At 61.3% G+C, this 55176-nt stretch carries 55 protein-coding genes, 1 tRNA gene and 1 pseudogene (1 of these 57 only partly in view); 21 read left to right on the top strand and 36 right to left on the bottom strand.

Features of this window, described 5'->3' with window-relative positions:
• Positions 1-590, top strand: the 3' portion of a protein-coding gene (locus tag HX805_RS21750) for an NAD(P)H-dependent oxidoreductase (RefSeq protein ID WP_177080867.1). Its footprint begins 109 nt before the window's first position; 590 of the gene's 699 nt are visible here — the last part of the coding sequence; its start codon lies beyond the left edge, outside the window; the stop codon is at positions 588-590.
• Between the two features lie 125 nt (positions 591-715).
• Here the strand turns inward: HX805_RS21750 and HX805_RS21745 are convergent, their stop codons facing one another.
• Positions 716-1792 (bottom strand): 3-deoxy-7-phosphoheptulonate synthase, encoded by a 1077-nt coding sequence (locus HX805_RS21745; protein ID WP_102368695.1) that lies wholly within the window; start codon positions 1790-1792, stop codon positions 716-718.
• Between the two features lie 618 nt (positions 1793-2410).
• Between HX805_RS21745 and HX805_RS21740 the strand changes: the two genes are divergently transcribed.
• On the top strand, positions 2411-3163 hold the full coding sequence (locus HX805_RS21740; protein ID WP_177080878.1) for a carbon-nitrogen hydrolase family protein: 753 nt from the start codon (positions 2411-2413) through the stop codon (positions 3161-3163).
• Between the two features lie 13 nt (positions 3164-3176).
• Positions 3177-3611, top strand: coding sequence for a GNAT family N-acetyltransferase (locus HX805_RS21735; protein WP_008436062.1), 435 nt, complete (start codon positions 3177-3179; stop codon positions 3609-3611).
• Between the two features lie 64 nt (positions 3612-3675).
• Here HX805_RS21735 and HX805_RS21730 read toward each other — a convergent pair whose 3' ends face one another.
• Positions 3676-3915: a DNA-binding protein gene (locus HX805_RS21730; RefSeq protein WP_008436063.1), complete on the bottom strand. Its 240-nt coding sequence runs from the start codon at positions 3913-3915 to the stop codon at positions 3676-3678.
• Positions 3916-3996: 81 nt separating this feature from the next.
• On the opposite strand from HX805_RS21730, the gene HX805_RS21725 reads away from it, so the two are divergent.
• From HX805_RS21725 to HX805_RS21705, 5 genes are all read left to right on the top strand, one after another.
• On the top strand, positions 3997-4362 hold the full coding sequence (locus HX805_RS21725) for a helix-turn-helix domain-containing protein (RefSeq protein ID WP_032899473.1): 366 nt from the start codon (positions 3997-3999) through the stop codon (positions 4360-4362).
• A 151-nt stretch (positions 4363-4513) separates the two neighbouring features.
• On the top strand, positions 4514-5155 hold the full coding sequence (uvrY, locus tag HX805_RS21720) for a UvrY/SirA/GacA family response regulator transcription factor (protein ID WP_008436066.1): 642 nt from the start codon (positions 4514-4516) through the stop codon (positions 5153-5155).
• Position 5156: 1 nt separating this feature from the next.
• Positions 5157-6995: an excinuclease ABC subunit UvrC gene (gene uvrC, locus HX805_RS21715; protein ID WP_032899474.1), complete on the top strand. Its 1839-nt coding sequence runs from the start codon at positions 5157-5159 to the stop codon at positions 6993-6995.
• Positions 6996-7027: 32 nt separating this feature from the next.
• Positions 7028-7588, top strand: a complete 561-nt coding sequence (gene pgsA, locus HX805_RS21710; protein ID WP_003208929.1) for a CDP-diacylglycerol--glycerol-3-phosphate 3-phosphatidyltransferase — start codon at positions 7028-7030, stop codon at positions 7586-7588.
• Between the two features lie 63 nt (positions 7589-7651).
• Positions 7652-7727, top strand: a tRNA-Gly gene (locus HX805_RS21705).
• Between the two features lie 297 nt (positions 7728-8024).
• Here HX805_RS21705 and HX805_RS21700 read toward each other — a convergent pair.
• A complete protein-coding gene (locus HX805_RS21700) occupies positions 8025-9068 on the bottom strand; it encodes an LLM class flavin-dependent oxidoreductase (RefSeq protein ID WP_102368697.1) in 1044 nt (347 codons plus the stop codon).
• Positions 9069-9256: 188 nt separating this feature from the next.
• Between HX805_RS21700 and HX805_RS32635 the strand changes: the two are divergent.
• Together HX805_RS32635 and HX805_RS32630 are read left to right on the top strand one after the other, a co-directional pair.
• Positions 9257-10345, top strand: a pseudogene (locus HX805_RS32635) (cache domain-containing protein); the annotation flags it as partial.
• A gap of 72 nt (positions 10346-10417) precedes the next feature.
• A complete protein-coding gene (locus HX805_RS32630) occupies positions 10418-11203 on the top strand; it encodes a methyl-accepting chemotaxis protein (protein WP_371132958.1) in 786 nt (261 codons plus the stop codon).
• Positions 11204-11245: 42 nt separating this feature from the next.
• Here the strand turns inward: HX805_RS32630 and HX805_RS21690 are convergent, their stop codons facing one another.
• Complete coding sequence (locus HX805_RS21690) at positions 11246-11731, bottom strand: flavin reductase family protein (protein ID WP_177080865.1); 486 nt, start codon at positions 11729-11731, stop codon at positions 11246-11248.
• Between the two features lie 321 nt (positions 11732-12052).
• On the opposite strand from HX805_RS21690, the gene HX805_RS21685 reads away from it, so the two are divergent.
• Positions 12053-13459, top strand: coding sequence for a cytosine permease (locus tag HX805_RS21685; protein WP_087694308.1), 1407 nt, complete (start codon positions 12053-12055; stop codon positions 13457-13459).
• Between the two features lie 183 nt (positions 13460-13642).
• On the opposite strand, the gene HX805_RS21680 is transcribed toward HX805_RS21685, so the two are convergent.
• The 5 genes from HX805_RS21680 to ribBA form a co-directional block, all read right to left on the bottom strand.
• Entirely contained in the window at positions 13643-14797 is a 1155-nt protein-coding gene (locus HX805_RS21680; RefSeq protein ID WP_087694307.1) for an ABC transporter ATP-binding protein, read from the bottom strand.
• Between the two features lie 17 nt (positions 14798-14814).
• Positions 14815-15624 carry an ABC transporter permease gene (locus HX805_RS21675; protein ID WP_087694306.1) on the bottom strand — a complete coding sequence of 270 codons (810 nt, stop codon included), beginning with the start codon at positions 15622-15624 and terminating at the stop codon, positions 14815-14817.
• 6 nt (positions 15625-15630) lie between these two features.
• Positions 15631-16548 (bottom strand): ABC transporter permease, encoded by a 918-nt coding sequence (locus HX805_RS21670; protein WP_168197505.1) that lies wholly within the window; start codon positions 16546-16548, stop codon positions 15631-15633.
• Positions 16545-17570, bottom strand: coding sequence for an ABC transporter substrate-binding protein (locus HX805_RS21665; protein ID WP_177117307.1), 1026 nt, complete (start codon positions 17568-17570; stop codon positions 16545-16547). Before HX805_RS21665 ends, HX805_RS21670 begins: the two co-directional genes overlap by 4 nt.
• A gap of 228 nt (positions 17571-17798) precedes the next feature.
• Positions 17799-18908 (bottom strand): bifunctional 3,4-dihydroxy-2-butanone-4-phosphate synthase/GTP cyclohydrolase II, encoded by a 1110-nt coding sequence (ribBA, locus tag HX805_RS21660; RefSeq protein ID WP_087694304.1) that lies wholly within the window; start codon positions 18906-18908, stop codon positions 17799-17801.
• Between the two features lie 68 nt (positions 18909-18976).
• Here ribBA and HX805_RS21655 point away from each other — a divergent pair, with 68 nt between their 5' ends.
• Positions 18977-19270 carry a DUF1330 domain-containing protein gene (locus HX805_RS21655; RefSeq protein ID WP_087694313.1) on the top strand — a complete coding sequence of 98 codons (294 nt, stop codon included), beginning with the start codon at positions 18977-18979 and terminating at the stop codon, positions 19268-19270.
• A 47-nt stretch (positions 19271-19317) separates the two neighbouring features.
• Here the strand turns inward: HX805_RS21655 and HX805_RS21650 are convergent, their stop codons facing one another.
• The 7 genes from HX805_RS21650 to HX805_RS21620 are packed head-to-tail and all read right to left on the bottom strand — an operon-like array spanning position 19318 to position 24503.
• Complete coding sequence (locus tag HX805_RS21650; protein WP_087694303.1) at positions 19318-19881, bottom strand: NUDIX hydrolase; 564 nt, start codon at positions 19879-19881, stop codon at positions 19318-19320.
• Positions 19882-19883: 2 nt separating this feature from the next.
• On the bottom strand, positions 19884-20636 hold the full coding sequence (locus HX805_RS21645; protein WP_087694302.1) for a GntR family transcriptional regulator: 753 nt from the start codon (positions 20634-20636) through the stop codon (positions 19884-19886).
• A 23-nt stretch (positions 20637-20659) separates the two neighbouring features.
• Entirely contained in the window at positions 20660-21049 is a 390-nt protein-coding gene (locus HX805_RS21640; RefSeq protein WP_087694301.1) for a carboxymuconolactone decarboxylase family protein, read from the bottom strand.
• An 11-nt stretch (positions 21050-21060) separates the two neighbouring features.
• Positions 21061-21546 (bottom strand): flavin reductase family protein, encoded by a 486-nt coding sequence (locus tag HX805_RS21635; RefSeq protein ID WP_010567340.1) that lies wholly within the window; start codon positions 21544-21546, stop codon positions 21061-21063.
• 12 nt (positions 21547-21558) lie between these two features.
• A complete protein-coding gene (locus HX805_RS21630) occupies positions 21559-23040 on the bottom strand; it encodes an aldehyde dehydrogenase (RefSeq protein ID WP_177117306.1) in 1482 nt (493 codons plus the stop codon).
• Complete coding sequence (locus tag HX805_RS21625; RefSeq protein ID WP_102368700.1) at positions 23037-23870, bottom strand: alpha/beta fold hydrolase; 834 nt, start codon at positions 23868-23870, stop codon at positions 23037-23039. The genes HX805_RS21630 and HX805_RS21625 overlap by 4 nt, the downstream gene beginning before the upstream one ends.
• 42 nt (positions 23871-23912) lie before the next feature.
• Positions 23913-24503, bottom strand: a complete 591-nt coding sequence (locus tag HX805_RS21620) for an amino acid synthesis family protein (RefSeq protein ID WP_177080863.1) — start codon at positions 24501-24503, stop codon at positions 23913-23915.
• Positions 24504-24781: 278 nt separating this feature from the next.
• Between HX805_RS21620 and katG the strand changes: the two genes are divergently transcribed.
• Positions 24782-27052, top strand: coding sequence for a catalase/peroxidase HPI (gene katG, locus HX805_RS21615; RefSeq protein WP_177117305.1), 2271 nt, complete (start codon positions 24782-24784; stop codon positions 27050-27052).
• Between the two features lie 44 nt (positions 27053-27096).
• Here katG and HX805_RS21610 read toward each other — a convergent pair whose 3' ends face one another.
• Both HX805_RS21610 and HX805_RS21605 read right to left on the bottom strand, forming a co-directional pair.
• A complete protein-coding gene (locus HX805_RS21610) occupies positions 27097-28857 on the bottom strand; it encodes an EAL domain-containing protein (RefSeq protein ID WP_177080861.1) in 1761 nt (586 codons plus the stop codon).
• A 215-nt stretch (positions 28858-29072) separates the two neighbouring features.
• The gene (locus tag HX805_RS21605) at positions 29073-29912 is read right to left on the bottom strand and encodes an EcsC family protein (RefSeq protein WP_177009355.1); all 840 of its coding nucleotides are present in this window, start codon (positions 29910-29912) and stop codon (positions 29073-29075) included.
• A gap of 163 nt (positions 29913-30075) precedes the next feature.
• Between HX805_RS21605 and HX805_RS21600 the strand changes: the two genes are divergently transcribed.
• The 5 genes from HX805_RS21600 to HX805_RS21580 all read left to right on the top strand — a co-directional run bounded on the left by HX805_RS21600 (position 30076) and on the right by HX805_RS21580 (position 35228).
• Positions 30076-31200, top strand: coding sequence for an alpha/beta hydrolase (locus HX805_RS21600; RefSeq protein WP_177117304.1), 1125 nt, complete (start codon positions 30076-30078; stop codon positions 31198-31200).
• A 142-nt stretch (positions 31201-31342) separates the two neighbouring features.
• Positions 31343-32212: an oxaloacetate decarboxylase gene (locus HX805_RS21595; RefSeq protein ID WP_003208921.1), complete on the top strand. Its 870-nt coding sequence runs from the start codon at positions 31343-31345 to the stop codon at positions 32210-32212.
• Positions 32213-32377: 165 nt separating this feature from the next.
• Positions 32378-33364 (top strand): taurine ABC transporter substrate-binding protein, encoded by a 987-nt coding sequence (gene tauA, locus HX805_RS21590; RefSeq protein ID WP_177117303.1) that lies wholly within the window; start codon positions 32378-32380, stop codon positions 33362-33364.
• 2 nt (positions 33365-33366) lie between these two features.
• Positions 33367-34200, top strand: a complete 834-nt coding sequence (gene tauD / locus HX805_RS21585; protein ID WP_177117302.1) for a taurine dioxygenase — start codon at positions 33367-33369, stop codon at positions 34198-34200.
• A gap of 14 nt (positions 34201-34214) precedes the next feature.
• Complete coding sequence (locus tag HX805_RS21580) at positions 34215-35228, top strand: GNAT family N-acetyltransferase (protein ID WP_008436085.1); 1014 nt, start codon at positions 34215-34217, stop codon at positions 35226-35228.
• Positions 35229-35230: 2 nt separating this feature from the next.
• Here the strand turns inward: HX805_RS21580 and HX805_RS21575 are convergent, their stop codons facing one another.
• From HX805_RS21575 to paaG, 13 genes are all read right to left on the bottom strand, one after another.
• Positions 35231-35782 carry a GNAT family N-acetyltransferase gene (locus tag HX805_RS21575; protein ID WP_102604583.1) on the bottom strand — a complete coding sequence of 184 codons (552 nt, stop codon included), beginning with the start codon at positions 35780-35782 and terminating at the stop codon, positions 35231-35233.
• Between the two features lie 267 nt (positions 35783-36049).
• Complete coding sequence (gene paaZ / locus HX805_RS21570; RefSeq protein WP_177117301.1) at positions 36050-38104, bottom strand: phenylacetic acid degradation bifunctional protein PaaZ; 2055 nt, start codon at positions 38102-38104, stop codon at positions 36050-36052.
• Positions 38105-38133: 29 nt separating this feature from the next.
• Positions 38134-39780, bottom strand: a complete 1647-nt coding sequence (locus HX805_RS21565; protein WP_003208909.1) for a cation acetate symporter — start codon at positions 39778-39780, stop codon at positions 38134-38136.
• Positions 39777-40085, bottom strand: a complete 309-nt coding sequence (locus tag HX805_RS21560) for a DUF485 domain-containing protein (RefSeq protein ID WP_003208907.1) — start codon at positions 40083-40085, stop codon at positions 39777-39779. The genes HX805_RS21565 and HX805_RS21560 overlap by 4 nt, the downstream gene beginning before the upstream one ends.
• A 161-nt stretch (positions 40086-40246) precedes the next feature.
• Positions 40247-41323, bottom strand: coding sequence for a 1,2-phenylacetyl-CoA epoxidase subunit PaaE (gene paaE / locus HX805_RS21555; protein WP_177117300.1), 1077 nt, complete (start codon positions 41321-41323; stop codon positions 40247-40249).
• Between the two features lie 33 nt (positions 41324-41356).
• The gene (paaD, locus tag HX805_RS21550) at positions 41357-41890 is read right to left on the bottom strand and encodes a 1,2-phenylacetyl-CoA epoxidase subunit PaaD (RefSeq protein ID WP_102368708.1); all 534 of its coding nucleotides are present in this window, start codon (positions 41888-41890) and stop codon (positions 41357-41359) included.
• A complete protein-coding gene (gene paaC, locus HX805_RS21545; protein WP_003208901.1) occupies positions 41877-42638 on the bottom strand; it encodes a 1,2-phenylacetyl-CoA epoxidase subunit PaaC in 762 nt (253 codons plus the stop codon). Before paaC ends, paaD begins: the two co-directional genes overlap by 14 nt.
• Before the next feature lie 8 nt (positions 42639-42646).
• Positions 42647-42928: a 1,2-phenylacetyl-CoA epoxidase subunit PaaB gene (gene paaB, locus HX805_RS21540; protein WP_003208899.1), complete on the bottom strand. Its 282-nt coding sequence runs from the start codon at positions 42926-42928 to the stop codon at positions 42647-42649.
• Positions 42929-42955: 27 nt separating this feature from the next.
• The gene (gene paaA, locus HX805_RS21535) at positions 42956-43945 is read right to left on the bottom strand and encodes a 1,2-phenylacetyl-CoA epoxidase subunit PaaA (RefSeq protein ID WP_003208897.1); all 990 of its coding nucleotides are present in this window, start codon (positions 43943-43945) and stop codon (positions 42956-42958) included.
• A 413-nt stretch (positions 43946-44358) separates the two neighbouring features.
• Complete coding sequence (gene paaK, locus HX805_RS21530) at positions 44359-45684, bottom strand: phenylacetate--CoA ligase PaaK (RefSeq protein WP_177080853.1); 1326 nt, start codon at positions 45682-45684, stop codon at positions 44359-44361.
• A 101-nt stretch (positions 45685-45785) separates the two neighbouring features.
• Positions 45786-46997, bottom strand: coding sequence for a 3-oxoadipyl-CoA thiolase (gene pcaF / locus HX805_RS21525; RefSeq protein ID WP_177117299.1), 1212 nt, complete (start codon positions 46995-46997; stop codon positions 45786-45788).
• Positions 46990-47439, bottom strand: a complete 450-nt coding sequence (paaI, locus tag HX805_RS21520) for a hydroxyphenylacetyl-CoA thioesterase PaaI (protein WP_008431049.1) — start codon at positions 47437-47439, stop codon at positions 46990-46992. Before paaI ends, pcaF begins: the two co-directional genes overlap by 8 nt.
• A gap of 14 nt (positions 47440-47453) precedes the next feature.
• Positions 47454-48245, bottom strand: coding sequence for a 2-(1,2-epoxy-1,2-dihydrophenyl)acetyl-CoA isomerase PaaG (gene paaG, locus HX805_RS21515; RefSeq protein ID WP_003208887.1), 792 nt, complete (start codon positions 48243-48245; stop codon positions 47454-47456).
• A 361-nt stretch (positions 48246-48606) separates the two neighbouring features.
• On the opposite strand from paaG, the gene paaY reads away from it, so the two are divergent.
• The 3 genes from paaY to feaR all read left to right on the top strand — a co-directional run bounded on the left by paaY (position 48607) and on the right by feaR (position 51173).
• Entirely contained in the window at positions 48607-49197 is a 591-nt protein-coding gene (gene paaY, locus HX805_RS21510; RefSeq protein WP_003208885.1) for a phenylacetic acid degradation protein PaaY, read from the top strand.
• 61 nt (positions 49198-49258) lie between these two features.
• Positions 49259-50182, top strand: coding sequence for a phenylacetic acid degradation operon negative regulatory protein PaaX (gene paaX, locus HX805_RS21505; protein WP_063029029.1), 924 nt, complete (start codon positions 49259-49261; stop codon positions 50180-50182).
• Positions 50183-50258: 76 nt separating this feature from the next.
• Positions 50259-51173 (top strand): transcriptional regulator FeaR, encoded by a 915-nt coding sequence (gene feaR / locus HX805_RS21500; protein WP_177080850.1) that lies wholly within the window; start codon positions 50259-50261, stop codon positions 51171-51173.
• A 130-nt stretch (positions 51174-51303) separates the two neighbouring features.
• Here the strand turns inward: feaR and HX805_RS21495 are convergent, their stop codons facing one another.
• The 5 genes from HX805_RS21495 to HX805_RS21475 form a co-directional block, all read right to left on the bottom strand.
• A complete protein-coding gene (locus HX805_RS21495; protein WP_087694284.1) occupies positions 51304-51825 on the bottom strand; it encodes a cytochrome C in 522 nt (173 codons plus the stop codon).
• Between the two features lie 124 nt (positions 51826-51949).
• Positions 51950-52471, bottom strand: coding sequence for a methylamine dehydrogenase light chain (locus HX805_RS21490; protein ID WP_003208877.1), 522 nt, complete (start codon positions 52469-52471; stop codon positions 51950-51952).
• Positions 52472-52490: 19 nt separating this feature from the next.
• On the bottom strand, positions 52491-53111 hold the full coding sequence (gene mauD / locus HX805_RS21485) for a methylamine dehydrogenase accessory protein MauD (RefSeq protein WP_177080849.1): 621 nt from the start codon (positions 53109-53111) through the stop codon (positions 52491-52493).
• Between the two features lie 3 nt (positions 53112-53114).
• Positions 53115-53654: a MauE/DoxX family redox-associated membrane protein gene (locus tag HX805_RS21480; protein ID WP_003208874.1), complete on the bottom strand. Its 540-nt coding sequence runs from the start codon at positions 53652-53654 to the stop codon at positions 53115-53117.
• Between the two features lie 12 nt (positions 53655-53666).
• Positions 53667-54815, bottom strand: coding sequence for an amine dehydrogenase large subunit (locus HX805_RS21475; RefSeq protein ID WP_003208872.1), 1149 nt, complete (start codon positions 54813-54815; stop codon positions 53667-53669).
• Positions 54816-55176 lie beyond the last annotated feature (361 nt).

Below are 55176 nucleotides of genomic sequence, written 5' to 3'. Positions count from 1 at the left end.
GTGATTTGTACGCGATGAACTGGAATCCCGTAGCCAGCGCGTCGGACTTCACCTCGCGGGAGAACCCCGACTACCTGGTGTATGCCCTGGAGCAGCGCCTGGGGGTGAAAAGCCAATCCATCGCGGCGGATATCCGGCAGGAGTTGGACAAGCTGCTGTGGGCCGATCTGCTGATCCTCAATTTCCCGATCTTCTGGTTCTCGGCGCCCGCGATGCTCAAGGGCTGGATTGACCGGGTGCTGGTGTCGGGCGTGTGCTACGGCGGCAAGCGGTTCTATGATCAGGGCGGGCTCGCCGGCAAGAAAGCGCTGGTCACGGTGACCCTCGGCGGGCGCGAGCATATGTTTGGCGAGGGTGCGATTCACGGGCCGTTGGAGGACATGCTGCGGCCGATCCTGCGTGGCACGCTGGCGTATGTCGGGTTTGAGGTGCTGGAGCCGTTTGTGGCGTGGCATGTGCCGTATATCAGCGCCGAGGCCCGGCAGGATTTTCTGCGCAATTACCAGCAGCGGCTGGAAGGGCTGGCGGATGACCAGCCGTTGGTGTTTCCGAAGCTCGAGCAGTTTGATGAGGCGCTGTACCCACTTTAGTCAAGTGAATGAAGATCCAGTGTGGGAGCGGGCGTGCTCGCGAAAGCGGTGTGCCAGTTGATGCATGTGCTGGCTGGACCACCGCATTCGCGAGCAAGCCCGCTCCCACATTTGGTCTTCATTTGTCAGGCGCGATTGTGTGCCCGCAACCGCTCGGCAGCGCTGCGCAGCAGCTGTTCCGTGCCGTCCCAGCCCAGGCAGCCATCGGTGATCGACACGCCGTATTTCATCGACGGGCTCAATGGTTGGCAGCCTTCAAACAGGTGGCTTTCGATCATCATGCCGATCAGCGAGGTGTCGCCCTGCAGGCGCTGTTCCAGCACGTCGTTGAACACCGCCGGTTGGCGCAGCGGGTCTTTGCCGCTGTTGGCGTGGCTGCAGTCGACCATGATCCGCGGCGCGACTTTGCTCTTGGCAAGGTCGGCGTGAACCTGGGCCACGCTCTGGCGATCGTAGTTCGGCCCACGATGGCCGCCGCGCAACACGAGGTGAGTGTCGGGGTTGCCCGGGGTCTGGATGATCGCCGGATGGCCCTGGCTGTCGACACCGAAGTGACGGTGCGGGTGAGCGGCGGAGCGCATGGCGTCACAGGCGATGGCCACGCCGCCGTCGGTGCCGTTCTTGAAGCCGACGGGCATGCCGAGGCCGCTGGCCATTTCGCGATGAATCTGCGATTCGGTGGTGCGCGCGCCAATGGCGACCCAGCTCAGCAGGTCATCGAAGTAGCCGGCAGCCATCGGTTGCAGCAGCTCGGTGGCGACCGGCAGGCCCAGGCGCAGCATTTCCCGCATCAGTTCCCGGGACAGGGTCAGGCCGGCGGCCATGTCGTCGCTGCCATCCAGGCGTGGGTCGTAGGCCAGGCCTTTCCAACCGATGGTGGTGCGGGGTTTTTCGACGTAGGCGCGGATCACCAGCAGCATCTGGTCACTGACTTCATGGGCCAGTTTTTTCAGGTTGCGCGCGTATTCCATGGCCGATTCCGGGTCGTGGATCGAGCACGGGCCGACAATCACCAGCAGGCGTGAGTCTTCACCCTTGAGGATGGCGCGCACGGCTTGGCGATGGGCGTGGATCTGTTCGTTGAGGAATGGGCTCAGGGGCAGTTGGTGCTTGAGCTCAAGGGCACTGGGCAAACGCTGGGTCAGCGCTTCATTGGCGCAGGACAGGGTGGAAACAGGCAGAGCGGCGATCGAGGCGTTCATATTCGGGCTTCCTGGGCAAGCGGCGGGCTGTTCCCGCACGCTCTGCCCTACTGGGGTGTTCGACAATTGGCCGTATTGGCTACGTGTGTTGGCTTGCCACCAATAGGTGACCGATCGGAGGCGGCAGGCTGTCCCGAACGGAGCTTGCTAAATCGCCAGGCGGTGGAGGTGTCGTAGCGGTAATAGGTGGCGTAGTTCATGGCGTGAGTCCTTTAAGTGTTCGGTGTGTGGCAAAAATAATAAGGGCTGAAAAAACAAAACCCCCGGTCGGGGAGCCGACCGGGGGTTAGATTTCTCTGGTAGGCGACCCCTTGAGTAGTGGGCGCCGATTTCAGGTATCAGGCGCGCCAGTGGCTAAACCAATACCCAAAATAAAAGCTGACCAGTGCGCTCAAACCGCTCACGCGGGCAGCCACGACCGAGCGCTGGGCGCTGGCAGCAGGGCAAACCTGGGTGTGGGTGAGTTGCAACATGGTGTGTCTCCAAATGATGGGGGGAGCTTAACTGAGGCGAGCGGGTGGATTCAATCAGTAATTTCTATTGAGGTTGGGTACTTACGGCTATGACCCAAGTGTCGATATGCTGCACGGACTTCACGATGATTGCCTGGATGCGACCATGACGGCCTTGACGATTGCTGCTGCCCAATCCATTTCCATTGCGGGCGACGTACCCGGAAATATCGCGCGTCACTTGGCTTTCATGCGCGTGGCGGCGGAGCACGGCGTGCAGTTGCTGGTGTTTCCGGAACTGTCCCTGACCGGCTATGAACCGCCACTGGCCGCCGGGCTGGCGATCGCGCCCGGCGATGAAGCGCTGGCGCCGCTGCGGGAGATGGCCCGTGAGTTGCGCATCACCGCGGTGGTGGGCATGCCGATTCGCCTGGGGGGCGCCAGTGAGGTGTTGATCGGTGCGCTGGTGCTGGGGCCGGATGGCTCGGTGGCGGTCTATACCAAGCAGCATCTGCATCCCGGTGAAGACGTGGCGTTTGCTGCGGGGCAGGGCGGGGCGGCCCTTGAATGGGGGGACGACCGGATCGCCCTGGCGGTATGCGCGGATTTTTCCCACGCCAGCCACCCTCGACAGGCTGCCGAGGACGGGGCGAACATCTACGCTGCGGGTGTGCTGATCAGCGAAGGCGGCTACGCGCCGGACACCGCCTTGCTACAGGGCTATGCCGCCGAGCACCGGATGCTGGTGCTGATGGCCAACCACGGTGGCCCATCCGGTGGCTGGGCCTGCGCCGGGCGCAGCGCAATCTGGGGCGCCGACGGTGGTTTGATCGCGGCTAGCCCGGGTGTAGGCGATACGCTGGTGATTGCACGACGCGACACCGGCGGCCAGTGGCAGGGAGAACAGGTGGCAATCTAGGGAGTTCAGGCACATGGCGTTTCAACTGCAGGCCGCGACCAGCCAACACCTGGCCTTCGCCCGGACCCTGACCCACCAGGCCATGGGTAATTATTATCGCCAATACGACTTGTCGTGGTCCGATGCCGGTTTCGATACCGCCTGGGCCGGACGAGAAAACTGGCTGATCTGTCGCGATAACGAGGTGCTGGGTTTCATCAGCATCAGTCGTGACCCCAAGGCACTGTATATCCGCGAATTGCACATCCTTGAGGCGTTTCGTCATCAAGGGGCTGGCGGCTGGGTTATCGAGCAGATGGTGTACAAGGCGCGCGCGCAAGGGCTGGGTCTTTTACGGTTGACCGTTTTCAAGACCAACCCGGCGCGAAGGCTCTATCAGCGCAAGGGCCTGGAAATCGTTGGAGCGGAGGATTGCTTCTGGCGCATGGAGCGCAATTGCCGGCCGTGATCGGGTGCGAGTACTGCCAGTTCGAGGAAAACAGGCACTTGGTTTTAATAAGCGCATACTCACTTCAAGAAATGACTTCCTGCTCTTGTCTCACGGTTTCGCCCTCAACCGGGATGATTCCGTCCTTCATGCCCAACAGGACCGCCACCTTGTGGGCTTCTCCACGTCGTCCCTTTTTGCGCCCAGCGAGTACTTGATAGGTGGTTGCCGGGTCCACGCCATGTTCCCGGGCGAACGCTTGAACAGACTTACCTTGATGTTCCAGCCAGGCCTTGGCTTGTGCAGCAGTGCGAATACCGGGCATAGTTCAAAACCGTTCAAGTTTGTGTAAAACGAGATGAGTGTGTCACCTCTAGGGGTGTGCCAAATAGGATCATACATCCAAATGAGTGGAATCGGTTTCCGGTTAAGGCAAGAAAGAGAGCGGCTTGGCCTGTCGCAGAAAACTTTTGGTGAAATAGGAGGTGTAGAGGCGAACGCACAGGGTAAATATGAAAATGGCGGACGCGCGCCAAAGGCTGATTACTTGTCTCGCGTGGCAGAAAGAGGTGTCGATATCCTGTACGTGTTGACCGGCAATCCAACGCCGACCCAACTTGAAAACCTGAGCCAGGTCGAGGAGAAAGTGCTGGGGAACTACCGTGCGATGTTCAAGGAAGACCAGGACGCAATCCATCGCCTGACTTCTACCCTGGCCGAGCATTCACTCACCACCAATGGAAAAAACCGGTCATCGGCCCCGGATTCCTGACCTTTTACCCAGGAAATTGAGCCGTCCGCCATTCGGCGGCGGCCCGTTGTGCATTGAAACTCTATATATATGACGCTTGCAGCTAGGTCTGCGCCGTGGTTTTTTGCTAAGGTGTTCAGCAACCTATAAGACCATATCGCGAGGTGTCTGCTTGATTAGGGTGCTAGTAGTCGATGACCATGATCTCGTTCGTACAGGCATTACACGAATGCTGGCTGACATCGATGGCCTGCAAGTAGTCGGCCAGGCCGAGTCAGGGGAGGAATCCCTGATCAAGGCCCGGGAGTTGAAGCCCGATGTGGTTTTGATGGACGTCAAGATGCCTGGGATCGGCGGTCTTGGCGCCACTACAAAGTTGTTGCGCAGCCATCCGGATATCAAAGTCGTGGTAGTGACCGTGTGTGAGGAAGATCCTTTTCCTACACGGCTGCTACAAGCGGGCGCGGCTGGCTATCTGACAAAAGGCGCGGGATTGGCGGAAATGGTCCAGGCCATTCGCCTGGTATTTGCCGGCCAACGCTACATCAGCCCGCAGATTGCCCAGCAGCTGGCGATCAAGTCGTTCCAGCCCACCAGCGACTCGCCGTTCGATGCGCTGTCGGAGCGGGAAATCCAGATCGCTCTGATGATTGTCGGCTGTCAGAAAGTCCAGTCGATTTCCGACAAGCTGTGCCTGTCGCCGAAAACCGTGAACACCTACCGTTATCGGATTTTCGAAAAGCTTTCCATCAGCAGTGATGTTGAATTGACCCTGCTGGCGGTACGCCACGGCATGGTAGATGCCAGCGCCTGAAATGACAGCTCCTGAAATAAAGGTCCAATTCGATCCGAGTGCGTTCCTTGCAACCTGCAGTGGCCGTCCCGGCGTGTATCGCATGTTCGACAGCGAAGCGCGCCTGCTCTACGTCGGTAAAGCCAAGAACCTGAAGAGCCGCCTGGCGAGTTACTTCCGCAAGACCGGCCTGGCAACGAAGACGGCGGCACTGGTGGCGCGTATCGCCCAGGTGGAAACCACCATCACCGCCAATGAAACCGAGGCGCTGCTGCTTGAGCAGACGCTGATCAAGGAATGGCGGCCGCCCTACAACATCCTGCTGCGTGACGATAAGTCCTACCCGTACGTGTTTCTCTCGGACGGCGACTTTCCGCGTCTGAGCATCCATCGCGGCGCCAAGAAGCAGAAGGGCAAGTACTTCGGGCCTTACCCCAGCGCCGGCGCCATCCGCGAAAGCCTGAGCCTGCTGCAAAAGGCGTTTTTCGTGCGCCAGTGCGAAGACAGTTTCTACAAGAACCGCAACCGCCCGTGCCTGCAGTACCAGATCAAGCGCTGCAAGGCGCCGTGCGTGGGCCTGGTTGAGCCTGCGGAATATGCCGAGGACGTGCGTCACTCGGTGATGTTCCTCGAAGGCCGCAGCAATGCCCTGGCCGATGAGCTGTCCGGCGCCATGGAGCAAGCGGCCAGCACCCTGGATTTCGAGCGCGCCGCAGAGCTACGCGACCAGATCTCCCTGCTGCGTCGCGTGCAGGACCAGCAGAGCATGGAGGGCGGCACCGGTGACGTCGACGTCATCGCCGCCTTCGTCAACCCGGGCGGCGCCTGTGTGCACCTGATCAGCGTGCGCGGCGGCCGGGTGCTGGGCAGCAAGAACTTCTTCCCCCAGACCGGTATAGAAGAGGAGGTCGCCGAAGTCATGGCGGCGTTCCTCGGCCAGTACTACGTCAGCAGCCCCGAGCGCGACCTGCCGAGCGAACTGATCGTCAACGTGGTGCACGAGGACTTCCCGGCGCTGATCGAAGCGATTCACGAACTGCGTGGCCGCGAGCTGGACATCAGCCACCGGGTGCGCGGCACCCGTGCGCGCTGGCAGCAGTTGGCCGTGACCAACGCCGAACAGGCCCTGGGCGCACGCCTGGCCAACCGCCAGCATGTCGCCGCGCGGTTTGACGCCTTGGCCGAAGTCCTCAACCTTGACGAACCGCCCCAGCGCCTGGAGTGCTACGACATCAGCCACTCCAGCGGCGAGGCTACCGTGGCTTCCTGCGTGGTGTTCGGGCCGGAAGGGCCGATCAAGTCCGATTACCGGCGCTACAACATCGAAGGCGTCACCCCGGGCGATGACTACGCCGCCATGCACCAGGCCCTGACCCGCCGCTTCAGCAAGCTGAAGGACGGCGAGGGCAAGCTGCCGGACATCCTGCTGGTGGATGGTGGCAAGGGCCAGCTGTCCATGGCCCGCGACGTACTCAACGAACTGGCGGTACCCGACCTGATCCTGCTCGGCGTGGCCAAGGGTGCCACCCGCAAGGCCGGTTTTGAAACCTTGTACTTGAATGATGCAGCCCATGAGTTCACCTTGAAGGGCGATTCCCCGGCGCTGCACCTTATCCAGCAGATCCGCGACGAAGCCCACCGTTTCGCCATCACCGGCCACCGTGCCCGACGTGGCAAAACCCGGCGTACCTCAACCCTGGAAGGGGTGGCAGGGGTCGGGCCGACACGGCGGCGGGACTTGTTAAAACATTTTGGTGGCTTGCAGGAGCTGTCCCGTGCCAGCATCGAAGAAATAGCCAAAGCTCCCGGTATCAGTAAAAAGCTCGCAGAGTTGATTTATGCAAATCTGCACAGCGAGTAGAATGCCTTCTCACCTCGTAGCCAGTTGTGCCGATGAATATCCCTAATCTGATCACCGTACTACGCGTCCTGCTCATACCGATTTTCATATTGCTGTTTTACCTGCCGTACGAATGGAGCTACATGGCATCCAGTTCGGTGTTTGCCTTCGCAGCCGCCACCGACTGGCTGGACGGTTACCTGGCCCGTCGCCTGGAACAGAGCACGCCGTTTGGCGCGTTCCTGGACCCGGTGGCCGACAAACTGATGGTAGCGGTCGCCCTGGTGCTGCTGGTGCAGGAACACGGCAACCTGTGGCTGACGTTGCCGGCGGCCGTGATCATCGGTCGCGAGATCGTCGTCTCCGCCCTGCGGGAGTGGATGGCCGAAATCGGCGCCCGAGCCCACGTGGCCGTGTCCAACATGGGCAAATGGAAAACTGCGGCGCAGATGCTTGCCCTGGTGATCCTGCTGGCCAACCCGTCGGATTTCTCCTTCTGGGTATTGCTGGGCTATGCCTTGCTGCTGATCGCTGCGGGCCTGACCTTGTGGTCCATGCTGCAATATTTGCGCGCCGCCTGGCCGCATCTGCGCACCGAGGTTGAAAAGAAATAAAACTTTTTTGAATCAAGGGGTTGACGGGTGATGAGGATTCTATAGAATGCGCATCACCAAGACGCGGGAATAGCTCAGTTGGTAGAGCACGACCTTGCCAAGGTCGGGGTCGCGAGTTCGAGTCTCGTTTCCCGCTCCAAACACAAAGAAAAAGCCACTCAATAGAGTGGCTTTTTTTTGCCTGGGATTTAAGGAATAGACGCTTCGGCGTCTTTTTTCGTTTCTACGCAAAACTACTGAAATCTGTCTCCAGCCACTTTTTTAAGTACATTTTTGAGTACATGGAATACGGGCAGTGGGCACAGCGGTTTTTGGGCGGAGCACCCCGGTCCGGCATCGTATACATCTCCTCGACCCGAAGCACTTGCCGCATTCCCGCCACCCGAAACAACAACGCCGGCAAGTGCCGGCGCTGTGTGCGGTTCAGGCATTACCCTCAGCGAAATGCCGGCACCACGTGCTTGATAAACAGCTCAAGGGATTTTTTCTTCTCCGCGTGGGGCAAGCTGTTATCACACCAGAAGCTGAACTCGTCCACACCCAGCTCCTGGTAGTACTGGATGCGCGGGATGATTTCTTCAGGCGTGCCAATCATTGCGGTCTTGTGCAGGCTTTCCAGTTCAAACTCCGGACGCCCGGCGAATTTTTCTTCCGGGCTCGGGTCAAGGAAGCCGTTGACCGGCACGGTCTTGTTGCCGAACCAGGCATCAAAGGTGCGATAGAATCGGGCGATTGCCTTGGCCCCGACTTTCCAGCCGTCAGGGTCGTCTACCGCGTGCACGTGGGTGTGACGCAACACCATCAGTTGTGGGCGTGGCACATCCGGGTTGTTGTCCAGGGCAGCCTGGAATTTATTTTTCAGGTCGAGGACTTCTTCGTCGCCCTTCATCAACGGCGTGACCATCACGTTGCAGCCATTAGCTACCGCAAAGTTATGCGAGTCCGGGTCGCGTGCGGCAATCCACATCGGCGGGTTGGGCTGCTGGATCGGCTTGGGCACGCTGGTGGAGGTGGGGAACTTCCAGATGTCGCCGTCATGGGCATAGTCGCCTTTCCACAACGCACGTACCACCGGCACCATCTCGCGCAGCGCCTGGCCGCCGGATGAGGCGGGCATGCCGCCGGCCATGCGGTCGAACTCCACCTGGTAGGCACCACGGGCCAGGCCGACTTCCATGCGTCCGTTACTGATCACGTCGAGCAGCGCGCATTCGCCTGCCACCCGCAGTGGGTGCCAGAACGGCGCGATGATGGTACCGGCGCCCAGGTGAATGGTGGTGGTTTTGGCCGCGAGGTAAGCCAGCAGCGGCATCGGGCTGGGCGAGATGGTGTATTCCATGGCGTGGTGTTCGCCAATCCAGACGGTGCTGAAACCACCGGCTTCCGCCATCAGGGTCAGTTCGGTCAAGTCTTCGAACAACTGGCGATGGCTGACACTTTCATCCCAGCGTTCCATGTGCACGAACAGGGAAAATTTCATGACGCTTACCTCGGATCTATTGTGATCGGCCTGTCGACTGCGGGCCCTTAGGTGCTCTCGCCAATGTGAAGCTTGCCAGTGATGAAGGCTATTCGGCGGATTGATTGTTGGTATACCATAATACGGAATATCTGCAAAACTTTTCTCTCCAGCGGTCGCACATTCACTTCACAAGGAAGGCGAGCTAGATGAACATAAAACAAAAATTGATCCTGGCCTTTGCGGTGATCGCCAGCCTGCCAGTCATTCTGGTGGCAGTGATGATCATCCTCAACGTGCGCCATGAGGCACGGGACGGCTTTATCGACGGCAGCGAACGCGAGATTCGCCAGGTCGACAATGCCATGCAATTGTTTTTTGAAGGTATCAGTCAGAACGTCGCCTACCTGGCGGCGCATCCGCAGTTGCAAAGTATCAACGGCGATGTGAAACGCTATCTGGCCAGCGACGCCGCCCAAGTCGCACTCGGCGGGCGCGATCAGCAGTTGTTCAAGCTGTTCGAGGGCTTGGCCAAGAGTCATTCGGCCTACACCTACCTGTCACTGGGTACTGAAGATGGCGGCTATGTATTCTGGCCGGGTGACCCGAAGCTGGCGAGCTACGACCCGCGCACCCGGCCCTGGTACAAGACGGCCATGGCGCAACCGGGCAAGACCCTGCGCACCGAGGCGTATTACTGGGCCGCCGATGACGTGGTGCTGGTCAGTACGGTGCGAAGCTTCAATGACCGCCAGGGCAACGCGAGCGGGGTGGTGAACATCGATGTTTCCCTCAAGCAACTGACCGACCTGGTCAAACAGATCAAGCTGGGTGACAGCGGCTACCTGATGTTGATGGAAGCCAATAACACCGTGTTGGTGGACCCGAATGACCCGTCTCACAACTTCAAGAAACTTAGTGAGTTGGGCGAGGGTTACCGGCAGTTGAGCGAGGCTGGGCAGGGCCTGGTGCAGGTCGAGTTGGCAGGCGAGCGCTACATGGCGTTTGTCTGGCCGTCCAGGGCATTGGGCTGGCGGTTTGTCGGGGTGGTGCGGGAAAGTGAAGTGATGGCCGGCGCGGCGCGCCTGACCTGGCTGATCGCGGCGATCGCCCTGGTGTGTGCCGTGTTGTTTGCAGTGGTGGGCGCCTGGTTTGCCGGGCTGATCGTCAAGCCGATTCGTGGTGTGGCCAGCGGCCTGGAAGGCATCGCCCAGGGCGAAGGAGACCTGACGGCGCGCCTGCCGGTAAAAGGGCGAGACGAGACGGCACAACTGGCCGGCTGGTTCAACCAGTTCCTCGAAGCGATCCGCACGCTGATCCAGCGCATCGGCCAGGCGGCCGGGCAGATCCACAGCAGTTCGGGGAGTGCCATGGAGGTCTCGGTGGAAATGGCTGAGGTCGCCTCACGCCAACGGGAGGCCGTGGACATGGTGTCCACCGCGTTTCATGAGATGGTCGCCACCTCCAATGAAGTCGCGCGCTCCTGCAGCCAGGCCGCCGACTCTGCCGACAACGGACAGCGCCAGGCGCACACCGGCCAGCAGCAGATCGACGCAGCAGTGAGCAGCGTAGGGCGCCTGAGTGAGGAAATCGGCCACTCCGCCCAGTCCATGGAGCAACTGGAAAAAGACAGCAACGACATCCAGTCGATACTCGGCACCATCCGCTCCATCGCCGAACAGACCAACCTGCTGGCGCTGAACGCTGCCATCGAAGCCGCCCGAGCCGGTGAACAGGGGCGTGGTTTTGCCGTGGTGGCAGACGAAGTGCGGGCCCTGGCCAAGCGTACGTCGGACTCCACCGGCGAGATCGACGGGCTGCTGGGCAACCTCGCCCGGCGTACCCATCAGATGGGTAAACAAATGCATGCCAGCCTGGAGGTGTCCCAGGAAACGGTGGTGTCAATCAACGACGCACGGGCCAGTTTTGGGTTGATTCGCGAGTCGGTGGACGTGATCCGCGACATGAATACGCAAATCGCAACGGCTGCCGAAGAGCAGCACCAGGTGGCTGAAGACATCAATCGGCACATCAGCCAGATTCACGGGGATGCACAGTTGGTGGCGAGCCTGGCTGATTCCACGCGCCAGGATGCGCAGCAATTGACGACGTTGTCTCAGACGTTGAATCAGTTGGTCAGCCGCTTCCGCACCTGACCGGTGGGCGCCCGGGCTGCCGGGCGCCTGCAACGGTAACGATCAGGCAATGGCGGGCAGGGCGCCCATCTTGCCGTGGCAATAAACCAGTGGCCCGGCGTTCTGCCGGGGCATGATCAGGTTCTTCACCGCACCGACCATGATTGCATGGTCACCGCCTTCATACTCACGCCACAACTCGCACTCGATCACCGCCGTGGCATTGGCGAGGATCGGGTTGCCCAGTTCACTCAACGTCCATTCGATGCCCTGCGCCTTGTCTTTGCCCTTGCGCGCAAAAGCATAGGCTTCGCTTTGCTGCCCACCGGACAGCACATGAATGGCAAAGCGCTGGTTCTTGATCAGCACCGGATAGGAGTCGGAACTGTAGTTGGGGCAGAACAGCACCAGGGCCGGCTCCATGGACAACGAGCTGAACGCACTGGCGGTAAGTCCGACTATCTGCCCGTCATCATCGAGCGTGGTGATCACGGTGACTCCGGACGGAAACGAACCCATCACTTGTTTGTAGATGGCGGCATCGATCATGGGACGGTCCTCGTAGGGTGAAGCGGATTTTATAGATTTGTAGGTCTGATGGTATACCGTAATACAATCTAATCAAGGGCTTTTTCAGGCGGCCGATGAACGTTGACCTTTGGTCTTATAGCCAATGAATACGGGGGTTAGCCCGCTGAATGAAGAGGGGCCGTGTGGCACAATAGCGGATCAGATGCGTGCCAGGACTACGGATCAGTCTTGTGAAAATGTTGGAATACCATAATATGGTGTTCGTATGGGGGTGGCCAGAGAGCTCCCCCGGTTTGGCGTCAAACAACTATAAGATCAGACAAACGCGAGTTCATTTCCATGCCCCAGATGTCCCGGCAAGATCCCCTGATCGAGAATCACACGGTCGATTACGTCCCCCTCGCGGAGCGCCATGGAAAGGCCCGCGACCTGTTCACCCTATGGTTCAGCACTAACATTGCACCGCTGCCCATCGTCACCGGCGCTATGGTGACTCAGGTGTTCCATCTCAACCTGGTGTGGGGGCTGCTGGCGATTGCCCTCGGGCACATGCTCGGCGGTATTGTCATTGCCCTCGCGTCGGCCCAGGGCCCGCGCATGGGCATCCCGCAGATGGTGCAGAGCCGGGGTCAGTTCGGGCGCTACGGAGCGCTGCTGATCGTTTTCTTCGCGGCCCTGATCTACATTGGCTTTTTCATCTCCAACATTGTGCTGGCGGGCAAGTCCATCGTCGGCATCGTGCCGTCGGTACCGGTGCCGGCCAGCATCCTGATCGGCGCGCTCAGCGCCACGGCCATTGGCGTGATCGGCTATCGCTTTATCCATACCCTGAACCGCATCGGCACCTGGGTGATGGGCAGCGCATTGCTGGCGGGTTTCCTCTACATTTTTTCCCACGACCTGCCGGCAGACTTCCTCACCCGTGGCGGCTTCAATCCGGCCGGCTGGCTGGCGACGGTGTCGTTGGGAGTGATCTGGCAGATCAGCTTCTCCCCCTATACCAGCGATTATTCGCGCTACCTGCCGGCTGATATCGGCATCACCCGACCCTTTGTCGCCACCTACCTGGGGGCCACTCTCGGCACCATTTTGTCGTTCTCCTTTGGCTTGGTCGCCGCCCTGGCGACACCCGAAGGCACTGAGGCGATGGTCGCGGTCAAGCAAGCCACCGGCTGGCTGGGGTCGATCCTGATGGTGCTGTTTCTGCTCAATATCATCAGCCACAACGCCCTGAATCTGTATGGTGCGGTGCTGTCGATCATCACCTCGATCCAGACCTTCGCCAGCCAGTGGACACCCGGCATCAAAGTGCGTGTGGTGCTGTCCAGCGTGGTGCTGGCCGGATGCTGCGTGGTGGCATTGGGCGCGTCGGCGGACTTCATCTCGCAATTTATCGGCCTGATCCTTGCGCTGCTATTGGTGCTGGTGCCGTGGGCGTCGATCAACCTGATCGATTTCTACATCATCAAGCGTGGCGCCTATGACATTGCGTCGATCTTTCAGGCGGACGGCGGGGTTTACGGACGCTTTAACCTGCATGCGATCGTGGCGTATTTCATCGGCATCATCGTGCAACTGCCGTTTGCCAATACGTCGCTGTACGTGGGGCCATGGGCCAATCTGGTAGAGGGCGCAGACCTGTCGTGGCTGGTGGGGTTGGTGGTGACGTGTCCGCTGTATTACTGCCTGGCGACGCGCGAGCATAGCCGGAAGATGAGGACGGTAAAGTTGGGCTATACCGACTGATCATCGAATGAACTGAAATGCCCGGCCAATGCCGGGCATTTTTTTATCTGCAGTTAAGGCCTGCCGATGCAGCCGTATCCTTGTAGCAAGCTGGCTTGATGATCAATGACATCCGGCCAGGTCCAATGTTAGCAGGCAAAAAAAGGCCGCCACAACCCGACGTTGTGGCGGCCCAAGGGTGACTCAATGGGCGCCGGCGGCCTTGTTCAGATCGCTTTCAGCCCATGCGGTATAGACGCAAGCATCCGCCGTGGCCCAGCGCACGCGCACCGGGTCGCCGGCCTTGAGTGGCATGCCCGCAGCAGACAACGCCTTGACTGTCATCGAGGTGCCGCCAAGGGTTTTCACGGTGCAGGTCTGGCTTTCGCCGAGGAACAGCACCTCGCCTACAATCGCTGACACCTCATTCCAACCCGCCGCCAATGCCTGCTCGGTAGCTTGCTCGACACTCAGCGCCAAGGCTTTTTCCGGGCGTACCATCAACAGCACCTCCTGCTCGGTTTGCAAGCCGCTGGTCAGGCGGATCGACAGCGATTGGCCTTCAAACGATGCCACCGCATTCCCCTGCGCCTTGAGCTTGAGGAAGTTGGAGTTACCGAGGAACGAGGCTACAAACGCATTTGGCGGGTTCTGGTACAGGTCGTAGCCACTGCCCAGGCCGACAATCTTGCCGTGGCTGAAAATCGCGATGCGCTGGGACAGGCGCATGGCTTCTTCCTGGTCGTGGGTTACGTAGACGATGGTTATGCCCAGGCGCCGATGTAATTGGCGCAGTTCGTCCTGCAGGTCTTCACGCAGTTTTTTGTCGAGGGCGCCGAGGGGTTCGTCCATCAGCAGGATGCGCGGCTCGTACACCAGCGCCCGCGCGATGGCGACGCGTTGCTGCTGGCCGCCGGAGAGTTGCGAAGGGCGGCGATGGGCAAATTGCTCAAGCTGCACCAGCTTGAGCATGGCGTCGACGCGCTTCTCGCGCTCGGCGCTGGCCAGTTTGCGAATCGCCAGGGGGAAGGCGATGTTGTCGCGCACCGACAAATGCGGGAACAGCGAGTAACGTTGGAACACCATGCCGATGTCGCGTTTGTGCGGCGGCACATTGACCAGGGATTGGCCGCTCACCAGGATCTCGCCGCTGCTTGGCGTTTCAAAGCCTGCGAGCATCGACAGGGTGGTGCTTTTGCCAGAGCCGCTGGAGCCGAGGAAGGTCAGGAATTCGCCGTCCTTGATATCCAGCGAGATGTTATCCACGGCGGCAAATTCACCGTAGTACTTGTTCAGGTTGCGCAAGCTGACCAGGGGTTGGCCATGGTTTTGCGCGGTATCTTGGATCACTGCACTCATGTCTTGCTCCTGGGCGCTCAAGCGCGGGTTTCTGTGCGCCGGCGAAGGGCGGCGGCGATGACCATGACGAGCACCGAGAGGCCGATCAGCAACGTCGAGGCGACGGCAATCACAGGCGTCAGGTCCTGGCGCAGGGTGGTCCACATTTTTACGGGAAGGGTTTGCAGGGTCGGGCTGGCCATCATCACGCTGAGCACCACTTCGTCCCATGAGACGAGAAAGGCGAACAACGCGCCGGCCACCATTCCCGGGCGAATCGCCGGGAATGTCACCTTGAATACGGCCTGCAGGCGCGATGCGCCGCAGATCACCGCCGCATCTTCAATCGATTGGTCGAACAGCTTCAGCGAGTTGATGATCGAGATAATGGTGAACGGCAGCGCGACAATCACATGGCTCACTACAAAGGCGAACATCGTGCCGGTATAGCCGAGCTTGAGGAACAGTGCGTACACCGCCACCGCGATGATCACCAACGGCACGATCATCGGCAGGGTGAACAGGCCGTAGAGCAACTCGCGGCCAGGAAATCGCCCACGCACCAGGGCAAATGCGGTGGGCAGGCCCAGCGCCACGGCGAACACGGTGGTCAGTACCGCAACCTTGAGGCTCGCTACCGCCGCGTTCATCCAGTCGGCATTGGAGAAGAACTGGCCGTACCATTTCAGCGTCCAGCCCGGTGGCGGGAACACCAGCCATTGGGACGAGCCGAACGACAGCAACACGATGAACACGATCGGCAACAGCAAGAACAGGCCAATCATGCCGGTGGTGGTGTAGAGGCCCAGGCGCATCCTGCGGCTCATGGCATTGGAAGTCAGGAGCATGACGGCTTACCTCGCGTTGCTGGCGCCAACCGGGGATTCCGGCTGAAGCTTCAGGTAGAAGTAGAACAGCACCAGCGTGATAAAGATCAGCAATGCGGCGCCGGCACTCGCCAGGCCCCAGTTGAGGAACGACTGCACCTGCTGGATGATGAACTCAGGCAGCATCATGTTCTGCGCGCCGCCGAGCAGCGCCGGGGTGACGTAGTAACCGAGGGACATCACAAACACCATCAAGCCGCCGGAAAACAACCCCGGTCGGCACAGCGGCAGGAACACCCGGAAGAAGTTGGTCCAAGGGCTGGCACCGCAGATGGAGCCGGCCTGCAGGATCATCGGGTCGATGGCCTGCATGGTTGCCTGCAATGGCAGCACAATGAACGGGATCATGATGTAGCTCATACCGATCACCACGCCGGTCAGGTTGTGCACCATCTCCAGCGGCTGGTCGATGATGCCCATCGCCATCAGTGCCTTGTTGATCACCCCGGAGGCTTGCAGCAATACCAGCCATGAATAGGTGCGGGCGAGCAGGCTGGTCCACATCGACAGCAGCACGATGTTCAGGATCCAGCGCCCCCAGCCGCGTGGTACCAGGGTAATCACCCAGGCCAGCGGGAAGCCCAGCAACAGGCTGAACAGGGTCACCAGGCCGGCCACCGAAAAGGTATTGAGCAGTACCCGGGCGTATGCCGAGTTAGCGAACAGTTGCTCATAGTTGCCAAGGCCCGGTACGGGCTCCAGCACGCCGCGCAGCAACAGGCCGATCAGCGGCGCGAGGAAGAACAGGCCGAGGAACAGCAGCGCCGGGATCAGGTTGCTCGACCCCCGCCAGCGCTGCGCCAGGGATGGCGCACCTGGTTTGCAGGAAACTGCGCCAGCAACGCCGAGGGCGCTCCCGGTCGGCGTGGTTGCCGTCATTTTCATTTGACTAGCCATTCATTCCACCGTGTCGCAATGGCCGGACCGTTCTTGGCCCAGTAGGCGAAATCGAGGGTGATCTGGTCCTTGGCATACGCCGTCGGCAGGTTGGGCGCGAGCACTGAGTCCAGGCGCTGCACACTGTCGATGTTCACCGGTGCATAAGCGGTCAGGTTAGAGAAGTCGGCCTGGCCCTTGGCGCTGCTGGCACTGGCCAGGAACTTCATCGCCGCGCCTTTGTTTTTGCTGCCTTTAGGCACGACCAGGATGTCCGCCATCACCAGATTCTGTTTCCAGCTTACGCCTACGGGTGCGCCATCTTCCTGCAGGGCATGAATGCGGCCGTTCCAGAACTGACCCATGCTGACTTCGCCCGAGGCCAGCAGTTGCTGGGACTGTGCGCCGCCGCCCCACCAGACGATGTCTTTCTTGATGGTGTCGAGTTTCTTGAAGGCGCGGTCCAGGTCCAGGGGGTAGAGCTTGTCGGCGGGAACGCCGTCAGCCAGCAGCGCCAGTTCGAGTACGCCAGGGCTTGGCCATTTGTAGAGGGCACGTTTGCCGGGGTAGGTTTTGGTGTCGAACAGCGCGGCCCAGTCCTGTGGCTTGCCAGCGCCGAGCTTGCCCTCGTTGTAGCCGAGTACGAAGGAGAAGAAAAACGAGCCGACGCCATGGTCGGAGACAAACCGCGGGTCGATCTTGTCGCGCTGGATCACCGAAAAATCCAGGGGTTCGAGCAGCCCTTCAGCGGCGGCGCGCAAGGCGAAGTCAGCCTCCACGTCTACCACGTCCCACTGCACGTTGCCGCTCTCGACCATGGCCTTGAGCTTGCCATAGTCGGTGGGACCGTCCTGCACCACAGTGATCCCGCTGGCCTTGCTGAAAGGATCGGCCCACGCCTGCTTTTGCGCATCCTGGGTGCTACCGCCCCAGCTCACGAAATTGACGCTTTCGGCCGCCAGGGCCGCGTGAGTGGCCGTGGCCAGCAAACCCGCGAACAGCATCGCGGTTGCACGTTTTTTCAACACCATTTTCACGCCCTCATTTGTTTTGTTATTGAGCGGGCCTGGTAATGCCCGCCTATCGGGAGCAGTAGGTCTCTCGAAGCCTCTATTGCGAAGCCTCAAAAGTCGACCGTACCAAGGCTTTTTACTGGCGCTATCCCTGGCATGCGCACTTGGCAAAAGTACTCGGTCGATGGAATATCATATTATGGTATTCCAAGCTTTGTGCAAGCACTTTGCCTTACCGGTTATCCGTCATTCGGTGAACGGAATGCTTTCCACCACCTCCAGGTCGTAGCCTGTCAGCCCGGCGTATTTCAGCGGAGGGCCAAGGTGGCGCAGCTTGCAGACGCCAAGGTCCTGCAATATCTGCGCGCCGGTGCCGACTTCCGAATAGATCCGCGACTGCGAACGGCTGAACTGGCGCGGCGTCTGGGTCAACTGCGGGACGCGTTCGAGCAGGGCCTGGGAGGATTCATGATTGGCCAGCACCACCACCACGCCGCTGCCTTCTGCGGCGACGCGTTGCAGGGCGGCCCATAAGGTCCAGTTGGAGGGGCCGCTATACTCGGCGCCCACCAGGTCGCGCAGCGGGTCGATCACGTGCACGCGCACCAGGGCGGGCGTGTCGCGGTGTAACTGCCCCATGACCATCGCCATGTGCACGCCGCCATCAATGCGGTCCTCAAAGGTGATCAGGCGGAACGTGCCGTGCACTGTGGGCAGGTCGCGCTCGCCGATGCGCACTACGGTGCGCTCGGTACTGAGGCGGTAGTGGATCAGATCGGCGATGGTGCCGATCTTGATCCCATGCTTGTGCGCGAACACCTCAAGGTCAGGGCGACGTGCCATGGTGCCGTCATCGTTCATCACTTCGACGATCACCGAGGCTGGTGTGTGCCCGGCCAGGCGCGCCAGGTCGCAACCGGCTTCGGTGTGCCCGGCGCGCGTCAACACGCCACCATCCTTGGCGCGCAACGGGAAAATATGCCCCGGTTGCACGATGTCGGCCGGCCCCGCATCGGCATTCACGGCCGCGGCCACCGTGCGCGCCCGGTCGGCGGCGGAGATGCCGGTGGTCACGCCGGTGGCGGCTTCGATGGACACGGTAAACGCGGTGCTGAACACGCTGCCATTGCTCGGCACCATCTGCTGCAGGCCGAGGCGCTGGCAGTGTTCGTCGGTGAGGGTCAGGCAAATCAGGCCACGCGCTTCCCGGGCCATGAAGCTGATAGTCTCGGCGGTGCAGCACACCGCGGGCAGCAACAGGTCGCCTTCGTTCTCCCGATCCTCGTCGTCCACCAGGAGCACCATTTTGCCTTGGCGGTAGTCTTCGATGATGTCTGCGATGTTGTTGAAAGACATGGTGGCTGCTCGATTTATTGGTTGTATGTATTATGGTATACCACAAAACCAAGCAAGAGGATGTCACGATGAAGGCTTACTGGATTGCCCATGTAAATGTGTCCGATGCAGAGCAGTACACGCAGTACACCCAGCGCGCGCCTGCGGCCTTCGCGAAGTTTGGCGGGCGCTTCCTGGCCAGGGGCGGGCGCAGCGCCGCGATGGAAGGCGGGCCTGCCAGGCAACGTAATGTGGTGATCGAGTTCGACAGCTACGAGCAGGCGCTGGCCTGTTATGAGTCTGCGGAGTATCAGGAGGCAAAGGCGCGTCGTGAAGGGGCGGGCGAGGCGCAGATCATCATCGTGGAAGGGCTGGTGCCTTAGGGGTATCAGGCATACATCACATTTTTGATCCGTGTCGGGTCTGACGATCAGCGGATGAAGTGAATCTTGCCGCTGTCGTCGTTACCGATGTAGATGCCATACACCCCAGCCTGGCGTTCCTCGATATAACGCTCGAGGATCTGCCGGATCGCCGGGTAGTAGATGCTGTCCCAGGGAATGTCCTCGGGCGCGAAGAACTTGTAGTCGAGGGTCTCCGGCCCGAACTGGCCGGTGATCTGCAGCGCGATGGCGCGGAAGATGATGTACACCTCGCTGATCTTCGGCACGCTGAAAATCGAGTAGGGCGAGAGGATCTCCGCGCGTACGCCGCTTTCTTCCCAGACTTCGCGTAGTGCGGCCTGTTCAGTGGTTTCGCCACCTTCCATGAAGCCGGCCGGCAGCGTCCAGGTGCCAGGACGCGGCGGGATGGCCCGCTGGCAAAGCAGATATTTGCCGTCCTGCTCGATGATGCAGCCGGCGATAATCTTCGGGTTGATGTAGTGGATGTAGCCGCAGCCCCGGCACATCAGGCGCTCATGGGTATCACCCGGTGGCAGCTGGTGACCGAGGTCACTGCTGCCACATGTCGGGCAAAAACTGGGGCTGGGCATGGTCAGTGACCTATGCGCGGTTCTTTGAGGGCGATGGGCAGTGTGATCTCGGGGATCTTGCCGGTCTCTTCCTGCTTGCGCTTGAGGTAATCCAGGGCCACGGCGGCGGCGGCGCGCACGTGGTCGACACAGGCCTGGTGGGCGGCGAGCGGGTCGCCGCTCTTGATCGCCTGGACCATACGCTCCATTTCCTGGTTGCTGGTACCGCGACGGTTTTCCTGGGATACCGAGGTCGCGCGCAAGTAGCTGATACGTGCCTGCAACTGACGCAGTTGGGTGGCCGCCACGTGGTTGCCGGAGCCTTCGAGCAACACGTCGTAGAATCCTTGTACCGAATCAATGACCTGTTGCAGCTCACCGTCCTTGAGGGCCTTGCGGTTTTCCTCGAGGGCTTTTTCCAGTGCCTTGATGTCCTTGGCCTTGGCGCGCAGGGTGAACAACTGCACGATCAAGCCTTCGAGCACGCAACGCAGTTCATAGATGTCGACGGCATCGGCCAGGGTGATGATCGCCACTTGCGGGCCCTTGGCATCGGCGAACTCCACCAGGCCTTCGGACTCCAGGTGACGCAAGGCTTCGCGCACCGAGGTGCGGCTGACGCCGAGGCGGTCGCAAAGGTCGCGTTCCACCAGGCGGTCACCCGGCAGCAGTTGGAAGTTCATGATGGCGCTGCGCAGTTTTGCCAGCACGATTTCGCGCAGGGTGACCGGGTTGTGATTGACCTTGAAGCTGTCGTCGAGTGGCAGGCGTTTCATGGGGGCTGCTCTGAATGTTGCGGTTAACTGGAGGCCTCGGCGTCGGTTTCGGCGAAGGCTTCACGGGCCAGTCGGAAACTGTCCACGGCGGCGGGAACCCCGCAATAAATGCCGACCTGAAGCAGAATTTCGCGTATTTGTTCACGACTCAGCCCGTTACGCAAGGCGCCGCGCACGTGCAGCTTGAGTTCATGGGGCCGATTGAGGGCCGAAATCATCGCCAAGTTTATCATGCTGCGTTCTTTAAGCGACAAACCCTCACGGCCCCACACATGGCCCCAGCAGTATTCGGTGACCATCTCCTGCAGGGGGCGAGTGAAGTCGTCGGCGTTCTCGATCGAACGTTGCACATAGGCTTCGCCCAGCACTTGCGTACGGATTTTCAGGCCCCGTTGGTACTTGTCGTCGCTCATCAATCAGCTCCTCAGGCCAGGGTGGGCAGCGGGCCCAGCTTGCCCTTGTGGTAGATCATCGGTGTGACCGGTTGCTCGGGCAGGATCAGGTTTTTCACCGCTCCGACGATGATCGCGTGATCGCCACCGTCGTATTCGCGCCACAACTCGCACTCGATGATCGCCGTGGCCTTGGCCAGCAGCGGATTGCCCAGTTCGCTCAAGTGCCACTCGATGCCCTTGGCCTTTTCCTTGCCCTTGCTGGCAAAGGCATAGGCTTCGGCGGTCTGGTCGGCGGACAGCAAATGAATCGCAAAGCGCTTGCTGTCGCGCAGGATCGGATAGGTGTCCGATGCATAGTTGGGGCAGAACAGGACCAGTGCCGGGTCGATCGACAGCGCACTGAATGCGCTGGCGGTGATGCCGACGATGCCGCCATCCGGGTCGAGGGTAGTGACGACCGTCACCCCGGACGGGAATGAACTCATGACGTCTTTGTAAATGCCGGGTTCGATCATGGTCGGGGTCTCTTAACGCATCACAAAAGGATCAGGCATGGGCGCCTGGGAAAGGTTGATCCACACCGTCTTCAGCTCGGTGTAAGCCAGTACCGAATCGATGCCACTTTCACGTCCATAGCCGCTGTTCTTGAAGCCGCCAATGGGCGCCATGGCCGAGACGGCGCGGTAGGTGTTGACCCAGATAATCCCCGAACGCACGTCGCGGGCCAGGCGGTGGGCACGACCGAGGTCGCGGGTCCAGATGCCGGCGGCGAGGCCGAACTGAGAGTCGTTGGCGATGGCCAGGGCTTCGGCTTCGTCCTTGAAACGGATGACCGAGGCCACCGGGCCGAACACTTCTTCCTGCATGATCCTCATCGAGTTGCGGTCGCACTCGAACAGGGTCGGCTCATAGAACCAGCCTTCGCCCAGGTTCTGCGGACGCTTGCCACCGGTACGCAGGCGCGCACCTTCAGCGATGGCATCCGCCACCAGGCCTTCGACCACGGCCAGTTGCTGTGCGGTGGCCATGGGGCCCATTTCACTGGCGTCGTCCTGCGGGTTGCCGATGCGAATGCGTTTGGCGCGCTCTACCAGGCGCTCGACGAATTCGTCGTAGATTTCATCCTGCACCAGCAGGCGCGAGCCAGACACACAGCTTTGCCCCGACGCCGCGTATATCCCGGCAATCGCACCATTGATGGCGCTGTCGAGGTCGGCATCGGCAAAGATGATGTTCGGTGACTTGCCGCCCAGTTCCAGCGACAGCTTGGCGAAGTTCTCGGCGCTGCTGCGTACTACGTGCCGCGCCGTGGCTGCGCCGCCGGTAAAGGCGATCTTGCGCACCAAAGGGTGGCGGGTGAGGGCGGCGCCGGTGCTTGGGCCGTAGCCAGTCACCACATTGACCACGCCCGGCGGAATGCCAGCCTCCAGGGCCAGGCGCGCCAGTTCGAGGATGGTCGCCGAGGCGTGCTCCGACGGTTTGATCACGATGGTATTACCCGCTGCCAGGGCCGGCGCGAGTTTGATCGCGGTCAAGTACAGCGGGCTGTTCCATGGAATGATCGCGGCCACCACGCCCATGGCTTCGTGCACGGTGTAGGCGAAGAGGTCCGGCTTGTCCAGCGGCAGGGTGCCGCCCTCAAGCTTGTCGGCCAGGCCTGCCGTGTAATGGAAGAACTCCGGCAGGTAACTGACCTGACCGCGTGTCTCGCGGATCAGCTTGCCATTGTCGCGGCTTTCGAGCTGTGCCAGTTGTTCCTTGTTTTCGGCAATCAAATCTCCCAGGCGGCGCAGCAGTTTGCCCCGCGCGGTAGCGGTGAGGCCACGCCAGGCCGGGCTGTCGAAGGCGCTTTGCGCGGCCTGCACGGCGCGCTCCACATCCGTCTCGTCGGCGTCGGGCAGTTGCGCCCAGGGTTCGGCCAGGGCTGGGTTGAGGCTGTCGAAAGTCTTGCCGGACAGGGCATCGACCCATTCACCGCCGATGCACATCTGGAAGCGTGCGAGTGTCATGCAACGATCCCCTTTATTGGATTTTTTTGGGTGTACACCGTGTCAAGAAAGCCCAGCAGCAGTTGGTTGACCAGCCGCGGCGATTCCACTGGCATCATATGCCGTTGCTCGGCCAGCACTGCAACCGTCGCACCGGGAATGCGATCGGCCAGTTGCCGGGCCATCTCCGGGGTCGAGCCCGGGTCGAGTTCACCGGTGGCGACCAGGGTCGGCGCGCGCAAACCCTTGAGGTCGTCGGCGCGGTACATGTCCTGGGTCGCGAACAGCTCGTACGTGGTGAGGTAGCCCTGGGGGTCGTTGCCCGCCAGGGTTTCACGCAGCGCAGCGATCTGCGCCGGGTTGGCTGCCTGGTACTCGCGGCTGAACCAGCGTGACAGCGCGGCTTCGGCATTCGCATCCGGGCCATGCTCGGCGGCCTGGGCAGTGCGTGCGATCACCCCGGCACGCTGTTCGGCGCTGCGGTTGAACACACTGTTGAGCACCACCAGGCCTTGCAGGCGTTCGGGGTAATGCAAGGCAAACGCCCGCGCAACCAGGCCGCCCATGGAAAACCCGATCACCGTTGCCTGAGGCAGTTGCAGGTGGTCGAGCAGTTCCAGCAACTGGTCGGCATACCCCAGCAGCGGGGTGCCGGCAGCCGGGCGCGGGCTGGCGCCATGGCCCAGCATGTCATAGGTGATCACGCGATAATTCGTGGCCAGGCCAACGACTTGCCCGCCCCACATTTCTTTATTCAGGCCCACGCCGTGGATCAAAACCACAGGCTGGCCTTGGCCGGTCGCCAGATAACTGGTGCCAGCCGGGGTGCGATCAGCGGTGAGCTGAATCATGGAGCGCTCCTGCATGTTTTTTGTTTGGGTGACCGGTCTTGCTTACTGGGCTTTCTCGGCTGACAGCTCTTCCAGGTCGATGTAACGGTTGCCGATGCGTGGGTGCAGGCGGCCGCCGTCGGCGCACCCAAGGACCACCACGATCTCGTCGGCACGCGGGGAATCTTCTATCTGCATTTCCAAGGTGATGTAGTGCGAGCGCAGCCCTTCGTCATCCTTGTGCATCATCGGGATTTGAATCGATGTGCCCGGGCCACCGCGCTTGTTGGTAAAACTCAGGTAGCTCTTGGCCTTGACCGCTTCGCGGTAGTGGTTGCCAAAGCGCAGGGTATGGATGATTGCCGAGGCGTGTTCGATTTCACCGTCGGCACCGACCACGGCGGCCTTGCCATAGGCTTCGATATTGTCTGCACCACCGATAATGCCAATCAGGCGCTCCACCATCAGTGCGCCGAGATCCGAGCAGTTGGCACGGATTTCCGGTTTCAGGTCTTCGACAAAACCGCGACCCAGCCACGGGTTTTTCAGGACGACAGCCAGGCCCACCATAGTCACTGGCGTGTCGGAGGCCTTGCCGCCTTCAATAAAGGTTTCTTCTACATAGCTGACGATCTTGCGGATTTCAAAACTCATGGCTGCTCCACCTGGGTGCTGATTGGTTTGTGTATGATGGTATACCATAATACCGCAAGCGCAAGAGCTGCAAGCAAACTGAAGATGGGTTCGCGCGATAAAAGGTCGAGCGGATGGCTTTTTCTGGTCTTGAGATCCCAGTGGCTCTTATGCAGGGCGGGGCCCCAGGACGGCTTTCAATCCCAAGAACAGGTCTATCAGGGGATAACGTTGCAGCTATTAGAGTTTTCTGCGAACGAGGCTAATCTTTGAAAACGTCACTAAAAGGTGTGCCAAGCATGTCAACTGAATCGAAATGCCCTTTCAACCACGCTGCGGGTGGCGGCACCACGAACCGAGACTGGTGGCCCCAGCAACTGAACCTGAAGATCCTGCATCAGCATTCCTCCCTCAGCGACCCCATGGGTGAGGGCTTCGATTACGCCAAGGCGTTCAAGAGCCTTGACTTCGAAGCGGTCAAGCAGGATTTGCGCGATGTCATGACGCAATCCCAGGACTGGTGGCCCGCGGACTTTGGCCATTACGGCCCGCTGTTCATTCGCATGGCCTGGCACAGCGCCGGGACCTACCGTACCGCCGACGGTCGCGGCGGTGCCGGTTCCGGTCAGCAGCGCTTTGCACCGCTCAACAGCTGGCCTGACAACGTCAGCCTGGATAAGGCCCGTCGCCTGATCTGGCCGGTCAAGCAAAAGTACGGCCGGCGGATTTCCTGGGCCGATTTGATCGTACTCACCGGTAACGTTGCGCTGGAGTCGATGGGGTTCAAGACCTTCGGGTTCTCCGGCGGTCGCCCGGATGTCTGGGAGCCGGACGAGGACGTTTACTGGGGCGCCGAGACCACGTGGCTGGGGGGAGAAGAGCGTTACGGCGTGCAAAAGAAAATGCAGCAGCCGGGTGATGGTCCGTTGGTGGCTGAACCGCAGAACCATGGCAACGAAGAAAGCCGCACCGGGGGCGGTGAGCGCAACCTGGAAAATCCCCTCGCCGCTGTGCAGATGGGCTTGATCTACGTGAACCCGGAAGGGCCTGAAGGTGTTCCGGATCCGGTCGCCTCGGCGAAGGATATCCGTGAAACCTTCGGTCGCATGGCGATGAATGATGAAGAGACCGTAGCCCTGATCGCCGGCGGTCACGCCTTCGGCAAGACCCACGGCGCAGGTCCGGCGGATAACGTCGGCCCGGAACCGGAAGCGGCTGGCCTGGAAGAGCAGGGGCTGGGCTGGAAAAACAGCTTCGGCAGCGGCAAGGGCGGTGACACCATCACCAGCGGGCTGGAGGTGACCTGGACTTCGACGCCGACAAGATGGAGCAATGAGTACCTCGAAAACCTCTTCGGCTTTGAATGGGAACTGACCAGGAGCCCGGCGGGCGCCCACCAGTGGACGCCGAAGAACGGTGCTGGCGCCGGCAAGGTTCCGGATGCCCATGACGCCGGCAGGCGGCATGCGCCGAGCATGCTGACCTCGGACCTGGCGCTGCGCTTCGATCCGGCGTACGAGCAGATCTCCCGACGTTTCCTGGCCAACCCGGACCAACTGGCAGACGCCTTTGCCCGTGCCTGGTTCAAGCTTACCCACCGCGACATGGGCCCGCTTGCGCGTTATCTCGGCCCGGAAACCCCCGCGGAAGAGTTGCTGTGGCAGGACCCGATTCCTGCGGTCGATCATCCACTGGTGGATGAGCAGGATGTGGCGGCGCTCAAGCAAAAGATTCTCGCCGCCGGGCTGACGGTCTCGCAGCTGGTTTCGACGGCATGGGCAGCGGCGTCCACCTTCCGCGGCTCCGATAAACGCGGGGGAGCCAATGGCGGGCGCCTGCGCCTGGCTCCGCAGAAGGACTGGGCGGTCAACCAGCCTGAGCAACTGTCGGGCGTACTGAAGCGTCTCGAAGCTATTCAGGGCGACTTCAATACCGCACAGACGGGAGGCAAAAGGATTTCCCTGGCCGATCTGATCGTGCTGGCGGGCAATGTGGGGGTTGAGCGGGCGGCCCAAAATGCCGGCCGCAAGACCACGGTGCCTTTCACGGCAGGGCGCACGGATGCTTCCCAGGAGCAGACGGATGTCGAGTCGTTCGGTTTCCTTGAACCGGTCGCCGATGGCTTTCGCAACTACCAGAAGGGGCACTACAAGGTGTCGGCCGAAGCGTTGCTGATCGACAAGGCGCAACTGCTGACATTGACCGCACCCGAAATGACGGTGCTGTTGGGCGGACTGCGGATCTTGGGTCTAAATGTCGGGGAAAGCAAGCACGGGGTGTTCACCGAGCGCCCGGGAACCCTGACCAATGACTTCTTCAGGAACCTGCTGGACATGGGCGTTGAATGGAAGCCGGTCACCGGCACCCACGATACCTTTGAGGCGCATGACCGCAAGACCGGTGCCGTCAAGTGGACTGGCACCCGGGTCGACCTGGTGTTCGGTTCGCATGCCCAGTTGAGGGCGCTGTCCGAAGTCTATGGCAGTGCCGACGCCGAGGAGAAGTTCGTCGAGGACTTCGTGGCGGCCTGGACCAAGGTGATGAACCTGGATCGCTTTGAACTGGCCTGACACTGGCGCCTGACGTTTACAGGCCCACGCTGTGGGCCTGTTCGCTAGCGGCCTTGGCTTATCCAGGTTTCCAGGTCCGTTGCGGTCATGGGCTTTGCTATCAGGTAGCCCTGCGCTTCGGAACATCCCCACTGTATCAAGAGGTCGAGGATTTCCTGGTTTTCTACACCTTCGGCAACGACTCGGTAGCCGAGCCCTTTCGCCAGGCCTATCAGGGTTTTAACCAACTGCTTGTCATTTTGATTGCTGCCCAGCCCGCTGATCAATGATTGATCCAGCTTGACGGTAGTGGCCGGCAGTTCCTTCAGGTACGCCCAGTTACTGTAGCCCGTGCCGAAATCATCAACCGCGACTTCTATGCCAATCTGCCGAACGCGCTGCAGTTGCCGGATGACTTCCTCAGGGTTGGTCATCAACATGCTTTCGGTAAACTCAAGTTCAAAGTCGGCAGGGTCAAGGTCATGCCGGTGAAGCTCATCAATCATCGCGTCCACGAACTCGGAGCTTTCCAGATCGCTGACGGTAATGTTCATCGCTATTCGCAGGCGCACGCCTTGTGCTTTCCAGGCTGCGGCTTGCCGGATGATTGCGTTGAGCACCCATAATCCAACGGACGGTATCAACGCGGTTTTTTCGGCCAGGGGGATGAACTCGGCAGGGCTGATGGGGCCAAGCAACGGATGGGTCCAGCGTAGCAATGCCTCTACCGAATCACAGCTTCCCGAGGGCAGTTTGACTTTGGGCTGATACACCAGGCTGAACTGTTTGTCGCAGCTGACCGCTTCCGGCAATGAACTCAACAGCATGAACGCGCGTTGTTGAGCCGCATCAAACTGGGGTTCATAAAGAGACCAGCCCAGCTTGCGGTCACGTGCCTCATCTGCCGCACTCACCAGCAGGCGCAGCCAGTCTTGCTGGCCGGAGTGGTGAATGGGCAGCACGCCAATCCCGACTTGCATGAGGATGGGGATGCCGTGGCATTCAACAGGCTTTTTGAAGTCCTTGAGAATACTTTCGCAGATGTGCTCGGTGGTTTGATTCTCCTCAAGGATGAAGCCAAACCGCGTCGGGCTGATTTTGTAAAGCAGGCACTGCGCGGGTAACAGGTTTTGCAGGCGAGATTTGATCGCCAGAACCAGGTCTCCGGCAAAGCTGTAGCCCAGGGCCTTTACAATATCGTTGAGAAACTTTGGCGAAATAATGTCAACTGCGTACACATGGCACGCGTTTTCAAGCTTAAGCGCTTGACGTATATCTTCCTCAAGCCTGAGTCGATTGAATAGCCCAGTCGGTTGGTCTACGAAGTTGCGGGACCGCATGCCCTGTATGCGCATCATGACCAGCTCGGCAAAGTCGTTGAGCATTGCACTGTCACGCTCGCTCATGGGAGGGCGGGGGACAGTATCAATGATGCAGAGACTTCCCAGGGTAAAGCCATCCTCCGTGATCAATGGCGCGCCCGCGTAATAACGAATATGCGGCGGCCCCGTGACCAGGGGATTGTCTTTGAAGCGGGCATCCAGCGTTGCGTCCGACACCTCCAACAGGGCGTTGTCCAGGGTAGAGTAGGCGCAAAAAGACACTTCTCGCGGTGTCTGCGTTTCTGTAATTCCCACGCGTGCCCTGAACCATTGCCGGTGTTTATCGACAATTGAAATCAGTGCGATGGGGGCGTTGTAATAGGCAGACGCCATCTCGACGATCTTTTCAAATACATCATCACTATCGCTGTCGGTTGGACAAAATTTCGCGACCTCTTTTAGCCGTTCAATTTCATTCGGCGGAATAGGAGCGCCTTCGCCCATGACAATCCTCAAAGTGGTTATGTTCGTACAACAAGGTATCAGACAGTGCCATCATTATGATGTTGTTTTTCTATTCATCAGATAGCTCAAGGGTATGGCGTCCGGTGATCTCTTCCTGCGTATCTCCCTAATTCTTGCGCCCTGCGGATGAATGTACGCGCGGGGCAGCGAAGTGGATGCACGGCATTAAAAATTTTTCCGGCATTTCCGCGCTTCTAGTTCACCCGGGGCGCCGCCTTGATGGCCATGTACGCATCCTTGATGGGCTCAAAACCATATTTCTCTTCCAGCCGTTTCACGATGAAGTGCCCCCGCGCCATGTCCTGGTAGAAGTGGGTGAACAGTGCATTGATTGTCGCCCCGGTAAAGGCGCCCATCACGGGAACGGCCTGGGCTGCGAACTTGCTGGAAATGGTAAAGCCAAAACGTGTCGCGACTTTATCGATGAGGATCGCCAGCCATTTCCCGGCTTGGCCCGGGGACAAGCTGCTGATGGCCTTGGAGCCCTGCTTGGCGGCGATCCCCGCCAGCTCCTTGGACAGTTGTTGCATGGCCTGGGTGGTGAAGCTGCGGGTCATGTAGTAACCGGTCTCCGTTGCATCGTCGGCCTGGCTGGTGCCACCCATGGCAAACACCTCGATGCAGGCTTGTTTGGTCGAAAAGTCGCCCAGGTCGAAACCCTCGCTGCGCGCCACGTCGGCGACCGCGCGCATCATGATGGTGGTAGAGATCGGCAGCTCGATAAACAGCGCCGCGAAACCGAAGGCCCCGCCGATGGCGCCCGAGGTGGCCGCAAAAGCCTTGTGCAGCCGGGTCGAGGCCGGTTTTCTCGGACTGTTGTCCAGGCTTTTCAGCGCCGCGCCGGCGGATGAATGCAGCGCTGCCGCCACCGCGCCATTGATCCGTTTGGAAACCACCCCCGGCAATGCCTTTACCGCGCTTTCAATCGGGGAGCCGATCATGCCGGACAGCCTGGCCGTCAGGGAGGGTGACTCCAGCAAACCGACGGCCCGCTTGAGATCCTGATAGTCCTCGGGATTGTCTCTGATGCTCACAGGCGTCTCCTTGAAATTTTTCCGGCTTTGATAAAACAAAGACCCGCGAAGAGGGCCATCGTGCCGTCACGCTTTACCCATTCTTTACCTGCGCGGGTGCTGCGTTCGCCGGCGGGTCGGTTAGGCTCCCAGTTACCTTGAACTGAGCGGCGGTGTGAATCGAATGAACCTTCAACCTCGGTACTGGCTGGCGGTGAGCGCCCTGGTGGGCAGCCTGGGATTGATTGCGGGGTGTGCGGGCGATCCGCCAAACCCGCGGGCCGAATTCAGCGAGCGGGTCAACAAGGAACTGAGCACCGCGTATCAACCGTCCCATTATGAAACGTCCGGCTGGGGCGCGACCTGGCAGCTCGACAAGCAATCGGTGAACGTTGCGTGGCTGGCACCAGTGACCCATGAGCGCCTGCCGCTGATTATCTACTTGCCGGGTTTGGGTGAGCCGGCCTCGGGCGGGGTGGCGTGGCGCAAGGCTTGGGCGCAGGCCGGTTATGCGGTGTTGTCGGTTCAGGAACCCGCCCATGATCAGTCGATCTTTGCCTCGCAGCAGGCGTTATATGGCGACTTTCGCGGGATGGCGAGCAGTCATTACTCCGCCGCCGCCCTGCGTGACAGGCTGTCGACCTTGCAGAAAGTCCTGAGCGAAGTTCGGGCACGGGCCGCCAAAGGCGACGCGCAACTGGCGGCCATCGACTGGAACCAGGTGGTGGTGGCCGGCTTTGATTTTGGCGCGCAGACCGCTGAGGCACTCGCCGGGGCGCTGGAGCCCGGGGCCACCCCGGGCGTCGGGATTCAACCCAAGGCGGTGTTGCTGCTCAGCCCTTATGTGGACGCCGATGCCCGGCCGGACGTGTTTGCCCGGATAACGGCGCCCGTGCTGTCGATGACCGGCCAGCAGGATGAAGACCCGTTCAACTGGGTCAGCTCTTACCGTCAGCGAGAGGTGTTGGGCGAGTCGGTGACAGCGGCGGGCAGTGTTCAGCTGGAGTTGAACAGTGCGACGCACAAGACCTTGTCCGGGAGCGAGCTGTTCAGCCGGCCGGCGAAAAGGACCGACAAGGGCAGTGCTTCGTCTGGCGACGCGCCCAAGGGTCGAGGGCACAAGCACGGCGCCAAACCTGGCGGCGGCCCGATGGCGGGCGAACCGGCGCCGGACCCCAAGCAGGTGGCCGCGATTCAGGCCATGGGTGTGGCGTTCCTGGATAGCCGGGTCAAACACAATCCCGCCGCCACCGAATGGTTGCACCAGGGCGCGTCAACCTGGCTGGGTGAGGCGGGACGGTTGAAGTAATGGCGGCGGGCTTCCCCCCGCCAAGCGTGATGTATAAGTTTCTCAAACGTCATCAACCATCTTTTTCCGGCGTGATACGCTAGCCTTACTTTTGAATTGGCACTGGTCGTTCCCGCGTATACGGCGACAGTGAGGAGTGAACATGTCGAAAATTTCCCACCAGGATCTACGGCGCTCGTTTCGCGAGCTGCTGGCCTCCCAACACTGCTTTCACACCGCCTCGGTGTTCGACCCGATGTCGGCCAGGATCGCTGCAGACCTGGGCTTCGAAGTCGGCATCCTGGGAGGCTCGGTGGCGTCATTACAGGTCCTGGCTGCACCGGACTTCGCGCTGATTACCCTGAGTGAGTTCGTCGAGCAGGCCACCCGCATCGGCCGGGTGGCGCAGCTTCCGGTGATCGCCGACGCCGACCACGGCTACGGAAATGCACTGAACGTGATGCGCACCGTCCAGGAACTGGAGCGTGCTGGCGTCTCGGCGCTGACCATTGAAGATACCCTGTTGCCCGCGCAGTTCGGGCGCAAATCCACCGACCTCATCAGCACGGAAGAGGGCGTGGGCAAGGTCAAGGCGGCCCTGGAGGCTCGGGTCGATCCGCAGCTTTCGATCATCGCCCGGACCAACGCCGCCGTATTGCCGGTGGAAGACGTCATCCATCGCACCAAGGCGTATCAAGAGGCTGGCGCAGACGGCATCTGCATGGTGGGTGTCCGTGACTTCGACCACCTTGAACAGATCGCCGAAGGCCTGACGGTGCCGTTGATGCTGGTGACCTACGCCAACCCGCATCTCAATGACAACGAACGCCTGGCCAAACTGGGTGTGCGGATTGTGGTTGCCGGGCACGGCGCGTACTTCGCCTCGATCAAGGCCACCTACGACAGCCTTCGCGAACAGCGCAACCTCACGCGCAGCACGTCAAACCTTACCGCCAGCGAACTGACCCACACCTACACGTTCCCCGACACCTACGTGAGCTGGGCCAAAGAGTTCATGGATGTCCAAGAGTGACATGACCCTGCAGGAGCGAGCTTGATCGCTCCTGCAGAAGCTCTAAGCTAATTCCATAAAATTATTTATTTTATTTTTTATAGATCAATATCATCTAACTGAGTTGACCCTTGGAGAGCCGGAGTCCGCGCTGTTCAAGTCTTATCCGCTCAGGAATCTATAAAAATGAACACGCTGAAACTGGCCCGCAACCTCCTCTCGGCCGTGGGCCTCGCTGTCCTCTCCCTAAGCGCTCAATCCGCTGACCTCACCATCGGCTACATCAACGGCATCGACCCGATCAAACGCGCCATCGCCGATGGCGAATATGAAAAAGGTATCGGCCAGAAGATCGATTGGCGCAGATTCGACGCGGGCCCGGCCGTCCTGGCCGCCATGGCTTCCGGTGATGTGCAGATCGGCAACCTGGGTTCCAGCCCGTTGGCCGCGGCGGCTTCGCGAAACATGCCGCTGGTGGCGTTCATTGTCAGCGCGCAGATTCGCAGTTCCGAGGCCCTGGTGGTTCGCGACGGCAGCGGGATCAAGACCCCTGATGACCTGATCGGCAAAACCATCGCCGTGCCCTTTGTGTCGACCTCCCATTACAGCCTGCTGGGCGCGCTGAAGCACTGGAACCTGGACCCGCGCAAAGTCAACATCGTCAACCTGACACCGGCACAAATCACCGCCGCCTGGGCCCGCGGCGATATCGACGGGGCGTTTACCTGGTCGCCTGCCCTGGGTGAAATCCGCAAGACCGGCAAGATCCTCACGGATGCTGCCGAAGTTTCCAACTGGGGCGCCCCGACCTTTGAGGTGTGGGTAGCGCGCAAGGATTTCGCTGAAAAGAATCCGAAGGTCGTTGCCGATTTTGCCAGGGTCAGCCTGGCGGCGATTGCCGATTACGCCGCGCATAAAAAAGACTGGACCGTTGATTCTGCCCCCGTGAAGAGCATCGCCCGACTCACAGGCGCCAACGCTGCGGACATTCCCGATCTGCTCGAAGGCTCGTCGTTCCCGACGGCCGCCGAACAAAAAAGCGCGCAATACCTCGCCGGTGGCACCGCCAGGGAAATCGGCAAGACCGCCGAATTTCTGAAAGAGCAGGGAAAAATCGAAAAGGTCCTGCCTGACTATTCCGCCTTCGTCAGCGACAAGTTCATCGGAGAATAATCATGGGCCTGACGCTTCATCCCCTTGGCCCTACCATCGGCGCGGAGGTTGAGGGGCTGGATATGGCCCTGCCTCTGACGGATCAACAACACGACTGGGTGGAGCAAGCACTGCTGCAGCACCAGGTGTTGTTCTTCCGTAACCAGGCCATTACCCCAGGGCAGCACGTGGCATTTGCCGCGCGGTTTGGTGATTTGCACCGGCATCCGATTTACCCGCACGTTGACCGGCACCAGGAATTGCTGCTGATCGACACCGCCGTGACCGATGTCCGCGACAACGCCATCTGGCACACCGATGTGACCTTCCTCGCCGCACCGGCGATGGGCTCCGTGTTGGCGGCCAGGCAAGTGCCTGCGTTCGGCGGGGATACGTTGTGGGCCAATGGCGTGGCTGCGTTTGAAGGGTTATCGGCCCCCGTCAGGCAACTGCTCGACGGCCTGACCGCCACCCACGAATTGACCAAATCATTTCCCACCGAGCGCTTCGGCAGCACGCCCGAAGCATTGGCGCGCTACGAAAAAGCCCGGAAGGATCACCCGCCGCTGTCACACCCGGTGGTCAGGACGCATCCTGCCACCGGGCGCAAGGCGTTGTTTGTGAGTGAAGGCTTTACCACGCGGATCAATGAGCTTGAGGCGGCGGAAAGTGATGCGTTGTTGCGGTTATTGTTCAGCCACGTGAGCCGTCCGGAATTCACCGTGCGTTGGCGATGGAAGGCGAATGATGTAGCGTTCTGGGATAACCGCATTACCCAGCATTACGCGATTGATGATTACCGACCGCAAAGGCGGGTGATGCACCGCGCGACGATTTTGGGTGACGTGCCTTTTTGATGGAGGATCGGTCGATGGACTTGCCCTTGGTGATCAACCCTGACGACTATCTGGAAACCGAGTTCGGCAGGGAATTCACGCCTGAACGAAATCGACAGGCATGGCAGCTCGCGTATGCGCGGTTGAGGCACGAGCTGTCACAGGCGGCAAAGGGCACTCACGTGTACGTGGTCATGGGCGTGCAGGGGGCGGGCAAGTCTCGCTGGGTGGCGGAAAACCTTGAGCGATTGGGGCACGGCGCAATCGTCTTCGATGCTGCTTTGCCGGCGCGGCGTCATCGGCAGGAGCTGCTGTCCATCGCGAGGGACTATGCAGTCCCGGTGATCGGCATCCTGGTGAGCGCACCGCTGGAGCTGGCGTTATCGCGAAATGCCCAACGCAATGCTGACAAAAAGGTGCCGGAGGACGCGCTGAAAAGCGTGTTCAGCATGCTCGAGCCACCCAGTGAAGACGAAGGATTCGTGTGGGTGCAAACCATTGAACAGCAGGCGCCGCTGCCCACAACCCTGCAAACTGACCGGATGACCCTGGTTGCGCCTGATGTGGCGCTCGCTGAAAAACTCGCCGATGCCTTGAACGCCAGCTACGCACTGCACCGCCGGTTTCTCGTATGGAGCAAGCCGCACTGGACGCGGGAGGACACGCAGGAAAGCCTGCAGCGCGCGGCCAAAGACTTCGATGCGCCTGTCGGGGAGAAACGGTATTTCCTGTTATCTCGCGACGAGCCCCAGGCATTGGTGGGCTGTATCGGCCTGCTGCCGCTGGCCGATGAGATTCACAGCTACGAAGTTGGCTATTGGGGCAATCAGGCACACGCCGGTCATGGGCTGATGAGGGAGGCATTGACCGCTCTGGTTTCGCAGTTGAGCGGGCACACACTGCGCCTGACCACTTCTTCGGCGAACATATCCAGTCAACGACTGGCTGAGGCAACGGGGTTTGAATGGGTGGAAACCCTTCAAGGCGCGCGGCGCTGCGAGTACTTCGGCGTACGCGATACGCTGGTTTACCGCCGGACCGCGCGCTGACACTAAAGGTACTCACACTCCCCACGCAGCAGCGAAAGCTGAACCAGGTCTTGATGAGCTGCGTTCCAGTAACCCGCCTGCCTCAACGTTCCTTCACGCACGAACCCGGCTTTCTCAAGCAGGTTCAGTGACCGAGCGTTGTCAGGATGAACCAGCGCCTCGATCCTGTTGAGTTCCATGTGCTGGAACGCCCATCGAAGGGCGGCGTAAACCGCCTCCTTCATGAGCCCCTGTCCCTGTGCCGATTGCGCCATCTCAAACCCGATGGCGCAACTGCGCCACGCACGATTCCATTTGAAGAAACCACAGGTGCCGATCAGCGCTGCCGTGGCTATGTCCTCAATCCCCCAGCGAATCCCCGGATTGGGTGAGGTGCGCCAACTGGCAAACAGCTCGATCAGTTGCTCCGCTTGATGAGGCTCGGTGATTGGGTCGGCACCGAACCACTTCATTGCTTCAGCGTCGCTATGAATCGCAAACAACCCCACCGCATCCTCCTGTGTAAGCTCTCTGAGGGTCAGGCGTTCGGTTTTGAGAGTCGGAAAATCGGACACTGCGGGCGTCACCTTTTGGAAAAAGATTCGCTAAGGTGTGTCGTGCGGAATAAAAAATCAATCTGTTCAGTGGTGACGCAGGGCGTCACGGGATACGAACACACGCTCCTGATCAACTGGGATCAACTGGGATCAACTGAGATCAACTGTGGGAGCTGTCGAGCCCCAGCGAGGCTGCGATGCAGGCGCCGCGGTCTGGCAGGTACGGCGCGGTGATCCCATCGCAGCCTCGCCGGGGCTCGACAGCTCCCACATTGGTCTCAGCACTCACTCCTCGCGTTTGACCACCAACGTCAATATGTCATAACTGGCCACCAGCTCACCCAACTGGTTGGTCACCTCCACATCCCACGCCACCACGCCTTGCGGAATGCCCTGGGGGCTCTTCTTGCCCTGGTCGATCTTGCGCTTGCAGGTCAGCCGCGCCTGGATGGTGTCGCCAATGCCCACCGGGTTGATAAACCGCAGGGTGTCCAGCCCGTAGTTCGCCAGCACCGGCCCCGGTGCCGGGGACACAAACAGCCCGGCCGCCGCCGACAGCACAAAGTAACCATGGGCAATGCGTTTGCCGAATTGCGATTCCTTGGCGGCGATGTCATCGAAGTGCATGTAGAAGTGATCGCCCGACAGGCAGCCGAAGTTCACCAGGTCGGCCTCGGTGACGGTGCGGCGGTGGGTCAGCAGCGATTCGCCAATCTGCAGGTCCTGGAAGAAGCGGCGGAACGGGTGCACTTCGGTCTCGATGACCTTGGCGCCGCGTACGTACTCGCCGGTGACCGCCGCCAGCATGGTCGGTGAGCCCTGTACTGCTGCGCGTTGCAGGTAGTGTTTCACGGCGCGCAAGCCGCCGAGTTCTTCGCCGCCACCGGCGCGGCCCGGGCCGCCGTGCTTGAGTTGCGGCAGGGGCGAGCCGTGGCCAGTGGATTCGGCGGCGGATTCGCGGTCGAGCACCAGCAGGCGGCCGTGCCACGCGGCAGCCACCGGGATGGCTTTGGCAGCGATCTGCGGGTCTTTGGTGATCAGGCTCGCGACGAGGCTGCCTTTGCCGCGTGCGGCCAGGGCCAGGGCTTCCTCGAGGTCGTCGTAGGCCATCAGCGTGCTGACCGGGCCGAAGGCCTCGATGTCGTGGGCGCCGCCTTCCGCATGCGGGTCGCGGGCTTGCAGCAGGGTCGGGGCGAAGAACGCGCCCTGGCTGACGTTTTCACCGCGGGGTTCAAAGCCGTCGCGGGCGCCGAACAGCATGTCGCTGCTCTGCAACAGGCTTTCCAGGCGTTCGGCCACGTCTTTCTGCTGGTCGTGGGAGGCCAGTGCGCCCATGCGCACGCCTTCCACCGACGGGTCGCCCACCACAACTTTTTTCAGGCGGTCCCGCAGGCGGGTGGCGACGGCGTCGATATGTTTGGCCGGCACGATGGCGCGGCGAATGGCGGTGCATTTCTGCCCGGCCTTGGTGGTCATTTCCCGGGCGACTTCCTTGATGAACAGCTCGAACTCTTCGTCGTCCGGGCTTACGTCCGGGGCGAGGATCGCGCAGTTCAGCGAGTCGGCCTCGGCGTTGAACGGCACCGAGTTGCGGATCAGGTTCGGGTTGACCCGCAGCTTGGCGGCGGTGTCGGCGGAGCCGGTGAAGGTCACCACGTCCTGGCCTTGCAGGCGGTCGAGCAGGTCGCCGGTGCTGCCGATCACCAGTTGCAGGCTGCCGGGTGGCAGCAGGCCGGATTCGTCCATCAGGCGCACCACGGCTTCGGTCAGGTAGCTGGTGGCGCTGGCCGGCTTGACGATGCATGGCATGCCCGCCAGGAAACTCGGGGCGAATTTTTCCAGCATGCCCCAGATCGGGAAGTTGAACGCGTTGATGTGCACCACCAGGCCGCCACGAGGCACCAGGATATGGGTGCCGGCAAAGCTGCCGAGCTTGCTCAGCTGCATCGCCGGGCCTTCGTGGACGATATTGCCCGACGGCAATTCCCGCGAGCCCAGGCTGGCGTAGGTGAACAGCGTGCTGTTGCCGCCTTCGATATCGATCCAGCTGTCGGCACGGGTCGCGCCGCTGTGGTGGGAGAGGGCGTAGAGCTGTTCCTTGCGCTCGCTCAGGTACAGCGCGATGGCCTTGAGGCGCTGGGCCCGCTGCTGGAAATCCAGGGCCATCAGCCCGCTGACTCCCTGGCGGCGCCCGTGTTCGATGGCTTCGGCGAAGTCCGGGCGCTCCTCGTGAGTGCGTGCCAGCTCGTGGCCGTCAATGGCGCTGCGCAGCACCTGGGCGCCGTGTTGGCCGATCCAGCGACCAGCGATAAAACTTTGCAGGGTAGGGGCGTGAGACATCACGATTCCTCCGGGTTGGAAAATGAGAGTTAGTGTTTGCTGGCGCCTGCGGCACCAATGCCGGTCATGGAGCGAATGAACTGCGCCAGGTAACGCCCGCGTTCAACGGCAGCGCGGGGCGAGCGGTCGGTGACGGAAAAGACCCAGGCGCTGAAAAACGCCAGGCTCATGGAAAACAGGGCAGGGTTGGAATAGGGGAACAGCGCCTTGTCGTAATGCAGTACGTTGACCCACACCGCCGGGCTCAGCACCAGCAGCACGATGGCCGAGACCAGTCCCGCCAGGCTGCCGGTCACCGCGCCACGGGTGGTCAGGCCCTTCCAGTACATCGAGAGGAACAGCACCGGGAAATTCACCGAGGCGGCGATTGCCAGTACCAGCCCGGACAGGAACGCGATGTTCTGCGACTCAAACAGCAGGCCAAGGATGATCGCCAGCACGCCGATGCACAGGGTGGCGATGCGCGACACGCGGATTTCCTGCTGCTCGCTGGCCTGGCCCTTGCGGATCACGCAGGCATACAGGTCGTGGGACACCGCCGACGCGCCGGACAACGCCAGCCCGGCGACCACGGCCAGGATGGTCGCGAAGGCCACCGCCGAAATGAACCCGAGGAACAGGTTGCCGCCCACGGCCTGTGCCAGGTGCACGGCGATCATGTTGCCGCCGCCGATGATCGCGCCGTTGGCATCCCGGAAGCTTGGGTCAGTACCCACCATGACGATGGCGCCGAAGCCGACGATGATCAGCAGCAGGTAGAAGTAGCCAATGAAACCGGTGGCGTAGAACACGCTCTTGCGCGCTTCCTTGGCGTCGCTGACGGTAAAGAAGCGCATCAGGATATGCGGCAACCCGGCGGTGCCGAACATCATGCCCAGCCCCAGGGAAATCGCATCGATCGGGTTCGACAGCAAGCCGCCCGGCGCCATGATCGCGCTGCCCTTGGCGTGCACGGCGGTGGCCCCGGCGAACATCGCCTCGGTGCTGAAACCAAAGTGCTTGAGCACCATGAATGCCATGAAGGTGGTACCGAACAGCAACATCACCGCCTTGATGATCTGCACCCAGGTGGTGGCGAGCATGCCGCCGAAGGTCACGTAGAACACCATCAGCACGCCCACCAGCATCACCGCGTACAGGTAGTCGATGCCGAACAGCAGCTCGATCAGCTTGCCGGCGCCCACCATCTGCGCCACCAGGTACATCAGCGCCACGGTCAGGGTGCCGAAGGCCGAGGTCAGGCGCACCGGGGTCTGCTCCAGGCGGTAGGACACCACATCGGCAAACGTGTACTTGCCCAGGTTGCGCAAGCGCTCGGCGATCAGGAACAGGATGATCGGCCAGCCGGCCAACACGCCCAGGGCGTAGAGCAGGCCGTCATAACCGTTGAGGAACATCATCGCCGAGATGCCGAGGAATGACGCCGCCGAGATCATGTCGCCGGCAATCGCCAGGCCATTCTGGAAGCCGCTCATGCCGCCGCCGGCGGTGTAGAAGTCGCTGGCGGAACGGGTGCGCAGGGCGGCCCAGCGAGTCACGCCGAGGGTGAACAGCACGAACACCAGGAACATGCCGATGGCGTTCCAGTTCAGTGGCCGGGATGCGCCGTCGGCGGCGACTGCAAGGTCCGTGGCCAATGCCAGCGGCAGGAGAAACCACGCTACCAGCCGGCTCATGCTGTGCACTCCTGCTTGAGTTTGTCGTTCAGCGGGTCGATCACATGGTTGGCGCGGTACACATAAAAGCCGGTCAGCGCGAACGCCAGCAGCACAATCACCACACCCACCAGCATGCCCACGGTGGTCACGCCGCCGCTCAACGACTGCCCGAGGGTAGCCGGGGAGAACGCCACCAACAGCACAAACCCGAAATAGATCACCAGCATGATCAGCGACAGCGACCAGTACAGGTTCTGTTTGCGGCGTACCAACTGGATGAAATCGGGATGTCGACGGATGCGCTCGATATCGTCGGGGGTCATGGTGGTGTGCTCCTTTTTATTGTTGTTGTGGTTAAACCAGCGTCCTGTAGGAGCGAGCTTGCTCGCGAAAAACCTGAGGGCGCCGCGTTGATTCAGGCTACCCGCGTCATCGTTAACGATCTTCGCGAGCAAGCTCGCTCCGACAGGGGAGCGGTGTGTCCTTAAAGCTGATCGAAATCCAGTACCACCTTGTTGCTGACCGGGAATGCCTGGCACGACAGCACATAGCCGGCGGCCACTTCGTAGTCTTCGAGGGCGTGGTTGCTGTCCATCTCCACTTCCCCTTCGATGACTTTGCATTTGCAGGTGGAGCACACGCCGGCCTTGCACGAATACGGCAGCTCGGCGCCCTGGGCATTGCCCGCGTCGAGGATGCTCTGAGTGTTGCGGGGCAGGTCGAAGGCGAGGGCACGGCCATCGCTGATCACCGTGATCTGGCTGACCGCCGCATCCACTTGCCGCGCCGCTTCGCGGGCCTCGCGCTTGTGCTGGCTGCCGGCGGCGGCGAACAGTTCGAAATGGATGCGCTCCGGCGCCATGCCCTTGGCCTTGAGGCTGTCGCGCACGGTCTCGGTCATCTCCTGCGGGCCGCAGATAAAGGCCGCGTCGAGGGCTTTCACGTCGAGCCAGCGGGAGAACAGTTGCTCGCACTTCTCGGCATTGATGCGGCCGTTGTAAAGGTCAACATCCTGCTGCTCGCGGCTGAACACGAAGATCAGGTTCAGGCGCTGCAGGTAGCGGTTCTTCAGGCCTTCCAGCTGTTCGCGAAACAGTGCACCGGAGCTGGAACGGTTGCCGTACAGCAGCGTCACGCGGCTGTGGGGCTCGGTTTGCAGGGTGGTCTTGATGATCGACAGGATCGGCGTGATACCGCTGCCGGCCGCCACTGCCAGGTAATGGCCGTGGCGAGCCGGATCAAGGTCCACATGAAAATGCCCGGCGGGCGGCATCACTTCCAGGCTGTGCCCGGCCTTGAGCTGCTCATTGGCAAAGGCGGAGAACCGTCCACCGGCCACGCGCTTGATGGCGATGCGCAGTTCACCGTCATTGACCCCGGTGCAGATCGAATAGGAACGGCGCACTTCCTCGCCATCCAGCTGGGTGCGCATCACCAGGTGCTGGCCCTGGGTGAAGTGGAAGCTGTCTTGCAGGTGCTGCGGAATCTCGAAGGCGATGGACACCGCGTCACGGGTCTCGTTGCGCACATCCTTGATGGTCAGGCTGTGAAATTTGCTCATTGTTGTTCTCCAACCAAGCGGGCCGCTGGCCCCTCAGATGCACTTGAAATAGTCGAACGGTTCCAGGCAATCGCGGCAGCGGTACAGCGCCTTGCAGGCGGTGGAGCCGAATTCGCTGAGCACTTCGGTGTGGGTGCTGCCGCATTGCGGGCAGGCAATCACCGGGCTTTCTCCCAGCAGGCTGCGTTTGCTGCTACTGCCTTGGGGCGGTGCGATGCCGTAGGCCCGCAGGCGTTCGCGGCCGCTGCTGGTGATCCAGTCGGTGGTCCAGGCCGGGGTCAGCTTGCGTTCCAGTTGCGGCGCGCGGAAACCTGCCAGCTCCAATGCATCGCGGATGTCGCCCTCGATCACTTCGGTGGCGGGGCAGCCGGAGTAGGTCGGCGTGACCACCACATGCAAGTGGCCGGCCTGCCAGTCCAGGTCGCGCACTATGCCCAGGTCGACCACGCTCACCACCGGCACTTCCGGGTCCATGACCTGCGCCAGGGTGGCCCACGCGGCAGCCAGGTCGGTGGGTTGCGCCGGGCGTGCGCCCTGGTCGCTGGCGATCAGCTCACCAGGTTGCATCGGGGTACGCTCGGGGCAAAAACTGCATTTCCGCCAACAAAATTCCCAGGTGCTCGCTGTGCAAACCGCGGCGTGCATCCAGGTAGAAATAGCTCGCAGCAGGCGGCAGGGGCAGGGTGGCGCTGGTAAAGATTTCGCTGACCTGGGTTTGCCACGCTGCGGCAACCTGAGCGGCGTCCGGCGTAATGCCGGCGGCGTGCAGGCGCTGTTCACTGTCGTCGGCGCCGGTCAGTTCCACGGTGAACCGCCACAGCTCGGGGATCGCCGCGAGCATGCGTTTATGGCTTTCCTCGGTGCCGTCTCCCAGGCGCTCCACCCACTCGCCGGAGCGGCGCAGGTGATAGGTGACTTCCTTCACCGCCTTGGCCGCGATGCCGGCGATGCGTTCGTCGCTGGATTGGGCCAGGCCGCTCAACACCGGCAAGTGCCAGGCGTCATACAGGAATTGCTTGAGGATGGTCACCGCGTAGTCGCCATTGGGTTGTTCCACCAGCAGCAGGTTGCGATAGGCCCGCTCATCCCGGCGGAAGGCCAGGTGATCGGCGTCGCGCCCGTCGTCCAGCAGCTCGGCGGCGTATTCCAGCCAGTTGCGCGCCTGGCCCACCAGGTCGAGGCCGACGTTCATCAGCGCCAGTTCTTCTTCCAGCGCCGGCGCATGGCCGCACCACTGGCACAGGCGCTGGCCCTGGATCAGGGCGCTGTCGCCGAGGCGCAGCAGGTATTCGATCAGATCGGTTTCAGGGTTCATGGTCGACCTCACATATGCCCGACTTCGGCCGGCAACTCGTAGAAGCTGGCGTGGCGGTAGACCTTGTCATCGGCCGGGTCGAACAGCGGGTCTTTCTCGTCCGGCGACGAGGCGGTGATCAGCGCGGAAGGCACTACCCACAGGCTCACGCCTTCACTGCGGCGGGTGTACAGCTCCCGGGCATTTTCGATGGCCATGGTGGTGTCGGCGGCGTGCACGCTGCCCACGTGCTTGTGATTCAGGCCGTGCTTGCTGCGCACGAAGACTTCAAACAGGGTCCATTCAGACATAACGGTGACTCCACATCAGGTGGCCGATCAGGCGGCGTTCTTGTTCTGTTTTTTACGGGCGTGGGCGACGGCGGCTTCGCGTACCCAGGCACCGTCTTCAATCGCCTTGCGGCGGGTGGCGACGCGTTCCTGGTTGCACGGGCCGTTGCCCTTGAGCACTTCGTAGAACTCGCTCCACTGGATCTCGCCGAAATCGTAATGGCCGCGTTCGGCGTTCCACTTCAGGTCCGGGTCGGGGCAGGTGCAGCCCAGCAGCTCCAGCTGCGGGATGGTCTGGTCGATGAAGCGCTGGCGCAGTTCGTCGTTGCTCTGGCGCTTGATTTTCCAGGCCATGGATTGGGCGCTGTTGGGGGAGTGTTCGTCGCTGGGGCCGAACATCATCAGCGATGGCCACCAGAGGCGGTTGATCGCGTCCTGGACCATGTCTTTTTGCGCCTGGGTGCCCTGGCGCATCATGGTCAGCAGCAGTTCGTAGCCCTGGCGCTGGTGAAAGCTTTCTTCCTTGCAGATGCGCACCATGGCCCGGGAGTAGGGGCCGTAGGAGGTGCGCTGCAGTACCACCTGATTGACGATGGCGGCGCCGTCTACCAGCCAGCCTACTGCGCCCATGTCGGCCCAGTTCAGGGTGGGGTAGTTGAAGATGCTGGAGTACTTGGCCTTGCCGCTGTGGAGCTTGGCGATTTCTTCGTCGCGGTCGGCGCCCAGGGTTTCCATGGCGCTGTAGAGGTACAGGCCGTGGCCGGCTTCGTCCTGGATCTTGGCCATCAGTTGCAGCTTGCGTTTGAGGGTGGGGGCGCGGGTGACCCAGTTGCCCTCGGGCAGCATGCCGACGATTTCCGAGTGGGCGTGTTGGGAGATCTGGCGGATCAGGGTTTGACGGTAGGCGTCGGGCATCCAGTTCTTGGCTTCGATCTTGATTTCGGCGTCGATTTTTTCCTGGAAAGCGCGTTCCTGGTCGGACATCTCGGAGAGGTCCTTGATGCGCTTTACTCCGGTTTCTACAAGCTGTGCGTACATGGGGGGTCTCCCGCCTTGTGTTTTGTCGTAGGCATGGAGGACTTTATAAGCGATACGGAAATTAATATCAAACACAAAATATGGTGTCGTTATTTGATTTTGTATCGCTTTGCGGGAAGGGAGCAGATATCTGTCGCTACGGTAACGGCGGCATAGGGTTCCCGGTCATCGTGGTAAGCAGGGCCAGTAGGCAAAAAACAGGGCCGCTTTATGTGGGAGCGGGCTTGCTCGCGAAGAACCTGAGTGCGCCGCGTTGAATCAGGATGCCCGCGTCATCGTTAACGACCTTCGCGAGCAAGCCCGCTCCCACATTTGAACCGTGTGCGCCTTTGATTTTGCTGGTGCTCTACCCCCCACCCCAAAAAACGAGCAAAAAAAAGCCCCGCAAATGCGGGGCCAAAAAGGTGCAGCAGTCATGCTTTAGGGCGACGATCCATCACATGGCATGCCTTCCCCTCAGACCGCTTGATCGAATGCAGCGGCTGCAAAACGATGCGCGAGCTGATCCCGATATACGTCTTGATGTGCCTGCTCAGTTCGCTGGAAACGGCTTTCTGTTGTTCAGCATTGAGGTGCTGATGCTCAGCCTTGAGCTCCACATGCACATCCACACTGTCCAGGTTGCCATTACGATACAGATGTATCTCATAACACTCTGAAAGCTGTTTTATTTTAAGCACCTGCTCCTCGATCTGCGTGGGAAACACATTAACCCCGCGAATGATCAACATGTCATCACTGCGCCCGGTGATCTTGTCGATCCGCCGCATCGGCCGCGCTGTCCCCGGCAGCAACCGCGTCAAATCCCGGGTGCGGTAGCGAATCATCGGCAGCGCCTCCTTGCTCAAGGAGGTAAACACCAGTTCACCCATCTGCCCGTCCGGCAGCACCTCACCCGTCACCGGGTCGATGATCTCCGGGTAGAAGTGATCCTCCCAAATGGTCGGGCCATCCTTGGTTTCCGCACACTCCATGGCCACCCCAGGCCCCATGATTTCCGACAGCCCGTAAATATCCAGCGCCGTAATCCCCAGTCGCGCCTCGATTGCACTGCGCAGCTCGGCAGTCCACGGCTCGGCCCCAAAGATCCCCAGTCGCAACGCCAGCTTCTGTGGATCAATGCCCTGGCGCTCGATTTCATCGGCAATGTTCAGCATGTACGAGGGCGTGACCATGATGATGTCCGGCTGGAAATCCTTGATCAGTTGCACCTGTTTTTCCGTCTGCCCGCCGGACATCGGAATCACCGTACAACCCAGGCGTTCCGCGCCGTAGTGGGCACCAAGGCCGCCGGTGAACAGCCCGTAGCCATAGGAAATATGCACCTTGTCGCCACGTCGCCCACCGGCCGCGCGGATCGAGCGGGCCACCACGTTGGCCCAGGTGTCGATGTCGTTCTGGGTGTAACCCACCACCGTCGGCTTGCCGGTGGTGCCGCTGGACGCATGCAGGCGCACCACCTCGTTCATCGGCACGGCAAACATGCCGTAGGGGTAACTGTCCCGCAGGTCGCCCTTGGTGGTGAACGGGAACTTGGCCAGGTCGTCCAGGGACTTGATGTCATCCGGGTGCACCCCCAGCGCGTCGAAGCGCTGACGGTACAGCGGCACATTCTGGTAGGCGTGGCGCAGGCTCCAGCGCAGGCGCTCCAGTTGATGGGCGCGCAGTTCGTCGACGCTGGCGGTTTCCAGCGGGTCCAGCACAGGGTTAAGCACGGCGTTTGGAATAGGCATGTTCATGAGTTCACTCGAATTATTTTTGTGTATCAGCCCACCGCACACCGTGGGCTTTGAGTGCATGCCCCAAGGATACCGCTAGGCTCCCCGGGAATCGCGAATCTTTAGTCGGACAGGCGCTCGATGATCAGCGCGATGCCTTGGCCCACGCCGATGCACATGGTGCACAGGGCGTAGCGGCCGCCACGTTCCTCCAATTCATGCAGGGCGGTAGTTACCAGCCGTGCGCCGCTCATCCCCAGTGGATGGCCGAGGGCGATGGCGCCGCCGTTGGGGTTCACCCGTGGGTCGTTGTCCCCCAGGCCCAGCTCGCGCAGCACCGCCAGGCCCTGGGCGGCGAAGGCTTCGTTGAGCTCGATCACGTCCATGTCCGCCAGGCTCAGGTTGGCCAGTTCCAGCACCTTGCGGGTCGCCGGCACCGGGCCGATGCCCATGATGCGCGGTTCCACGCCGGCGGTGGCCATCGCCACCACCCGGCCGCGGGCGACCAGGCCGTGACGCTTGGCAACTTCCGCGCTGGCCAGCAGCAGGGCGCAGGCGCCGTCGTTGACCCCGGATGCATTGCCGGCAGTGATGCTGCCACCCTCGCGGAATGGCGTGCCGAGTTTCTGCAGTTGTTCAAGGGTGGTGTCGCCGCGGGGGTGTTCGTCGTGTTCCACCACCTTGGCCGGGCCTTTGCGCTGGGGGATTTCCACCGCGACGATTTCCCTGGCCAGGCGCCCGCTGGCCTGGGCGGCGGCTGCACGTTGCTGGCTGCGCAGGGCAAACGCGTCCTGGTCGGCGCGGGAGATATTGAACTGCTCGGCGACGTTTTCAGCGGTCTCCGGCATCGAGTCGATCCCGTAGGCCTTTTTCATCAGCGGGTTGACGAAGCGCCAGCCAATGGTGGTGTCGTATAGCTGCGCATCGCGGGAAAACGCCTGTTCGGCCTTGCCCATTACCAGCGGTGCCCGGGACATCGATTCCACGCCGCCCACTAGCATCAAGCCGGCCTCGCCACAGCGAATCGCCCGGGCCGCGCTGCCGATGGCGTCCAGCCCCGAGCCGCACAAACGGTTGAGGGTGGTGCCCGGCACGCCCACCGGCAGCCCGGCCAGCAGCGCCGACATGCGCGCCACGTTGCGGTTGTCTTCGCCGGCCTGGTTGGCGCAGCCGTAGATCACATCGTCGACGCTGCTCCAGTCCACTTGCGGGTGGCGGCGCAGCAGTTCGCGCAGCGGCACCGCTCCGAGGTCGTCGGCGCGCACGCTGCTCAAGGCGCCGGCGTAGCGGCCGATCGGGGTGCGGACTGCGTCGATGATCAAGGCGTCATTCATTCGGATTCTCCTGCGCCAGCACCGTGCCGCGCACTTTGTAGGATTTGCCATGGAACAGCGCAATCAGCTGGCCCAGTTGGTTTTCGATACGGACGTCGTAGTTGCCGGTGCGACCCGAGCGGCTTTGCTCGCGGCAATCGGCACTCAAGGTGTCGCCCAGGTGGGCCGGGGCGATGTAGTCGATGCTGCAGCCCAGTGCCACGGTGGCGTCGTTGTAGCTGTTGCAGGCCAGGGCGAATGCCGAGTCCGCCAGCGCAAACAGGTAGCCGCCGTGGCAGGTGCCGTGGCCCTGGATCATGTCGGCGCGCACGCTCATGCCCAGTCGTGCGCAACCCGGCGCCACCGAGAGCAGGCGCATGCCCATGCCCTGGCTGGCGGCATCGCGGCTGAACATGGCCTGGGCGCACTGGTTGGCCAGGTTCATGGCTTCATGGTTGGTCATGTGGTGCGCTCCTTTCAGCGGCCCTTGAAGCTTGGGCTGCGTTTTTCCATGAAGGCGGCGACGCCTTCGCGGTAATCCTCGCTGCGCCCGGCCAGGCGTTGCAGGTCGCGCTCCAGCTCCAGCTGTTGGTCAAAGCTGTTGCTCAGGCTGGCGTTCAGGCTGCGCTTGATCAGCGCCAGGCCGTAGGTCGGTTGCGTGGCCAGGTGGCGGGCGAGGGTCAGGGCTTCGTTGCGCAATTCGGCGTCGTCCACGCAGCGGTAGATCAGGCCCCATTGCTCGGCCTGCTCGGCGCTCAGGCGGTTGCCCAGCAGGGCAAGCGCCTTGGCGCGGGCCATGCCCACCAGGCGCGGCAGGGTCCAGGTGCCGCCGGAATCGGGGATCAGGCCGATCTTGCAGAAGGCTTGGATGAAGTTCGCCGAGCGTGCTGCCAGCACCAGGTCGCAGGCCAGCGGGATGTTCGCGCCGGCACCGGCCGCCACGCCGTTGACCGCGCAGATCACCGGCAAAGGCAGGTCGCGCAGTTGGCGGATCAGCGGGTTGTAGAACTTCTCGATGGATTCGCCCAGGTCCGGCACCGCGCTGCCGGGTGCCACGTTGCGATCGCTGAGGTCTTGCCCGGCGCAAAAGCCGCGGCCTTCACCGGTCAGCAGCAGCACGCGCACGTCGGGGTTTTCCTGGACTTGCTTCAACGCTTGCTGGACTTCGCCGTGCATCTGCGTGTTGAAGCTGTTGAGCTGGTCGGGGCGATTGAGGCTGAGCAGGGCGACGCCGGCCTCGATGGAAAACAGGATGTGTTCGAAGTTCATGGTCGTGAGGCCCTCACGGTGCACGCTCGGCGGTCAGCCGGCTCATTATTGGATCGGCGTGGTCAGCCGGTTTTGCCGGAGTATAGCTTTAACGTGATACATAAATGCAACGATAAAATTGATTTAGTGTGTCTTGTTTTGAGTTTGATGAAAATGAACTGCTCGCTGTGCTGGTCGGTAAATACCTGATAAATCCCCTATTTTATTGGCTTTACGTCGATTATCAGCGGCACCGTATCAAGCCACGGCGACACCTGATTCAAGCGATACGCTTTTTCAGCTTTGTGCTTGTAAAAATGATGTGATACAAAATAAGCCAAGATCGGCATCGCTTTGCGAATACGCCATAAAAGGAATCCCCATGACTTGCTACAGCCTCGACGGCCTGACCCCGGTGGTCGACCCCACGGCCTACGTCCATCCCTCGGCGGTACTGATCGGCGACGTGATCATCGGCCCCCATTGCTATGTAGGGCCGCTGGCGAGTTTGCGCGGCGACTTCGGGCGCATCGTCCTCGAAGAAGGCGCCAACCTGCAGGACACCTGTGTGATGCACGGCTTCCCGGACAGCGATACGGTGGTCGAGCGCAACGGCCATATCGGCCACGGCGCCGTGCTGCACGGTTGCCGGATCGGCACCGATGCGCTGGTGGGCATGAATGCGGTGGTGATGGACAACGCCCGTATCGGCGCTCGCTCATTCGTCTCGGCGGCGGCGTTCGTCAAAGCCGGTTTCGAGTGCCCTGAGCAGTCGTTGGTGATGGGCGCGCCGGCCAGCGTCAAGCGCAGCCTCAGTGATGAAGAGGTGCACTGGAAACAAACCGGCACCCGTGAATACCAGCGCCTGGCTCAGCGTTGCCTGGAGCAGATGCAGGAATGCGCACCCCTGAGCGCACCGGAAGCTGATCGCCCACGCATCAGCGACAGCGGCCTGCGGCCCAAGGGCAGATGAATCGCCTGCATCCCGACGCCGCTAAAAACGGTATATTTTCTCTTTTTGCCTCGGTACGCCCATGTCGTCACTGACACCCCTGAACCAACTGATTACCCGCTTCCAGGAGCAGACGCCGATTCGCGCCAGTTCCTTGATCATCACCTTGTACGGGGACGCCATCGAACCCCACGGCGGGACGGTGTGGCTGGGCAGCCTGATCCAGTTGCTCGAACCCATCGGCATCAATGAACGGCTGATCCGCACCTCGATCTTTCGCCTGACCAAGGAAGGCTGGCTGACCGCCGAAAAAGTCGGGCGCCGCAGCTACTACAGCCTGACCGGTGCCGGGCGTCGGCGTTTCGACAAGGCCTTCAAGCGGGTCTACAGCTCCAGCGTGCCGGCATGGGATGGCTCGTGGTGCCTGGTGATGCTCACGCAGTTGACCCAGGACAAGCGCAAACAAGTGCGTGAAGAGCTGGAGTGGCAAGGTTTTGGTGCGATTGCCCCGACCGTGCTGGCCTGCCCACGCAGCGACCGCGCCGACGTCAACGCCACCTTGCTCGACCTCGGCGCCCAGGAAGACACCATCGTCTTCGAAACCACCGCCCAGGATGTACTGGCCTCCAAGGCCCTGCGGGTGCAGGTGCGCGAGAGCTGGAACATCGAGGAGCTGGCGGCCCATTACAGCGAGTTCATCCAACTGTTCCGACCGCTCTGGCAAGCGCTTCGCGAGCAGGAACAGCTACAGCCTTCGGATTGTTTCCTGGCACGGGTCCTGCTTATCCATGAGTACCGCAAACTGCTGCTGCGCGACCCGCAATTGCCCGATGAATTGCTCCCCGGCGATTGGGAAGGCCGAGCCGCCCGCCAGTTGTGCCGCAATATTTACCGGTTGATCTACGCCAAGGCCGAGGAATGGCTGAACAGCGCGCTGGAAACTGCCGACGGCCCGTTGCCGGACGTTGGCGAAAGCTTTTACCGGCGGTTCGGAGGCCTGAAATAAGGAGCGACGCTGTTCAGGAGAACGGGTGGAGTGATGTGGCGTAGAGAATAAAAATAAGCCTGCGTGAGGCCTGAACATGATGTCTTCAATTGCACAGCGCTGTGATGGGTTCGACCAATGGATCCATCAGATCAATCAGATCTGTGGCGCATTCGATGGGCAGATCCTGGGGGATGGTTTTTCCGGGCAGATCCGCGAGTACCAGAGCGGCGCGCTGAAACTCAGCTTTGTCGACGCCTGCCAGGCGCGGCTGTTTCGTACCTCCAGCCAAATCGCGGCGGGCGAGGGCGGCAAGTACTTTGCCGTGTTCCAGCTCGACGGCACGGCCGGCATGGCCCAGGGTGACAGCAAGGCGCTGTTGCGCGCCGGCGACATTACCCTGATCGATGCGGCACACCCCAGCGACTTCACCTACAGCGAGAATTCGCGGCAGTTGTCGTTGATCCTGCCGTCGTACCTGGTGGAGCAGACCTTGCGTTTCAACCCGGTCAAATGCGGGCACCGGATCGAGGCGACGTCGCCGATGGCGATGCTGTCCCGGCAGCTGATTCTGGAGGCTACCCGGCAAGACAACCTGACCTTGCAGGAAAGCGAGGCGACGCTGGAGGCGATCATCAACCTGCTGCGCCCGGCGATCAGCCAGGCGGGCGAGGGCAGCGACGCCCATGAGCGAGTGTTCCGCAAGACGCTGGAGTGCATTGACCAGCACATTCGCTCCGAAGAGCTGTGCCCCGAGTGGCTGGCGCGGGAGGTGGGGATGTCGGTGCGCGGGCTGTACCGGATCTTTGCCCGCAAGGGCCTGGTGGTGGCACGGTACATCAAGAACCGACGGCTGGATTTGTGTGCTGAATCCCTGCGCCAATCCAGGGTGGAGGAAAAGCTTTCGGTGCTGGGGTACTCGTGGGGGTTTTCGGATTCGAGTTATTTTTCGACGGCGTTCAAGTCACGGTTCGGCATTGCGCCGGGTGAGTACCGCAAACAACACGCCTGATCAGGGGATACGCCGATCAAAAATGTGGGAGCGGGCTTGCTCGCGAATGCGGTGGTTCAGTTGATGCATTGGGTGACTGACACACCGCATTCGCGAGCAAGCCCGCTCCCACATTTGGATCGCGTTTCGTTCAGTTGGGCATTCCATCTTCAATCGCAATCCCTTGCGCCCGCATTTCCTTGATCAAACCCGCCCTTGTGCCCGGCAGATTGAGCATCGCTTTGTGCCGCAATTCAGTGACTTCCTCGGCGCTATAGGGCTTGTAATCCACCGGCGTACTCTTGCCCGCCATCCCGTCCGGGCGCATCAGCCAGTTCAGCAAATCCGCCAGTTGCCCATCGTTCAGCGCCGACTGCGACATCCCCGGCACCCGTACCAAAAACTCCCGCCCGCCTGGCACCTTCAGAAAGTTGCCGACAAACCCGGTCATCCTCGGTGTGTCGTTCGCCGCCGAGCCCATGCCGCTGCCCAGATGGCAGCCGGCACACTGCAGCTGATAGTTGGTCGCCACGCTGTACCCGGCCTGGGCGATCGGCGTTTGCGGCGACTCATTGCCCGGTGCGTGCTTCTGGTTTGGATTGGGAATGGCCCGAGCCTGGGCGAGCGGGGTGGCGAAGACACACATCAAGCTCAGCAAAAACAACGTACGCATGACAAGCCTCTTGCACTGACCTGTGGCGAGGGCGCTTGCTCCCGTTGGGCTGTGCTGCGGCCCCAAGATCTCTGGGAGCGCTTCGCACTCCAACGGGAGCAAGCTCCCTCGCCACAAGGGTGAGTTAAACCGCGACGCCGCGAATGATCGAGACCGTGCAGTGGTAGATGTGGGATTTGGCCGCCAGGCACCAGTTCACATCGTTGTTGTTGAACGGCCGGTATGCCGGTTCCTCGCTGTCGTTACGCGTGCACGCGCACTGGGCGCAGCTTTGCTTACCGCAGCAGTCGTTATAGGAAATGATGTAGTCCTTGCCATCCGCCGGGTTGCGGCAGGTGCCGATCCAGGTCACCTGGGACGCCTCGGTGCCCGGTGGGCAGGAGGTCACCGAGCCGCCACAGCAACTGCACAGGAAACCGTCGATGGAGCAGTAGCGCCAGTAGTCGCAACTGTTCGGGTCGCCCGGGTCACCGGCTTTCGGGTTATCGGCAGCCAGCGCCTTGCTGGTGCGGTCCAGGGGCAGCAGCAGGGGCAACGCGGCGCCTGCGACCATCAGCGAACCCATACGGGCCAACAGTTTGCGTCGCGACGTGGTGTCGGCCAGGCGACGGGTCGAGCGCTCGAATAACAGATCCAGCAATTTCATGAGAGTCTCCCTGCCTTAATCAGTGGCTATGGCCGTGGCTGTGGTCGTGGGGCTGCGGCTGGCTGTTGAGGTATTCCTGCAGCGTCGCGCTTTTCAGGTGTTCGACTTCGAACAGGCTGTCCAGGTGCTCGCGGGAATTGACCAGGCCCTTGGCGCGCAAGGTGCCGCTCTTGTCGATCAGCGCGGCATACGGCAGCTTGCCGATCTGGTAGGTCATGCCGACTTCCGGGCCGACCACGTAGGTGACGTCGTCCAGCTTGTGTTCGGTGATCAGCGCGTGCTGGGCTTCCATGTCGCCGTCGCTGATAAACACCACATCGAGTCGGTCAGCCTTTTCCCTGGCGATGGACTTGATCGCCGGCAACAGGGATTTGCAGATCGGGCAGGTGGGCGAGAGGAAGAACAGCAACTGGTTCTTCTCACCGGCATAGCCGAAGTTCACCGGGCGGCCTTTACGGTCGGAAGCGGTGACTTGCGGGGCCGGCTCATTCACCGCCACGCCCTTGTCGACCATCAGTGCGCCGGCCGGGGCGATGCGCCCGTGCAGCACACCAATCTGGCGCACCAGGCCCATCACGGCAAACGCCAGCGCCAGCAGCAGTACCCACAGCAGTACGTTGGAAACAATAAGGCCTTCCATTGATCACCTACCAATCAGTTTGAGCAGAAGAGGGGAGTTCGCCAGCAGGCCATCGGCTGCGGCGTAAATCAGCAGCGCGACGGCGCTGGCGGCGACGGTGACGAAGCCGTCGAAAAAACCCAGGTCACGGGCAATCGGCAGCACGCTGGCCAGCAGGGCCACGGCCACCAGTGCGCCGTTGCGCAACAGCAGGATCGGCCGCAACGGCTGCGCCTGGTCGGGGCCTGCGCAGCCGCAGTCGATGTCCCGGCGGCCGCGCCACAGGTTGATGCCAATGGCGGCGGCGTACAGTGCAATCAGGCCGGCGGCGCCGAGGGCGGCCCAGGAACGGCTGGCCGGCACCAGCAGGGCAAAGGCAATCACCAGTTCCAGCACCGGGATTACCCGGGCGGCGGGGCGAGTCACTGCCTCTGGCAGCAACTGGTAATCGGCCAGTTGCCGGGCGAAGCGTGCCGGTGCGCGCAACTTGTGGGTCGCGGCACTGGCCAGCAACACCGCGATGGCGAGGGCGCTGGCAATGATGAAGATCGGGTCGATATGCATGGCCGAACCTCTTTAGTAGCTCATGATCTGGGTTGCGGTCTTCGCTACCTTGGCCATGCTACCGGTGAGTTTGTTGGTCTTGAGGTCGAAGATCTGCAAGCCGCCTTCGACGTCGGCGCCCAGCAACAGGGGCTTATCGTCGCCGGTGGCCTGCATGCTCCAGACCGGGGTCGGGGCTTCCAGGGTGGCTATCTTCTTCATGGTCTTGAGGTCGTAGGCCCAGATGATGGTGCTCGGGTCTTCCCACTTCATCGGCTCGTGGTTGTCGTGCATCAGCACGTACATGCGGTTGAGTTTCGGTGCCACGGCCATCAACTGCCAGCCACCCGGGGCCCAGCCGGTTTTCTTTTCCGCGTCGGTGGTGAGTGACCAGGACGGCAGGATTTTCGGCTCATCGCCGGAGAAATCTACCGGGCGGATGGTGCCGGTGGTGGTGGTGAAGTAGTAGGTGTCGCCCACGTTCACCGCGCGTTCGTTGAGCTTCTCGGCGTTGGGGTCGAAGAAGTGCGTGCGGTTGCGCGAGGTTTCCTGGCCCTGCTCGTTCAGCGTCACCACTTGCAGGCTGCCGTCGCCGCACAGGGAGGCGAAGCGGCGAGTGCCGACCGGGTAATTGAGTACGCAGCCCGGGATCGCGATTTCGGCGGTGACGGAGCGGGACTGGGTGTCGACCACGGTCACGGAGGTGGAGGGTGTGAAGTTGTAGACGTAGACGAAGCGGTCATCGCCGCTGGTCTTCAGCCCATAGCGCTGGGTCAGGGATTCGGCGCGTTTGTTCGGGATCAGCACTTCCCAGGCGGGCGACAGGCTGGAGCTGTCCCAGGCGGTGAGCACATCGGTGCGATCGCCCCGGGTGCCGCGGGAATAGTAAATGTCGGCGCTGTACAGGGTCTTCTGGTCGTGGCTCAGGGCCGAGGGCGCGGCGAAGCCGGTGGGGACCATGCCGAGGACGCGCTTCTTGTCGGGATCTACCACGGTGACGCGGCCGACCACGAAGCTTTCGAATTCGACGTCTACCACGAATGCGCGGTGGGCTTCCGGTGGAAAGGCCAGGGTGGTCTGGCCGATGGTGTCTGGCGGTAAATCCGCCTGGGCGCTGTTCAAGCCGAGTACAAGCAGGCCCAGACCCAGCGCTGACTGTACGTTGATCCTGTTGCTTCGCATTAGGGGCACTCCCTGAATTATTGTGTTTTGCTAATCGCGGGTGCTTTGGCAGATTCTTGCAAGTGGATTCTGCCTTGTGGGGCGATTGCAAGAATTGTTGTGTCTGCCAAGTGGTTGTGTGTCTGTGCCAATGGTTTGGGGTAGGGTGTATATCCGTTATTTTTGTTATGGCTGGTATTGGTTCCGCTCTTACAGCGGGTCACTTTTGAAAGGAGCCCAAAAGTAACCAAAAGGCTCTTGCCCCACCACTCGGCACCTCGCCCAGGCTCGGTGTGCCCTCACTCCGGCTTTGGACCGTGGGCCGCCGCGATGGGCCATCCTTGGCCCAGCGCGGCTAACCCGGCGTCCTGCCGGGTTACCC

The organism is Pseudomonas sp. G5001 (assembly GCF_013385475.1).
Lineage (GTDB): Bacteria > Pseudomonadota > Gammaproteobacteria > Pseudomonadales > Pseudomonadaceae > Aquipseudomonas.
Note: the sequence above shows the minus strand (reverse complement) of the source record. Positions and strands in the feature narration are given on the sequence as shown.

Excerpts from the sequence above, each read along its gene's own strand:
- HX805_RS21745 (WP_102368695.1), bottom strand. The coding sequence starts at position 1,792 with ATGAACGCCTCGATCGCCGCTCTGCCTGTTTCCACCCTGTCCTGCGCC.
- HX805_RS21740 (WP_177080878.1), top strand. The coding sequence starts at position 2,411 with ATGACGGCCTTGACGATTGCTGCTGCCCAATCCATTTCCATTGCGGGC.
- HX805_RS21735 (WP_008436062.1), top strand. The coding sequence starts at position 3,177 with ATGGCGTTTCAACTGCAGGCCGCGACCAGCCAACACCTGGCCTTCGCC.
- HX805_RS21730 (WP_008436063.1), bottom strand. The coding sequence starts at position 3,915 with ATGCCCGGTATTCGCACTGCTGCACAAGCCAAGGCCTGGCTGGAACAT.
- HX805_RS21725 (WP_032899473.1), top strand. The coding sequence starts at position 3,997 with ATGAGTGGAATCGGTTTCCGGTTAAGGCAAGAAAGAGAGCGGCTTGGC.
- uvrC (WP_032899474.1), top strand. The coding sequence starts at position 5,157 with ATGACAGCTCCTGAAATAAAGGTCCAATTCGATCCGAGTGCGTTCCTT.
- pgsA (WP_003208929.1), top strand. The coding sequence starts at position 7,028 with ATGAATATCCCTAATCTGATCACCGTACTACGCGTCCTGCTCATACCG.
- HX805_RS21700 (WP_102368697.1), bottom strand. The coding sequence starts at position 9,068 with ATGAAATTTTCCCTGTTCGTGCACATGGAACGCTGGGATGAAAGTGTC.
- HX805_RS32630 (WP_371132958.1), top strand. The coding sequence starts at position 10,418 with ATGGAGGTCTCGGTGGAAATGGCTGAGGTCGCCTCACGCCAACGGGAG.
- HX805_RS21690 (WP_177080865.1), bottom strand. The coding sequence starts at position 11,731 with ATGATCGATGCCGCCATCTACAAACAAGTGATGGGTTCGTTTCCGTCC.
- HX805_RS21685 (WP_087694308.1), top strand. The coding sequence starts at position 12,053 with ATGCCCCAGATGTCCCGGCAAGATCCCCTGATCGAGAATCACACGGTC.
- HX805_RS21680 (WP_087694307.1), bottom strand. The coding sequence starts at position 14,797 with ATGAGTGCAGTGATCCAAGATACCGCGCAAAACCATGGCCAACCCCTG.
- HX805_RS21675 (WP_087694306.1), bottom strand. The coding sequence starts at position 15,624 with ATGCTCCTGACTTCCAATGCCATGAGCCGCAGGATGCGCCTGGGCCTC.
- HX805_RS21670 (WP_168197505.1), bottom strand. The coding sequence starts at position 16,548 with ATGAAAATGACGGCAACCACGCCGACCGGGAGCGCCCTCGGCGTTGCT.
- HX805_RS21665 (WP_177117307.1), bottom strand. The coding sequence starts at position 17,570 with ATGGTGTTGAAAAAACGTGCAACCGCGATGCTGTTCGCGGGTTTGCTG.
- ribBA (WP_087694304.1), bottom strand. The coding sequence starts at position 18,908 with ATGTCTTTCAACAACATCGCAGACATCATCGAAGACTACCGCCAAGGC.
- HX805_RS21655 (WP_087694313.1), top strand. The coding sequence starts at position 18,977 with ATGAAGGCTTACTGGATTGCCCATGTAAATGTGTCCGATGCAGAGCAG.
- HX805_RS21650 (WP_087694303.1), bottom strand. The coding sequence starts at position 19,881 with ATGCCCAGCCCCAGTTTTTGCCCGACATGTGGCAGCAGTGACCTCGGT.
- HX805_RS21645 (WP_087694302.1), bottom strand. The coding sequence starts at position 20,636 with ATGAAACGCCTGCCACTCGACGACAGCTTCAAGGTCAATCACAACCCG.
- HX805_RS21640 (WP_087694301.1), bottom strand. The coding sequence starts at position 21,049 with ATGAGCGACGACAAGTACCAACGGGGCCTGAAAATCCGTACGCAAGTG.
- HX805_RS21635 (WP_010567340.1), bottom strand. The coding sequence starts at position 21,546 with ATGATCGAACCCGGCATTTACAAAGACGTCATGAGTTCATTCCCGTCC.
- HX805_RS21630 (WP_177117306.1), bottom strand. The coding sequence starts at position 23,040 with ATGACACTCGCACGCTTCCAGATGTGCATCGGCGGTGAATGGGTCGAT.
- HX805_RS21625 (WP_102368700.1), bottom strand. The coding sequence starts at position 23,870 with ATGATTCAGCTCACCGCTGATCGCACCCCGGCTGGCACCAGTTATCTG.
- HX805_RS21620 (WP_177080863.1), bottom strand. The coding sequence starts at position 24,503 with ATGAGTTTTGAAATCCGCAAGATCGTCAGCTATGTAGAAGAAACCTTT.
- katG (WP_177117305.1), top strand. The coding sequence starts at position 24,782 with ATGTCAACTGAATCGAAATGCCCTTTCAACCACGCTGCGGGTGGCGGC.
- HX805_RS21610 (WP_177080861.1), bottom strand. The coding sequence starts at position 28,857 with ATGGGCGAAGGCGCTCCTATTCCGCCGAATGAAATTGAACGGCTAAAA.
- HX805_RS21600 (WP_177117304.1), top strand. The coding sequence starts at position 30,076 with ATGAACCTTCAACCTCGGTACTGGCTGGCGGTGAGCGCCCTGGTGGGC.
- HX805_RS21595 (WP_003208921.1), top strand. The coding sequence starts at position 31,343 with ATGTCGAAAATTTCCCACCAGGATCTACGGCGCTCGTTTCGCGAGCTG.
- tauA (WP_177117303.1), top strand. The coding sequence starts at position 32,378 with ATGAACACGCTGAAACTGGCCCGCAACCTCCTCTCGGCCGTGGGCCTC.
- tauD (WP_177117302.1), top strand. The coding sequence starts at position 33,367 with ATGGGCCTGACGCTTCATCCCCTTGGCCCTACCATCGGCGCGGAGGTT.
- HX805_RS21580 (WP_008436085.1), top strand. The coding sequence starts at position 34,215 with ATGGACTTGCCCTTGGTGATCAACCCTGACGACTATCTGGAAACCGAG.
- paaZ (WP_177117301.1), bottom strand. The coding sequence starts at position 38,104 with ATGTCTCACGCCCCTACCCTGCAAAGTTTTATCGCTGGTCGCTGGATC.
- HX805_RS21565 (WP_003208909.1), bottom strand. The coding sequence starts at position 39,780 with ATGAGCCGGCTGGTAGCGTGGTTTCTCCTGCCGCTGGCATTGGCCACG.
- HX805_RS21560 (WP_003208907.1), bottom strand. The coding sequence starts at position 40,085 with ATGACCCCCGACGATATCGAGCGCATCCGTCGACATCCCGATTTCATC.
- paaE (WP_177117300.1), bottom strand. The coding sequence starts at position 41,323 with ATGAGCAAATTTCACAGCCTGACCATCAAGGATGTGCGCAACGAGACC.
- paaD (WP_102368708.1), bottom strand. The coding sequence starts at position 41,890 with ATGCAACCTGGTGAGCTGATCGCCAGCGACCAGGGCGCACGCCCGGCG.
- paaC (WP_003208901.1), bottom strand. The coding sequence starts at position 42,638 with ATGAACCCTGAAACCGATCTGATCGAATACCTGCTGCGCCTCGGCGAC.
- paaB (WP_003208899.1), bottom strand. The coding sequence starts at position 42,928 with ATGTCTGAATGGACCCTGTTTGAAGTCTTCGTGCGCAGCAAGCACGGC.
- paaA (WP_003208897.1), bottom strand. The coding sequence starts at position 43,945 with ATGTACGCACAGCTTGTAGAAACCGGAGTAAAGCGCATCAAGGACCTC.
- paaK (WP_177080853.1), bottom strand. The coding sequence starts at position 45,684 with ATGAACATGCCTATTCCAAACGCCGTGCTTAACCCTGTGCTGGACCCG.
- pcaF (WP_177117299.1), bottom strand. The coding sequence starts at position 46,997 with ATGAATGACGCCTTGATCATCGACGCAGTCCGCACCCCGATCGGCCGC.
- paaI (WP_008431049.1), bottom strand. The coding sequence starts at position 47,439 with ATGACCAACCATGAAGCCATGAACCTGGCCAACCAGTGCGCCCAGGCC.
- paaG (WP_003208887.1), bottom strand. The coding sequence starts at position 48,245 with ATGAACTTCGAACACATCCTGTTTTCCATCGAGGCCGGCGTCGCCCTG.
- paaY (WP_003208885.1), top strand. The coding sequence starts at position 48,607 with ATGACTTGCTACAGCCTCGACGGCCTGACCCCGGTGGTCGACCCCACG.
- paaX (WP_063029029.1), top strand. The coding sequence starts at position 49,259 with ATGTCGTCACTGACACCCCTGAACCAACTGATTACCCGCTTCCAGGAG.
- feaR (WP_177080850.1), top strand. The coding sequence starts at position 50,259 with ATGATGTCTTCAATTGCACAGCGCTGTGATGGGTTCGACCAATGGATC.
- HX805_RS21495 (WP_087694284.1), bottom strand. The coding sequence starts at position 51,825 with ATGCGTACGTTGTTTTTGCTGAGCTTGATGTGTGTCTTCGCCACCCCG.
- HX805_RS21490 (WP_003208877.1), bottom strand. The coding sequence starts at position 52,471 with ATGAAATTGCTGGATCTGTTATTCGAGCGCTCGACCCGTCGCCTGGCC.
- mauD (WP_177080849.1), bottom strand. The coding sequence starts at position 53,111 with ATGGAAGGCCTTATTGTTTCCAACGTACTGCTGTGGGTACTGCTGCTG.
- HX805_RS21480 (WP_003208874.1), bottom strand. The coding sequence starts at position 53,654 with ATGCATATCGACCCGATCTTCATCATTGCCAGCGCCCTCGCCATCGCG.
- HX805_RS21475 (WP_003208872.1), bottom strand. The coding sequence starts at position 54,815 with ATGCGAAGCAACAGGATCAACGTACAGTCAGCGCTGGGTCTGGGCCTG.